Here is a 54,849-nt window from a genome sequence, read left to right as displayed (position 1 = left end):
CAGTTCAGCCAGGCCACGGCCGGGTCGGGGGAGCCTGCGGTCATGCGCTGGTAGCGCGACCGCAGGGCCTCGGCAGTGTCCGGGTGCCGCCGATGAAGGTGTGCAGGGCGGGATCGGACAGCACCGGGGCCATCTCCTCGGCGTGCTCGACGTGCAGCGGCAGCAGGTCCAGCCGGCGGGTGCTGATGGTCCGGGCCGTCATGATGCTCACGCCGCGGCCGCCTCGGGGCGCTCGACGAGCTCGCCGTTCTTGAACACTGCGCCGGCTCGGACGAGGGCGACGAGTTGGGGTGCGGTGACCGCCCGCCAACGCTCCTGTGCGGACTCCACGAGCTTGAACACCATCGCCAGGGCCGCGGCCGGGCTGCCCGCACCCCGGGTGACCTTGGTCCGGAGCTTCACCGAACTGAAAGTGGATTCGATCGGATTTGTCGTTCTGAGATGGATCCAGTGCTGGGCGGGGAAGTCGTAGAAGGCCAGCAGGCTCCCCATCCCGTTGCCGAAGCAGTGGCTCCCGTTTCCACTGCCCCACTGGCTCCCGTTCACCCTGTCAAAAACACACGGATAGGGCCGATACGTTTCCCCACCTCGGAAGTGCCTTCGGCTGATGCAAGAACAAGGACCTCGACACTCCTCATTCTCGCTCGCCCCGGAGTCGTCCGACCTGTCGGGGAAGTTCGCAGGGATGTCGACTTCACAGGTGAGCCTTTCCTGCTCGAAGGGTTGCAGCGGTACAGGTTCCCGGGCCAGTAGTACATCGCTCCATGACAGCCGGGCACGGTATTCGTCCGGGAAGAGCCGCATGAGGGGAAGGGTGGGGACGGTGTCCACCACGAGATGTATCCGGCGTTCCTTCCCCCTGTTTTTTGCCCTGTGGAGGCGGTCGAAGTCCGCGTACCAGAGCCGGCCGGCTTCCCAGTGGTACGTCTTTCCATCAAGACAAGCTCGGCGCCGGACTGGGTCACGATCGGGATGTGCAGGCGCAGGAATCCCCAGGGGAAGTTCGTGCGCCCATCACTGTGCTCATGGGTTTCGGCTCCGGCGCCGAGCGCCATGAGGCGCGCGCTGTGCAGCGGGGCGGGAATGGTGGAGAGGACTTCGGCGTGGTAAGGACAGCGGGCCAGAACGGGGGTGTCCAGGTGATCCTCCAGGCCGGCGCCGCCGGGGTCCGTGCGCAGAACATCGCCGGTCGGTCCCCGCAGCGGGATGATCTTCCAGTCGAAGGTGTCCTCGTCACCGAGTCCTCCCTGGTGCACCGGTCGGTTCGGTCGCCAGGCGAGATCGGAGAGGGCTGCCACCTCGGCGGCGAGTCGTGCGGCGTCGAAGCTCAGGGTGAGCGGGACAGCCGGCGGTAGCCGCCGCCAGTCGGCGTCGGCCTCGGGGCTTCGGGCGGGAGCGGACATGACCTGTGCCTTACCTTTCGGAAGTGGGGACTGATTGATGAGGGCGGGGCGGGCTTTCGAGCCCGTTGGTCTCCAGCACGGACGCGGGTACGGGAGTCGTCGGTGCCGGCCGCCGGGCAATCGCGTACGAGAAGGTCTTGAGCTTAGCCATCGTCGTCACCTTTCCGGGTGAAAGCCGTCATTACGCGAACCGGAATGACGTCGTTTAATACAGCTTCAGGATTCACCGGAAGCCGTTGGTGCACTTTGAGATTGCCCAACGCCTGTCCGCCACGTCCAGAGTGATCGACTCGCATCAAGCTGCATGCAGCATCTTCCCTGGGAGGCGAAAGATGGAAAACCACCCCATAGACGGCATAGTGCGAATGAGTGAGCTGGAGATCGAGGTCTTCCGCTTAGGTGCTCACCAAGGAACCATGGAGGTCGGAGCGGTCGCCCGTCAGCTCGGACTGCCGGTGGAGGCGGTGCGTGACGCGACCGACCGGCTCATCGCCAGGCACCTGTTGAGGCCGCGGCCGGGCGCCCCGGAAGGATGGCTGGTGCCCGTCGCCCCCGAGACCGCGGCCGCCGTCGCGCTCACCCCCGTCGAGAGGTCGCTGCGCGCCCAGCTGGCCCAGGTGGAAGAGATACGGGCGGAGTTCACCTCGCTCGGCTCCCTCTACGCCGAGATACAACAGGAACGGCGCCACCACAGTCCGATCGAGGGAGTGCACGGCGAGAAGGCCATCGTGGAGCTGATCGACGACGCGATGATCCACGCCGAAGAAGAAATACTCGTGTGTGACACCAGCCGGGCGGGTTCGGCGGGGTTATTGGAGCGCGCGAACGCGCGCGAGTCGTATGCCATTCGGCGCGGCGTGCAGATGCGCACCCTTTACCAGCACGCCGCACGCCATGAGGGCGCGACCCAGGAATACATCAGGCATCTGGATTCGACGGGCGCTCAGGTCCGCACGCTGCCGGAGGTGTTCGGAAAGCTGGTTCTCGTTGATCAGAGGGTCGCTTTCATCCCCCATGGCGACGACATGGAGGGGGAAGTCGTCATCCGTGATCCCTCCACCGTGAGGTATCTCCGCGTCGTCTTCGAACACTCATGGGCACAGGCGACGCCTCTCAATCCCGGCCACTTCGGCACCCCCGTGATCAGTGCGGAGGCCAAGCAGGCGATCGTCCGCCTGCTCACGGAAGGCATGAAGGACGAGGTGATCGCCCGCCGGCTCGGGATCTCCCTGCGTACGTGCCAGAAACACATCGCGGAGATCATGGATGCCTTCCGGGCCGACAGCCGCTTCCAGCTCGGTTACCTGATCCGCGCGCGGCTGGGAGACGCCCGCAAGCTGTCGAAGACGACCATCGACACGGTCGTCTTCGACGCGGTCTCCGCACCCGGCAAGGACACGTAAGAAGCCACCGGGGCAGGCCGAGACCGAGCGGCGGATCCCTCGCCGATGTGCCGGCAGTCCTCGACGGTGGCGCGGACGGACGCTGAGAGGCCGCGGCACTTACCGCTTACGCGATGACCAGTCGGACAGCCCACCACATGAAAACCCGAGGCTACGTCTATGAGGTCGACGCACGGTTCGTCATCACGGACGTCAACGGGGAGAAGATCGACGGCGAAGTACGCCTTGGCGGCGGCGATGTTCTCCTCCCAGGCCAGGTCCGGTGCGGACCAGACCATGCCGATCTCGTTGAGCAGGTCGACCCGGTCCTTGTCGAGGCGCCCGCCGGCGTACTCGGTGCGCATGTCGCTGATCCAGCGGCCCAGCGGCCCAGCGGCGCCCCCGAGCCCGGCTCGCGGTACGTCATCGGGACCTTCAGGTCCCCGCGTGTCCGGAAGTAGCGTTCCGCGGCGGCGTAGCCGCGCGCCCATGACTCGCGGACGGGGTTGATGACGGACATGCCCACGAACCCGCGGATCGCGCTGGGGTCGCGCTTGGCGGGGAACCTGAGCAGCAGGCCGGCGGGGGCCCGTGGTCACGGGTCGTGCGCTGTGGGTGTCTGAGCGTTGCCGCGTCGGGATCAGTACGCGCTGTCGACGTTGTCCATGGAGCCGTAGCGGTCGGCGGCGTAGTTGCAGGCGGCGGCGATGTTGGCGACGGGGTCGAAGACGTTGTCGCTGGTTCCGGGGACGTGGTACTGGTCGAAGGTGGGGTCGATGACCTGGAGCAGGCCCTTGGAGGGGATGTTCTTGTGGGCGTTGGTGTCCCACATGTTGATCGTCTGGGGGTCGCCGGAGGATTCGCGCATCAGGTTGCGGTGGATGCCCTCGTGGGTGCCGGGGATGTTGTGCTCGTCCATGACCTCCAGCGCCTCGTTGATCCAGCGCTTGATGTCCTCGGCGGAGGCGGGCTCGGGGTCGGGCTGCTCGTCATGGGGGATCGGGACAAGACGACCCTCGTCGTACCGGGCGCCCCGCCCCTGGCCGGTCACCTCGGACGCGTCACTCGCGGTATCGGCGGCGGGCTCGGCGCTCTCCGCACCGTTCCCGGTCTCCTCGGCGCTCTTGTCGTCCTTCGTGTCCTCGGTGTCCTCGCTCCCGGTGGGAGCGGCGGCCGGGGCCTTGCCCAGGGCCTGGCTGCCGGGCGTGAACGCGGTCGGCGAGTGGGTGGCCTCGGCCACGTGGCCGGGCGTCGTGTGCTCCGCGGCGTGCGCCTGGGGCACCAGGGTGAGGGAGGTGGTCACGGCCGCGGCGGAGGCGGCCACCAGCCCGGCCACGCGCACCCGGCGGCGCGGGGTCGCGGTCGGGGCGGTAGTGGTGGTCATCTTCGTGGCGGTCATGGGAGAACCTTCCAGGTAGATTGAGGAGAGTGTGCCGCTGAGGCGCGGCGCCGAGCCTCAGTGTGGGAACTGGCGCGACGTCGGGGCAAAGGTGTGACCTACGATCCGGGGCCGTTGCGGACCGCCCGGTCCCACCCGCCACTCCCGGCCCCCGTATCCCCACGCGCGGTCCCGGCCTACGACCCGGCCTCGTACGTGACCCAGGTCTCATGACCGGCCTCACACCCCACCCTTCCCACCACCACGCAGCGCCTCGGACACCGACGCGCCCCGTCACCACTCCCGCCACCCATTGCATCGGCACGTGTACGCCTGTGTCACGGGCCGGGCCCGCGCACGGACACGGCAGAGGCAGTCGACAACGGGCGCCGCGCAGCCCCCCGCCCGCGCCGAGGCCCGCCCCCGTCGACGTCGACCTCGCCGCCCTGGACGTCACCACCGTGGTCCATGTCATGCGCCACGGCACCTTCCGCCGCTACCACCTGCTCGCCGAGGCCCGCCGCCACCTCGCCCTCACCCTGCGCGGCACGCCCCACCCTGCGGGGCTGGGCGACCGGATCGCCGACACGGCTCTGCGCGACGACAGCCGCCCCCTCCACCCGGCCTCCGGCCCGCCGGAACCGGTCCCCGGCCGTGTGGCCGGCGCGTCCCGGCGGCGGCTCCGCAGCCACTGCGGACGGCACGCTGGGCCGACACCGACACCGACACCGATACCGATACCGATACCGATACCGATACCGACACCGATACCGACAGCCGCCCAGAGCCGTCCCCGACCGGCCGTCCGACGCTTCACGACCAGGCCCGCGCCACCGTCCTGGCGGTCCGCTCCCGCCACCACGCGGCCGTGGCCGCCGCCGCCCTCGTGCCCGGGCCGGAGCAGCTCACGCTGCCGTTCACCGCACCCCTGCGAGCCACCACCGCCACCGCCACGGTCCGGACGAGGAAGCGCCCGCGCACGCACGGCACGCTCCCGTCCCCGTCCCCGTGGCCGCCGGTCCGGCCGGGACCGGCCCGCGTTGAGCCTGGGAGCTGCTCCGCTGGACAGCCGACAGACCAGCCGAGCCGTCCCCGGGGTGAGCGTAGGTGGTGTGGGGATGCGCTGGAGTCCCGCCTGCGGCAGCAGGCGCCTGCCGGACTCCCGGCCGGACGAGCACCCACGCCGCCGGTCTGCGGACAAGGGTCACCGGCTCGCGCGTTTCCTGACTGAGAGGTTGTCTCACGTGGCGAGTTTCGCGAGCTTCTTGCAGCAGGTCGGGGCGGCGGCCATGGCCAGGCCTCGGCTCTGCCAGTCGTTGCGGACCATGTGCGGGATCTTGAGACCACGAGCAAGCCCATGGCAGGCTCATGCCGCATGATCGATGGATTCGCGAAAGACAACCTGCACGGGAGACTGCGGCGGGACCGCAAGGCGCTGCTCTGGAAACTCGACGGCTTGTCCGAATACGACGCCCGCCGACCTTTGACAGCGACCGGGACCAACCTCCTCGGCCTGGTCAAACACGTGGCCAGCGTCGAGGCCAGGTACTTCGGCGAGGTCTTCGACCGCCCTTCCCCGGAACCGCTGCCCCGGTGGCAGGACTCCAACGGCAGCGATCTGTGGGCGACCGAGGACGAGACCCGCGATCAGATCATCGGGTTCTACCGGCGCACGTGGGAACACTCGGACACGACGATCAACGAGCTTCCCCTCGACGCCTCCGGCCACGTGCCGTGGTGGCCGGAGCCTTATGCCGACACGAACCTGTTCGCCGTCATGGTCCATGTCCTCGGCGAGTCCATCCGGCATGCCGGGCACGCCGATATTTTGCGCGAGGGACTCGACGGCCGGACCGGATTGCGCGCCGAACACGAGAAGCAGATCGACGAGGAAGCCCGTGCAGCCTACTGCGCGAAGATCGAGCAGGCCGCCAGGTCGGCCGCACCAATCAAGGCTTAGACCGGGTCCTACATGGTGAGTTGGCCGTTGTTTGGGCATGGGGAGTTCGCGGTGGGGATGGATCGTTCCAGACGGCCTGTGGGAGATCGCGCGGCTTTTGCTGCCGCCGTCGCGGGTGCGCCCGCAGGGTGGCGGGAAGCGGAATACGCCTGATGAGGCGGTGTTCGCGGCGATCGTGTATGTGCTGACCAGTGGGTGCGCCTGGCGGCATCTGCCGCCCTGTTTCGGGATTTCGAAGTCCACCGCGCACCGCCGGTTCCTGATCTGGTCCCGGGCCGGGGTATGGGGCCGGCTGCACCGGGCCGTGCTCGACGAACTCGCCGCCGCGGGCCTTCTCGACCTCTCCTGGATCATTCTCGACACGGCCCATGTACGGGCCAAAAAGGGGGCGATCACACAGGTCCGAGCCCCGTGGACCGGGGTAAGCCGGGTTCCAGGATGCATATCCTGTCCGACCGCACCGGGCTGCCTGTCGTGGTCGCTGTCTCAGGTGGCAACGTCCACGACAGCGAGGGCCTGAAGCCCCTGCTCGCCGGTCTCCAATCGAGACACGACCCCGAACACGGCCGGTACTACCGCCCCGGCAAGATCCACGCCGACAAAGCCTACGACCGCCCCGACCTGCGCAGATGGATGCGAGGTAAACGTCTCGCCGTGCGCATCGCCCGCAAAGGCGTCGAGTCCAGCCAGCGGTTAGGACGCCACAGGTGGGTGATCGAACGGACCATGTCCTGGCTGTCCGGCTACCGCCGCCTCTCCCCACGCTACGAACGCCATCCCCGCAACTACCTGGCCTTTCTCGGACTTGCCGCCACCCTGTGCTGCTACAAACGCCTCCGCCGACTCACCACGTAGGACACGGTCTTACAGGTCATCTCATTTGGCTTGTTCGATAGTCTTCCGCTGTGGGGATCGTGGAGCGGTTGGTGCCGGACGAGTTGTGGGAGTTGTTCCAGCGGGTGGCGCCGGAGGCGCCGACGCGGCCGCAGGGTGGTGGTCGGCGTCGGCACGGTGACCGGGAGGTGCTGGCCGCGATCGTGTTCGTGGCCACGTCGGGGTGCACGTGGCAGCAGTTGCCGTCCGCGTCGTTCGGGCCGTCGGGCGCGACGGCTCACCGGCGTTTCGCCGAATGGACGAAGGCCCGGGTGTGGGCCAAGCTGCACCGCCTGGTCCTGGACGAGCTGGGAGCCCGCGGCGAGCTGGACTGGTCCCGCTGTGCGATCGACTCGGTGAACATGCGGGCGGTGAAAAGGGGGACCTGACAGGTCCGAATCCTGTGGACCGGGGCAAGTACGGGTCGAAGGTCCACCTGATCACCGACCGGAACGGTCTGCCCCTGTCCGTCGGCATCTCGGGCGCCAACGTGCACGACAGCCAGGCCCTGATCCCCCTGGTGAAGGGCATACCGCCCATCCGCTCCCGCCGGGGACCCAGGCGGCGACGGCCGGCCAAGCTCCACGCCGACAAGGGCTACGACTATGCGCACCTGCGGCGATGGCTAGCCGGACGGGGTATCCGGCACCGCATCGCCCGCAAGGGCGTCGAGACCCCACAACGACTGGGCCGCCACCGCTGGACCATCGAACGCACCATCGCCTGGCTCACCGGCTGCCGCCGACTCCACCGCCGCTACGAACGCAAAGCCGACCACTTCCTGGCCTTCACGAGCATCGCCTGCACCCTCATCTGCTACCGCAGACTCACCAAATGAGATGGCCTGTTAGTGGTCCGGTCCGGAAGTCCTTCGGGGTTGACGGCGGAGGCAGGGGTGTTGTCCCGTCTCACGAGACCTCGCCTCTGTCTCACCTGACCTTGTTCGGTTCGCATTCCGGGAACAAGGTCAGGTGAGCCTGTCCAGGCCGGCGCCGGGCTCCTGTCCCCAGCCGCGCGGCGCCTTGCCGGGCCGGGCGAGTGGGGTGCGAAGCTCAGTTTCTCGTCGGCGCCGGGGCCTTCGCCGGCCCGGCCAGGTGCTCGGGTTCGAGTACGAAGACCGGGATCACGCGGTGGGTCTTCTCCTGGTATTCGGCGTACGGCGGATACGCGGCGACCGCGCGCTGCCACCACTGGGCCTTCTCGTCCCCGGTGAGCTCACGGGCCATCATGCTCTGGCGTTCGGGGCCGTCCTGGAGATCCACCTGCGGATCGGCCTTGAGGTTGAAGTACCAGACCGGGTGGCGCGGGAAGCCGGCCTTCGAGGCCACCGCCGCGTACCGCCCCTCGTGCTCCACGCGCATCAGCGGAATCTTGCGGATCCTGCCGCTCTTCGCGCCGCGCATCGTGACAATGATGACCGGCAGGCCCGTGTCCCAGAGCGTTGTGCCCTGTATGCCACCCGAACTCTCATACAACTCGACCTGTTCGCGCACCCACTGCGCCGGACTCGGCTCGTACTCGCCCTCAAGAGGCATCGCATTCACCCCAGTGTCGTGTACGGATTACGTCGGGACAGTCCAACACAAGCCTCGCGCGAAGGGGAGACCGCCGTTCCCGCTCTGCCGACAACCAACGCAAGGTCGTCTCACCCAACGACTTCACCGACCTCGCCCAGGTCAGGGACCGGCTCCGAACATTCGAAGACCGCTACAACGCCACGGCACAGCCGTTCCAGTGGCAGTTCACCACCTCCGACCTGGACGATCCACTGGCCAGACTCGACCGGCACACCGCCGATCACCAGGAAGAATCCTCCGCCGAGCCCGCTACATGATCAACCCCCGAAGGACTTACGAACTCGATCAGTAACTGACCGTTTCAGAATGAGGCTGTCACGGCCGAGGCAGTGGTGTGGAGCGCGCAATGCGGAATCCCACGTCGTCGATCCGGAAGGTCGGGTGGCTGCGCCGCCGCACCGACGCTCGGCAGCTCCAGTGCTCGTCGGCCCATCCACCGCCACGGAGCACCCGATAGGTGCCATACACCTCGGCGTCGTAGACGTCCCAGCACCAGTCCCACACATTGCCCAGCATGTCGTACAGGCCCCATGCGTTGGGCTGCTTGCTGCCCACAGAATGGATCCGCCCATCCGAGTTGCCCTGGTACCAGGCGACCTCGTCGAGCTGGCCGTACCGCGGGCCTGTAGTACCCGCACGACAGGCGTGCTCCCATTCGGCCTCGGTCGGCAACCGGTACCCGTCTGCGGAGGTGTCCCATTCGGCCGTCTCGGCGTCGGCGCGCAGGTGATACGCGGGCGTCAGCCCCTCGCCACGGGACAAGACGTTACAGAACTGGACTGCGTCCCACCACGAAACACCCTCAACCGGCAGCCGCTCGCCTTGGGCGCTGCTCGGCCGCCGGCCGGTGACTTGTGCGTACCGCGACTGCGTGACCGGGAACGCCGACATCTGAAACGGCGCGACCTCGACCGGCCAACTGCTCTGCGTCCGCCGGTCCGACAGCGTCACCCGTCCCAGCGGGACGGCAACCATCTCGCTTCCTGCCCCCGCGTCCACAACAGGCCACCCTACCGGCGCCTTCCCACGGCTCTAACGATCTTTCTGAAGGAATCTGAGGAGGCGGCGGAGGCAGATGATGCTGCAGGCCAGTTCCAGCAGAGCTTGGTGGAGGTCCGCTCTGCGTTCGTAGCGGACGCGGAGTCGTTTGAGTTGGTGGAGCCAGGCGGTTGGGTCGGCCGCGCGGGGAGGTCCCTGCCGAGGCAGCCCCTTTTCCGCGCGGCCTCCCGCCGAACCGGACGTGATGGTTTCCCGATCATCCGGCTCTCCAGTGACTACCGCGTGAGTGATTCAGCCGTTCGTGCGACATGAATACGGTCATGGCAGTTGACACAGGCCACAACTATCTTGCGGCGGTGGACGGCTTTCCCGTCCTCCCTGGCCGGTCGTTACTCCGGCGACTACTACGGGGCCTCCGTCGCCATAGGACTCTCATCCCGTAGGCGATCCCACGTTCGTCCCTGTCTGTACGTTCTGGCGCGACGTAGGCGTCCCACTCATCTCCTTGAATGTCCTCGCTGGACATCGCTCCGCACCCCGGAGGTGCACCACCGCAACCAAGCGAAGGCGGTGCAGAGTGCGGCGCCGGTTTCGGATGTCTTTCCGACGGATGGGAACTTGCATCTTCTGGAGATCGGGCTTCAACAATACAGTCTTCGCCATATCGCGCGGGCCACCCAGCCACCGTCCCTGACATCTGGACCCGGTTACTGGTTTACTGACATGCTCTTGTCCCCTTCACCTTTCAGATCGAGGTAAGTCATCTGGCCAGAGACCTCCTTCCGAGTTCCTCCCGGCTGAACCGGGGATACAAACAGGGCGCCTCGTGGCGCACAGGGTGCGTTCGACGACCCAGCGGCGGGGCAGGACGACGAACCCGGAGGTGTCGCGAGGGCGCCCGTCGCACCATCGAACGGGACGACGGGCAGGTGGCGGGGGACGACCGCGATCACCGCAGTGGTTTCGGCATCGGCATCGGCATCGGCCTCGCCGTGTCGCCTGAGCGCCTGCTCACGCCGGGGGCGAGGTGAGCCCGGGGGGCGGGGCGAAGCCGCCCAGGAGGCGGGTCAGGCGGCTGGCCAGGTCGATCACCGTGCGGTCCTCCAGGTAGGGGCCGATGATCTGGATGCCGACGGGCAGCCCGTCGCGGGTGCGCCCTGCCGGCACCGCCGCCGCCGGCAGATGCGCCACGGCGGCCAGGCCGGCCCACACTGTCTGGTCCCAGTAGGGCCGGGTCTGGCCGTTGACGGTGATGGTCCGCGCACCAGGATCCGGTCGGTGGTCGTGCGGGATCGCTGCCGTCGGCGCGACGGGACAGAGCAGGACGTCGTGGGACCGGAAGTACTCCTCCCAGCCGCGACGGAGCCGCTCCCGCCGCTCGTGGGCCATGTGCCACTCCCTCAGGCGCTGCGTGGTGCCGCGCAGCAGGCGCGCCCGCGCGGAGTCGTCCCCAGGAGTCAGCTGTTCCGCCGCGGCGCAGGCGCCAGCGAAGGCGTCGTCTGCCCAGCCGGTGCTCGTGGTGCCGAACATCAGCTGTTGGAACAGTTGGTCGTTCCCCGCCAGGTCGACCGGCGGCGGCTCCTCGCTCACCTTGGCCCCGGCTGCCCGGAGCTGGTCGACTGCGGCGGTCAGCACATCGCCGACGGCGGAGTCGACCGGACAGTGCGGGTCGTCCAGGAGGACTCCGACGCGATAGCTGGACAGCGCGTCGTGACGCGGCTCTGGCAGGTGGAGCCGCCAGCCCGCCGCACGGGAGCGCGCGGGGGCGGTGAGGACGTCCAGAGCCAGTGCCAGATCCTCGGGGGCCCGGCACAACGGCCCGACGCTGACCATGTCACTGCTCGTCAGCCACCCCGGTGGCCGTGGGATGTGGCCCCGCGTGGGCGTGATGCCGTGGGTGGGGCGCAGCCCGAGTACACCGCAGTAGTGCGCGGGCAGGCGCAGCGACCCGGCCAGGTCGCTGCCGATCTCCAGGGCCGTGAGCCCGGCCGCGACGGCCGCCGCCGCGCCGCCCGAGGAGCCGCCGGCCGTGCGGGTGATCCGCCACGGATTGCCCGTGGTGCCGAACACCTCGTTGTGGGTCTGCACATCACGCGCGTATGCGGGCACGTTGGTCTTGCCGAAGATCACGGCTCCGGCGGCCCGCAGCGCGGCGACCGCGTCGGCATCCTGGTCCGGGACATGCGCGGACAGGGTCTCGGCACCGGCGGTGGTGCGCAGGCCTTCGACCTCGAACGTGTCCTTGACGGTCATCGGAAGCCCGTGCAGCGGCCCAAGAAATCGCCCGCGCACCGTGAGCGCGTCCGCCTCCGCCGCCTCGCGGAGGGCACGCTCCGGGTCGACGGTCACGACCGCGTTGATCCCGGAATCGACCCGATCCCGGCGGGCCAGGAACAGTTTGAGCAACTCAACGCTGGACACCTTCCGTTGCCGCAGCATCCGCACGACCTCGGTGGCGGACCTGAACCAGACGTCGTCACCGCTCCCCATCAGAACCCCTTTCCACACCCGTACCGACAAGGCTTCGGCCACAATGCCGCAGATCGCGTAAGCGTGCCCGCTGATGGCCGGAGATGCTCGATCGCACGATCGACACCCCGCGTCCGGGCGGCTCCGTCCCCTGCCGACAGGCAATGAAGGGGCAGGAAGCCGGTCGGCTTCCTGCCCCGAAGGCTTTTTGGGGGTCAGGAGGTGGGGCGAGGACGGTCGTCGAGGACGATGGTGGTGACGTCGCTGTCGTCGGCGCGCAGGTGAGTGGCGCCAGCGGTGGCGTGGCGGGCACGTTGGTAGACGGTGGTGGCCAGGGCCCATGTGGTGAGATCACCGGAGGACAGCTCCGGGTCGGCCAAGTCGCGCATCGTGTTGAGCACCCTCTCTGTCAGCCTTTGGTGAGACGCCCCGCTTCGGCGGGTTAGCCTGAGATCAACGACCCGGCCAAGCGCCGCGAACCCACACCACAAATCTCATAGCGTCACGACCGTCTCACTGGACTTGAAATCTTCCGCCACACCGTCCGGCTGCCGTCGGACGATCAGCCGTCGACCGGCATGCCGGAACTCGCTGTGCATCTGCCCCCGGTACCACCCCAGGCTCTCCTCGCTGTAGATCTGGAGGAGGCAGCTCAGCTCCCAGCGGGCCAGCTTGGCCGGGTGTGCCTCGGCGGTCAGCATGTCGATGAACTCATCCTCCCGGCAGACCAGTTCCTCCCGGAACCGGGTACCGAGCCGCATCCGGTGGTCCAGCGACAGCGCCGCCCACCCCGGCGCGGCGGCAGCCGCCGACTCACTGGCCAGATCGAGCATGTCGCCGCCGGCGATCGCGCACCGACCGACCACGTAGGGATGGTTGGCCTCGGGAGAATCGGGCTGCCGTTCGAGCGAGCGCTTGAGCGAGACGCTGGTGAATACGTCCTCCAGGAGCGCGCCCGCTGATGGTGTAGACCCAGCCGTCGCCGTCCACGTCCTTCCCGGCGATGTAGAGCGGGTAACTGCGTCGCGGGGTGCTTCCGGGGGCGGCATCGGGTGTGATCTTCAGCGCCGCGTCGGAGGGGTCAGAGTGCGCGAGCGGGCTGCCCTCACTGGTTCCGTCGAGCAGCATGATGAGCCTTTCGAAGAGGGTCCGGTGACTTTCCGGCGCGGCGCGCCCGATGAGATCGGCCTCGACCACGCTGGGATGCGCGCACGGGTCGCCGCGGGGACATGCGTCGCCCTACCGACGCGGCCGGCCGTCCGCCGAATCGCACCGATCGTTGCAAGAGCCCCTGACTTGTCACTGACACCCAACTGATGCTCGGTCCTTCCGGTGCCGCGCGAGCGCGCACGCACCGCGCTGACCTGGTCCGCGGTGCCCCTGCGGAGCTCCGGCACGTGTCGCCCGGGGCACGGGCGCGCTCCGGGCGACGGCGGGGGGGCGCGCGGATGTTCCCCGGAAGGCATCCGCAGGCCCGGGGCGGCGATGCGGTTCACGGGATTCCGGCGGCCTTCCGGGCGGGGGGTAGGGTCCTTCCCGTCCATCCACCGGCACTGCCGCGCGAGAGGTGTTCCCGATGTCCGACCCGAACGTCCCTGCCTCCTCCCCGCCCGACTTGGCCGCCCGTCTGCTGGCCGAGATGCCGTACGCGGTCGAGTCGGGGGTGGTTCTGACCGAGACCCGGCCGGAGGTCGCGCGGGGCCGGCTCGACTGGTCCGCCGGGCGCTGCACGGCCGGCGGCATGCTGCACGGGGGAGTGCTGATGACGCTCGCCGACACCGTCGGGGCGGTTTGCGGCTACCTCAATCTGCCGAAGGGCGCCGGCACCGCCACGATCGAATCGAAGACCAACTTCTTCCGAGGGGTGGGACAGGGCACGGTGCGGGCGGTAGCCCGGCCGTTGCACGTCGGCGGCACGCTCATCGTCGTCCAGACCGATGTCTACGACGATCGCGAGCGCCGGGTCAGCCAGACCACGCAGACCCAGGCCGTCATCGCGCCACGTCCCCCGGCGGCGGCGTGAAACCCTGCGGTCCGGCCGGGCCCGGTCGATTACCCCAGCGGTAATCGACCGCTCGGGACGGGTGCGGCACGCTGTGGAAGCGGCAGGGCGAGGCGGATCCAGTGCCCCCGGCATGCTCTGCCCCCGTCGCGTCGGGGGCAGACATCGCCGGTCAATGCACGGGTACGCCGTCGTCCGGCCGCGCTTCCGTCCGACGAGGCGGGCGGCGCATGCCGCAACCGCGCCGCGCGTCCGCTGTCGCGCCGGCACGACAGCGGACGCGACCGACCACCTCGCTCTTCCAGCCGCCGACCCCGCTTCGCGCCCTCGGCCCCCGTTCTGCCAGCGCCCACAACACGAGGCCACAGGTAGCTTCTGGCTTCTGACGGTCCCTCAGGCACTCTCCGACGGGGGAGGTCGTTTCGCACTCGGAGGCGCCCAGTGGGCCGTACAGCGACTCCGCGGCCGGCAGCCGTTCCGTGCGCGCCTCGGCCAGACCGCTGGGGGCGGGAGGAGGCTATGGAGACTGAGCGGATGCTCGAGCGTAGCCCGCTGGGCACCGGCCCCCGCCGCTCCACTCCCCTGGCGCAGCCCTCAGCCGCGCGCCGGGCCTGCCTCGTCACCGAGTTGGCTGAGACGCCCATTGAGGCCGCTGAGGCGCCAGGCACCACCGTGCGGACCGCAGCCGCTCCCGGCTGACGCCGCTTAGGCCCCGGCGCCGAGGCCACCGGGCGCTGATCGGCCGTCACCAGCCCCGCGTGGGTGCCCCAGGGCCACTCACCCGTGTGGCCCACCCTGCTGCTCAGCGCCTGACCACCCTCGGCATCACCCCGGCCCAGGCGCCGACCACCCGGGCCGCGCCGATCGGAACGGGCGGGGTCACCTTGCGTCTACGGAATCAACCCCGGAGGGCCCCGAAGCGGTTGGGGTGGCGCACGAAGCCGCAGCGGCGTGGTCGGCATGACACGTAATGAGATCCGGCCGCTGGCTACTGCTCTCGTTGCGCCGCCCGCGCTCCGCCCGCTTTCCCGCGTGTACATGAACGCCCAGCTGTGCCATCAGGTTTCGCCGAAGGTCCGCCGGTAAGCGCCGGGTGTGGTGCCGAGATGCGTCCGGAAACGGCGACGCAGGTTGACCGCCGAGGCGAGTCCGACCCGGGTGGCGACGGCTTCCACCGGAAGGTCGGTCTGTTCCAGCAGTATCCGTGCCGCGTCGAGGCGCTGGGCGAGCAGCCACTGTCCCGGGCTGGTGCCGAGTTGTTCGGTGAACCGCCGGGCGAGGGTTCGACTGGACAGACCGGCGCGTTCGGCGAGGTGATCGAGGGTCAGTCTGGTGTCGAGGTGGGAGGTGGCCCACTCCAGCAGCGGCGCCAACGACTCGTCCGCCCTGGCCGGTGCGGGCTGCGCGGCGTACTGGAGCTGGCTGCCCTCCCGGTGCGGCGGCAGGACCATGCGCCGGGCGATCCCGGCGGCGTACGCCGCACCGTGCTCGGAACGCACCAGGTGCAGGCACAGGTCGATGCCCGCGCCGGTCCCGGCACTGGTCGCCACGTCGCCGTGGTCCACGAAGAGCACGTCCGGATCCACGTGTACCTCGGGGAAGGCGGCGGCGAACCGGGCGGCGCTGCGCCAGTGGGTGGTGGCGCGGCGGCCGTCGAGCAGTCCGGTCTGGGCGAGGACGAACGCCCCCGTGCAGATCGCGACGATCCTCGCCCCGCGCCGGTGGGCGCCTCGCAGCGCCTCGGCGACGTCCGGCGACACGGGCGCGTCGGGCGGCTGCCGGCCGGGGACGACCACGGTGTCCGCCTCCCGCAGGGCGGACAGCCCCGCCTCGACGAGCATCGTGTAGCCGGCGCCGGTCGGCAGGAGTCCGGGACGCTCGGCGCAGACCCGGAAGCTGTAGCGGGGCGGCGCGTCTGGCGGGGCGATACCGAAGACCTCGGAGGCACAGGCCAGCTCGAAGGGCGACTGCGGCGGGGTGAGCAGGGCCACCACACGATGAAGCGACATGGCGAGAATGTACCCGAGGGTGTCATTCCAGACTCTCGGCCGGGAGGCTGTCCTCGGCCACAGTGGGCCCATGAGCGAGATCATCGAATCGACGGTGCTGCGGACCGAGATCCAGGTCGACGGCGAGCCGGCCAGCTATCTGACCGTGGAGCAGGACGGCCCGGCCGTGCTCCTGCTGCACGGCACCTACTGGAGCCGGGTCTGGCTCCCGGTGATGGACCGTCTGGGCGCGGCAGGGCTACGACCCGTCGCGGTCGACCTCCCCGGACTCGGGCGCTCGGGAGGCGAACTCACCCTGGAGACGGGCACGGTCCCCGCCCTCGCGGACTGGGTGGCGCGCTTCGCCTCCGCGTTGAAGCTCTCCGGGCCGATCGCCGTAGCGGGTCATGACATCGGCGGCGCCGTCGCCCAGCACCTCCTCGTTCACGATCGGCTGGAGGTGTCCCGGCTGGCCCTGGTCAACTCGGTCACCTACGACTCCTGGCTGGTGTCCAGCGTGGCCCGCTTCCGAGACCCTGAGGTCGTCGCCGCGACCACCGCCGACGAGATTCTCGCCGCCCGCCGGCAAGCCGTGACACAAGCGCTGGCCGGTGCCGCCACCGAGCAGCGGATCACGGACTATCTGGACCCGTGGACCGATGAGCGGGTTCGCCGCTCCTGGATGGCCATGGTGGGCGCAGCCGACAACCGCTACACCCGCGATGCCGTCCCCGCCCTGCGACAGAACGCGACGCCCAAGCTGCTGATCTGGGGTGAGGACGACGGCTTCCAGAAGGTGGAGTACGCCGAGCGGTTCGCCTCGGAGATCCCGCACACCACCCTCGTACGCATCCCGGACGCAGGCCACATCCCCACGGAGAACGCGCCCGGCCAGATCGCACGTGCACTCGTTGACTTCTTCACGGCATAGAGCGCGAAGTCGGTGTTGTCACGGTGCTCCAGCGGCCGATCCGCTCAGCGGGCATGCCGGGGCTCCCCTGCCGCGTGGACGCCAGGGCTTTCCGGCATACGGGGACGGGGCACGGCCAGGGCCGGGCCCAGGTCGAGCCGGGCGTCCATGTCGAGACGGAAGGTGCCGCAGGGATTCACGTTCGACCAGAAGAGCGCGATCAGCCCACGCCGGTCCTCTTCCGTCAGCCGCGATGCCCACGTCGGCTCGCACAGGACCTGCTGCAGCAGCAGCGTGTTGACGTGTACGAGGCTGGACTGCAGGAGGTGCAGGGCGAGCATGGAGGTCTCGGCGTGTTCCTTGTCCGGGCCGGTTAGGGCGCCGTCCTTGCCGTAGTGGAGCACGGTGTTTGCGCTGTTCCAGTTCTCGACGACCTGGAGTCCGCCGTGGATCTCGCGGCGCAGGTCGGGGCTGGCGAGGTAGTCGCAGGCGAAGACCGTACGAACCGCGCGCCCCAGTTCTTCGAGGGCCTGGTAGGTGGGGTGCTTGGGGCCGCCGCGGGTGAAGCGCCGCAGGACCTGCTCCGCCTCGGCGGTGCCGAGCCGGAGCGTGGTGGCGTACTTGACCATCTGGTCGTACTGCTGCTCGATCAGCTCCCAGCGGATCGGTCGCGTCAGCGAGGCGCCGAGCGCCGGCCAGCCGGGCGGGCTGTCGTCCGGGCGGTGCAGACGGATGCTGCCGATGTTCTTCAGCCTCGGCAGCAGGCGGAAGTTGAGCAACTCGGTGAGGGCGAACCCGACGACGCTCGCGCCGTGGGTATCCACGTAAGTGGATACGATCTCGGCATCCGTGCAGTGCCGCAACAGGCCCTCGATCATCGCCGCTACCTCTGACGACGAACAGCTCTTGAGCTGGGAGTAGATGCAGACGTTCTTCCGCTCGACGTGCCAGTAGATCATCACGCCGTTGCCGCCGTACTCGTGCACCGGTGCCGACTGCGCGAGCGGATGGGGAAGACGGACGACGTTGGCCGTGCGGATCGATTCAGCCGACCAGGTGCGGGTGGTGGTCGCGAATGTCTCCGGCCTGAGGTACGTCCAGTCCATGCCGGACCGTTGGATGGCCTGCTCGATCGTGCGGTTCAGGCGGGGGACCGGGGGGTTGGCGTCGGGGCTGAGGACCGACACCGACGAGAGCAGAACCATCTGCCGGATTTCCGCGGCTGTGGCCGCCGCAGCGACCTTCCCGATGTCGTAGGGCTTCCGGGGGCGTCAAGCCCGCGGCTGGGGTCCTGCTGACCGCTCTGACCACTCTGACCTGCACACCGGCGGCCAGCAGGCCATCGGCCACGTGACGACCGACGTTACCGCGAGCGCCGAAGACAACTGCCACCATGACGGGATTTCCTGTTGGTTGTGGACGTGAATGGCTGCACAGCCGGCGATGCCGTGGAGTCCCACTTTCGCCACGGACATGTCGACAGTGCGGGACGTGTTGCTGCCACGCGGGTGGCAGTCCGGCGTCGGCGGGCTTGGCTGTCGGCGATGATGTGGGGATCAAGTCGAGAGCCGGAGCCGCGTTGACCGGGCGAGGACGGGGGCGGGACATCGCCGCGCCGAGATGGTCGACCGCGAGTGACGTAGGTGAGGGGTGAGGGTCCTCCGTTGTCGGCGCGAGCGCCCGTAAGCGGGCCTCCCGGCCGCCGGTCAGGGCTGGATGTTCTCCAAGTCCTTCAGGAGGCTTGGGTGCTTCGGCTCCCAGCCGAGGGTCTGCCGGGCGTGGGTGTTGGACGAGGGATGGTCGTTCGCGAAGATCGGACCGAGAGGGCCGTACGTCTGCGATGGCACCGACTCAACCGGCAGGCTCAGCCGTCGGCCGATGACCGCGGCGATGTCCCGCACCCTGTCTCCCTCGTCGGCCACGGCGTGCCAGCAGGTACCGGCTTCCGCCTGTTCCAGGGCGAGCCGGAAGAGAACTGCCGCGTCGAGCGCGTGGACGGCCGGCCAGCGCTGTGTACCGTCCCCCGGGTAGCCGGACACTCCGGTCCGGCGTGCGATGTCGGTCAGGAGACCGGCGAACCCGCCCGCGCCGTTGTTGTGGACCGTGCGCGGCAGGCGTACGGCCGTGCTCCGGACCCCGCGCGATGCCAGGCCCAGGACCGCCGTGACGGCGCGATTGCGACCACCGACCGGTCCGTCGGTCGGCAGCGGGTCGGCCTCGGTGGAGGCGCGTCCCGGCACCTGGGGCGTACCCGAGACGGTCACGAAGGGGCGGTCGCTGCCGACGAGTTCCTCGCCGAGGGTCGCGAGGGCGGCACTCTCCTCGGCCACATTCTTCGCGAGGGCCTCGGGGCTGCTGAAGTCATTGCCGAATGCCAGGTGGATCACCCCGTCGGTCCGAGCGACGCCGGCTCGTAGGGTGTCCAGGTCGGCGAGGGCTCCCCGGAGCGGTTCGGCGCCGGCCGTCTCGACGGCCAGCGCGGACGCGTCGGAACGGGCGAGTGCGAGGACGGTGTGGCCGTTGCCGAGCAGTTCGGCGACAACGGCGGACCCGATCAGACCGGTGCCACCGGTGACGAAGACGCGCATGGGAACTCCCCCACAAGTGATGGGACTCTTGTCCCGTCACACGCTACCAGGGTGACGGGACAAGAGTCCCATCGCATATGCTGACCCCTATGGGTAGGTGGGAACCAGGCGCACGCGAACGCCTCGTAGTGGCCGCAGTCGACCTGTTCACCGAGCAGGGGTACGACGCCACGACGGTCGCGCAGATCGCGGAGCGCGCCGGGGTCACCAAGAGCACCTTCTTCCGGTACTTCCCCGACAAGCGCGAGTTGCTGGTGGCCGGACAGGAGACGCTGAGCCGGCTGCTGGCCGAGGGGATCGCTGAGGCGCCCGGTGGCGCCAGCCCGCTTGAGGCGGTCGCTGCCGGTCTTGAGCGCGCGTCGAGCGCTATGGGCCCCATGAATCGCGAGCTCGCCCCGCGCCTGAAGGCGGCCGTCGCCGCCAGCGTCGAGCTACAAGAGCGTGACGCCCTCAAGATCGTCAGCCTCGCGGCCGCGATGACGACCGCCCTGGTCGCCCGCGGCCTACCCGATCCGATTGCGGCCCTCGCGAGCGAGCTGGGCGTCCTCGCCTTCAAACGCGGGTTCGCCGAATGGTCCGAGGGCGACCGTGACGGCAAGGGCGGGCTCGCCGGGTACGTCCTGGCGGCCTTGGACGAGCTGCGTACCGTGAGTGCGTCGCTGGGCTGATCGGACAGATCCACCTGTTCATCGGCTGGTTGCGCATCGACCCATCGCTCGTCAGGCTCGCTGACGGACGCGGCTGCGCCACAGGGGTATGTCAATCAACGGCTGATCTTGGTTGTGAGTGGTCAGTTGTTGGTCGGGGTGAACCGCTGGCTGCCGAGCTACTTTGCGGCTGGTGTCTGAGCTAGGAGCCCAGGGCCCAGATCCCCGCGAGTTCGCGAAAAACTGAAGGTTCTTCAGCGGGAACCCGAGGGTCCAGGGGCGCCATGCTCTGGGGTTGACCCGTGGGTTCGCGGCGAACACGCAGGAGCGGCTTCGAGGTCGGCCTGGAAAAGATGCCTGCCCCCGCTCCTTGTCGAGGTGGTCTCGCTTTGTCAGGCCGGCAGGGCGATCACAGGACGAGCATGAGCTTGCCGCCAGGTCGGCGGGACTGGCTGAGCTCGGCCGCTTCCTGGATCTGGTCGAGCGTGTAGGTACGTGCGACCGGTACGACCAAGATGCCTTCGCCGGCGAGCCGGGCGAACTCGTCCATCTGCTCATAGCGGATCTCGGTGGTGGTCCGGACGCCCAGCTCGGCCGCGGCGGCGAAGTCCGAGACGGTGAGGACACGGTCGGGATCCCCGGTCAGCTTGATCAGCGTCGGCAGTGAACCGCCGGCCGGGCTGGGCTGGTCGGCGCGGTCGATCCGGCCGCCGGTCGGCGCCGCGTCGAGGGCACGATCGATGTGGCCTCCGGACAGTGCCCTGACGCGTTCGGCCATGCCCTCGCCGTAGGCGGTCGCCTGGGCGCCGATCTCTTCCAGAGCTGCTGCCCGGGTCTGCCCGGCGGTGGCTATCACCCGAATACCCCGGTGCAGCGCGAAGCGCACCGCCGCCTCACCCACGGTGGTGCCCGCGCCGTGGACGAGCAGCAGCTCACCCGGCTGGACGCCGAGGTCGTCGAGCGCGCGCCACGCCGTCTCGGCCGCCATCGGCAGCGCGGCGGCCTGCTCGACGGTTACGCCGTCGGGGATACGTGCCCAGGCCGGCATCAGCGCGTACTCGGCAGCACCGGCCGTCGGGCCGTCGAAGGTGGCCGGGCCGAACACGCGGTCGCCGATCTGGACACCGGTGACGCCCTCGCCGAGCGCGTCGATGGTGCCCGCGATCTCGAGGCCGAGCCCGCGCGGCAGCGGCGGCAGATGGTCGGCGAGGAGACCGTCGACGACGTGCCAGTCGGCCGGTGTCAGGCCGCACGCCCGCACGGCGATCCGGATTTGACCGGGTCCCGGCTCCGGCTGTGGGACGTCGCGGAGCACGATCACGTCCGGGGACCCGAACCGGTCGAACTGAAGAGCCTTCATGTCGATCTCCCGAGTGATGACAACACCTGTTGTCATCGACGATATCCCATGACAACAGATGCTGTTGTTGTACTCTGGCGGGTATGCCGAGATGGGAATCTGACGCACAGGGCCGGCTCGAGCGCGCGGCGCTCGAGCTGTTCGAGACACAGGGGTACGAGCGCACCTCGGTCGCGCAGATCGCGGGCGCCGCCGGCCTGAAGGAGCGCTCCTTCTACCGCTACTTCCCCGACAAGCGGGAAGTCCTCTTCGCCGGTAACGAACTCGAGGCCCACCTCGTCGCCCAGGTCGAGGCGACCGACCCGGGCCTCACGCCGATCGAGGCGCTGCTGACCGCGCTGGGAACCGCCGAGGAGATCTTCCGCCCGCGCGAGTTCCTGCTGCGCCGGGGAAGAGTGATCGCCGCCAACCCGGCACTGGCTGAGCGCGATCTGATCAAGCTCGCCGACATCGCCGACGCGCTGGCGCCGGCGCTTGAGCGCCGCGGCGTCGAGCCCGGCAAGGCACGCTTCATCATCGACGTGGTGCTGGCGATCCACCGGCGCGCCATGCCTCGCTGGCTGGCCGAGCCGGACACCACCCTCGCTCAGCTCATGGCCCAGGCCGCCGCCGAGCTGCGTGAGGCGGTCGCGCTGCCGGCTCCGACGGCCCGCTGAGTCGGCCCACGACTTCCGAAGCTGTCCGCAACGGACACGAAGGTGTCCCGTCCCTGGTTGGCCGGCATGGCCTGACCGAAATGGCCCCTTTGCGGCTCACCTCGGTGATACCCCGGCTTCGATCTCGGCCTGGAGAAGCTGCCGAGCGGAGTCCGCGTAGCGGATGGCGGTCTTCTCATCGATGCCGAAGACGAGCGCGAGGTGGAGTGGGTCGGCGCCGTGGGTCAGGGCCTCTTCGAGCTGTCGGTCGACGCGGAGCCGTTCGAGGGTGGCGGTGAGGTTGCGGGTGGCTCGGGTGGTCCAGAGCTTGCCGGCCGGGCCGAGTTCCACGGCGGTCTTCTGGGTGATCAGCAGGTGGGGGTTGGCCGTGTTCGGCCAGCGGCTGCGGCGGTGGTCGAGCCAGTCCAGGACTGCTCGGTGGGTGAAGTCGTCGAGCGGGCGGACGTGGCCGCCGACGGTGATGCGCCGGTTGCCCAGGTCGACGTCGTCCAGCTGCATCGTCCGGATCATCTTCGGCCGTGCCGCGTGGATGGCGGCCAGGGCGACGATGAGCCGGATGTCCGGGGTGGCGGCGGTGGCGATGGCCTCGTCGATGTCCGACTGGGCGAGAGCTTGGAGGAACATCGCCTGTCTGCCGGGCGACTCGGATGCCGCTCGTGGGGTTGCGGAAGATCTGGCCGTTCTTCTTCGCGTGCCGGAACAGAGACCGCAGGGCGACGATCCGGCTTTCGCGCTGTTTGCCGGTGACATCGTCGCGGGCCGCGACGATGTCTTCCCGGGTGACTTCTCGCAGGTGGTCGTAGCGGCTGGACCACTCCAGCAGCACCGGCTGGGTCTCACCCAGGTAGGCCCATGCCGTGTGCCGGGAGCGAGGCCCGGACCTCGGGCCACCGTCGAGGAGCGTGCGAACCCAGGCTTCGACGGCACGACGGATACCTCGGGACACCCGCCGAGTTTTCGCTCCAGCCACTGGTCGACGGCGGGCGCCCGATCGTCGGCGAACAGGCCGAGGCGGTTGAGGACTTCGGCGGTCCGCACGACGGGAAGTCCTCGGACGCGCAGTGCCGGGAAGAGCTCGGAGTATCGGATCGATTCACCTTCGCGGAAGCCGGACAGCACGATGACCAGGGCTCGGTTCACGTCGCTGGTGATCCAGCGGCTCCAGCCGCGGGCCTCTCCCAGCGCCCGAGCGGCCTGCTGGGCCCGGATCAGCCAGGGATTGGCCAGGTCGGCGTGGAGTTCTCGGTCGAAACGGCGGAAGTCCCGGGTGGCAGTGAACAGCGTCAGTTGCGTTGACGTGGTGATCACGCGGTGTGGTTCGGGAAGCGGCGGCGGCTTCAGCACGCGCCGTCCGGCCTTGCCAACTCGCGGCCCGCCGTTCTTGGGCCGCTGGAGGTTCGCGAAGAACAGCTGCTGGCAGGCCACCTGCCGTAGGTACGGCTCGATCACCGAAGCCTTGCCGCTGGCCTTGATCGCCCAGGTCGCCTGAGCCCGGCAGAGACGGCAATAGCCGTACTTGTCATCGACCGGGACCTGTCGCCGGCAGCCGACGCATGCACCGACGGCGTGTTGCTGGCCGTAGGTGTAGCAGCCGCGGCAGAACCGGCCGGGCAACTGCCCCCAGGCGAAACATCCTGAGCAGGAGGCCGCCGGCTTGCTATCGCTGATCTTCCCCATGGCGGTGGCAGCCAGGTCACATCGGCGGCAGTGAACGGCCGTCGCGGCGCTTGGGCACGACGGCCGGAGCCACTACCGATCCGGTCGTAGCCTCCTGGATGCCAGCCTGCTGACCTGGGAGCCTGATCTTTCCTGGCTCGGGAATCAGCAGATCGCCGATCTCACAACCAAGCACGACGCAGATCACGTCCAGGTCTTCCAGCTTGAGGGAGACCGGCTGGCCGGACCATAGACCGGACATTTTCCCGGCCGAGATCACCAAGCCGTGTTCGGCCAGGCTCCGCTGGAGCTCGGATGCCTTCCAGATCCCTTTGTTCGCGGCGGTCAGCCGCAGGTTCCACTTCATCCCATCAGTCCTTCCAGCCGCTTCGCGGCCCGCTGCTGCCCGGACACCCAGGCGTCCTCGACCCGGGTCTGCTGGACGTGGATGTACCGCATCGTGGTGGCGATCCAGGAGTGTCCGAGGACCTCCTGGATCCCGAGCAGGTCAAGACCTCCGAGGTAGAGCTCGGACGCGCAGAAGTGCCGTAGGACGTGCGGCGTGAGCGTGTCGGCCCAGGCGGGTAGATGTACCTTCGCCGCGGCGCCCAGGCCGTTGCGCAAGGCGTCGTCGCCAACGCGGCGCGAGGAGCCGTCTGAGTTCTTGCGCTCGGAGGGGAACAGCGGGGCACCGGGCCGGGTGTGGTCGTCGTCGAACTGGCCCCAGACGTCCTCGATGAACCACCGCAGCGTGCGGTCGGCGCCATTGATCAGCGGCACCATCCGCTCGCGTGGGCCCGATCCGCGGGTGCCCTTGCCGTGGCGCACGTGGAGCTTGCCGAAGCGGCCCAGCTCCCACTTGATGTCGGCCAGGTCCAGCTTGCATGCCTCGCTCACCCTGAGTCCGACCTGGGACATCAGTTTCGATGCGGTGTAGTTCCGCGCGGTCGGGGCGAACTTGCGGCAGGTTGCCAGCTCGCCGCCCCAGCCGGTGAACAGGGTCTTGATCTCCGGCTCGGTCGGCGGGATCCGCAGAGCCGCGTCTTTGGATCCCCGCGGACGGTTCATCTCGTCGATCGGGCACTCGACGACCCGCCCGGTCATCCGGTGGATCTCGACCCTGTGCCGCAGTTCCAGGAACAGGAAGTACGTGGTCAGTGCCTGTGCGCGGGCAAGGCGGGTGCCGCTCGGCGAGCCCCGCAGTACCTTCCCGAAGTACCCGTCAGCGTCGGCCGGCTCCATATCCCACAGCGGTCGGCCGAACCAGGCCCGCATCTGGTCCAGGTGCCCGACGTCCCCGCGGATGGTGCCGTCTGCCAGTCCCGCCGAGGCCCGCGCGAGTACAAACCCAGCGAGCACGTCGGTCTCGAACCGCTCCAGTTCCTCCGCCGAGACCGGATCGCGGAACTCGCGCAGGTCGCGTACGGCTGCCAGTGCCAACCCGAGCCTCCTCGCCTTCACCCCGATAACGGATCGATCGGACGAAGTGAGAACACTTCAAGAATCCTGAAGTTACGTCACCGGCTCGAAGAACACCCCAAGGAGACAGAAGACCCTGGCCGCGGAGACAAGGGCTCAGCAGGGTTCAGGGGAACTCGTGGGATGTCGCACAGCTGGGCCGTGCGTTCACCGCATCGACGGCGGCCCTTGCCGCGGGCGGCCCGGTACGCCGGGGCGCCGCTGCCAGGGCCGAGGGCCGGACGGCGGGCGGTACTCGACGCCGAGCGCGTCGAGCCGGGCGTAGTGGGCGGCCTCCATCCTGCCGCGGAACCCGGTGAAGTCCCGTTCGGCAGGCGGCGGCAGGGGCCGCCACGCGACCTCGGCGAACGCGGCCAGGCGGGGGAACGCCATGTAGTCGACGACGCGCGCGCTGTCCATCACCTCGGTCCAGACGTTGGCCTGGACGCCGACGACGTGCGCCGCCTCCGCCGCGCTCAGGGACTCCGGCACCGGCTCGAAGCGGTAGACGTCCTCCAGGGTGCGCACGTGCGCGATCGGGACGGGCTCGTCCGGGCCATCGGCCTGCCGCCAGTCGAGGTAGGTGTGCTGGCGCGGGCACATCACGATGTCGTGGCCTGCGCGGGCCGCCGCGATGCCGCCCGCGTACCCCCGCCAGGACGCCAGCATTGCGCCCGGCGCCAGGCCCCCTTCGAGGATCTCGTCCCAGCCGACGAGCCTGCGGCCCCGGTCGGCCAGCCAGCGGTCGAAGTGGCGGATGAACCAGCTCTGCAACTCGTCCTCGCCCGCCAGGCCCAGCTCCCGGATGCGCCGCTGGGCGGTGGGACTGGCCCGCCACTGTTCCTTGGGGCACTCGTCGCCGCCGATGTGGATGTACTCGGAGGGGAATATCTCCAGGACCTCGGCGAGGACGTTCTCGTAGAACTCCAGCGTCGTCTCGGAGACGTTCAGCACAGTGGGGTTGATGCCCCAGCCTTCCCCCGGCGCCAGCGCGGAGGTGTCGACGACATCGGTGTTGCCCAGCTGGGGGTAGGCGGCGATGGCGGCCTGGGAGTGCCCCGGTATGTCGATCTCGGGGACCACGGTGATGTGCCGCGCGGCGGCGTAGGCGACGATCTCGCGCAGGTCGTCCCGGGTGTAGTAGCCGCCGTGCGGGCGCTCGTCCCACAGTGCGGTGTCGCCGAATCCCTGCCTGCTGCGGGAGCGCCATGCCCCGACCTCGGTGAGCCGGGGGTAACGCTCGATCTCGATCCGCCAGCCCTGGTCGTCGGTGAGGTGGAGGTGCAGCACGTTCAGCTTGTGGGCGGCGAGGAGATCGACGTACCGCAGCACGCCGTCCTTCGGCATGAAATGCCGGGCGACGTCCAGCATCATGCCGCGCCAGGGGAAGCGGGGGGCGTCCGCGATGCGCACCGGCGGCACCGTCCAGGGCCCGTCGTGCAGAGGGGCGCGGCGGAACGCCTCCGGGCCCAGGAGCTGCCGGAGGGTCTGCGTGCCCCAGAAGACCCCGGCCGGGCCGCCGCCCTCGATCAGCACCCCGGAGGCGTCAGCGACCAGCTCGTACGCCTCGGGGCCGCGTGCCGCGAGCCGTTCGCCGACCCGCAGTGTGATGGCTTTGCCACTGCCGGGAGCCGCGGGCTGGAGTGGGAGGCCGGTCGCGGCACCGAGCTCCGACCTCAGCCAGCGGGCGGCCGTGCGACTCGCCGGGTCCGCGGCCACGCCGGTGGCGGGGCCGAGGATGAAGGCGCCACCGCCCGCCGGACCGGGCCAAAATTCCCTGGGTGCGGGGACCAGATGCATGGGGCTGCCCTTTCGGTTGGGAACCTCGGCTGGGAACCAGGGTGCGGGAGATGCGGTATCGGTGCCGGGAAGTGGTGTCTCGGGAACGTCGTCTCGCCCGGCTCCATCGACGAGACCGAGTTCTTCCGCGGCGCCATGACCGACGGGTGGCGTGCAACCCTGATCGGCAACGCCGCCAACGGCCGGGCGGGCACCCCCGGGGACGTCGCCTCGCTGGTCCGCTTCCTGGCCTCCCCGGAGTCGGGCCACGTCACGGGCCAGGTGATCCACGCGGACGGCGGCCTGTACGCCGGGCTGTGACACTACGGCCCGCCACGGGCGGGCCGCCTTCCGCGAGTTACTTTCGAGACGAAGGCAGGGGCGCGCACCATGAAGCGGGGCCCCCGAGCTCATCAGGTTTTTCTGTGCACGGGGGGTTCCAGGAAAATTTCGCGACGGTAATATCCACGGCGAAGTCCGAACGAGGAGGCCGCCGTGGATGGCATCGCGTCGCCGTGGGCGCCCCTGGCGCCGTCCACGCGCAGGGTGGCTCTGGAGCTCCTGCGGCACGGCCCCCTGGCCCGGTCCGAACTCGCCCTCCGGCTGGGCCTCTCGGCCGCCAGCCTGACCCGGCTGACCAAGCCGCTGCTGGGCGCCGGCATGCTGCGCGAGTCCCCGGACGTGCTGCCGACCAGCGGGGGCCGGCCGCTGCAGCCGCTGGACGTCGACGCCGGCCGGCAGCGTTTCGTCGGCATCAAGCTCACCCGTGACCGGGCGTACGGCGTCCTGACCGACCTGCGCGCCGACATCCTCGCGCGCCGGAGCGTCGCGATCGGCGAGGCGAGTCCGGACCGCGTGGTGGAGCGACTCGTCTCGCTCATCGCGGAGTTGACGCCCGGCGCCGGGCCGGCGGCGGTCGGTGTCGGGCTCGGCGGGGCGGTCCGCGGCTTCACCCACGTGCGGCGCGCGCCGTTCCTGGGCTGGCGGGAGGTGGCGCTCGGCCGGCTGGTCGCGGACGCCACGGGGTACCCGTCCGTCATCTCCAACGACCTGGAGGCCCTGACGGAGGCCGAGCACTGGTTCGGCGACGGGCGCGGGGTGCGGAACTTCGCGGTGCTCACGGTGGGGGCGGGGGTCGGGGGCGGCCTGGTGGTGCACGACCGGCTCGTCGCCGGCCCGGATGCCGGCCTCGGGCTGCTCGGGCACTTTCCCCTCGATCCTTCCGGACCCGCCTGTCCCGAGGGGCACCACGGCTGCGCCGACGCGCTGCTGACGACGCACGGCATCCGCCTCCAGGCCTCGCTGGCCCTGGGCCGGACGGTGTCCTACGAGGAGGCCCTGGACCTCGCGGAGGCCGGTGAACCGGTCGCCGGCCGGATCGTGGGCATCGCGGCCCGCGCGCTGGGGGCGCTGGTCGCCGCGGTCGCCAACATCGCCCAGCCCGAGCGGATCCTCGTCACCGGCGAGGGGGTCCGCCTGGCCCGGGCCGGCGAGGAGCGGGTGCGCGACGCCGTCGCCGGGGCCCGCGTTCCCGGGGCCTCGCCGGTGGACCTGCGCATTCTCGATGACGACCCCACGCTGTGGGCCCGCGGCGCCGCCTCGGTCGCGATCCAGCGGGTGGTCCTGGCGGATCTGCCGCCGGACGCCGGAGCGCCGGCGTCCCCATGAACCACCGGCGGTGCGGGCACGGCCATGCCCGCACCGCCGGACCGCCCGCACGGGCGGAACGGCTCCCACGGGAGTCGGACGGGAGACAGCGCCCCCAACTCACCCCGGAGAGGGACTCATTATGTCTGCGACACCACAGCGACGACCAAGACGAACAGGACGCCCAAGACGGCCGGCCCGATCACGACGGCCGGGACGCCTCAGCGCCCTCACCGTGGTGCTGGTCACGGCCGGCGCCACCCTGGCCGGCCTCGCCGCCCCCGTCTCCGCCGTCCCCACGGCCACGGACGGAGACGCCGCCCGGGTCACCGACGCGTGGACCGACGCCTCGCGTTACGAGCCCGGACAGCCCGCCGAGGTCACCGCCACGGTGGAGGGCCGGGGGCCGGTGCGGTTCACCCTGACCCACCTGGGCGACGTGGTGGACACCGGTACCGTCCGTGCCGACGGCGCGGGAGAGGTCACCTGGACCGTCACGCCGCCGGAGCAGGACTTCACCGGCTACCTGGTGGAGATCGAGGCCGGCCGCACCCGGACGCAGACCGCGATCGACGTCTCCAGCGACTGGACGCGCTTCCCGCGGATGGGCTTCCTCGCCCACTACGAGCCGGACATCTCCACGGCGGAGACCGAGGAGGACATCGCCGAGCTGTCGCGGCGCTACCACATCAACTCCCTCCAGTACTACGACTGGCTGTGGCAGCACGAACTGCCGGTCCGGCACGACGCCGACGGCGGGGTCGCGGAGGAGTGGACGGCGTGGAACGGCGACGTCATCAGCTCCCGCACCATCCGCGACTACATCGCCGCCGGTGACGAGCGGGGCATCGCCGCCATGCCGTACCAGATGTCCTACGCCGCGCTCAACGACTTCGACGACCCGCGGGTCAGCCCCGACTGGCGGCTGTTCCGGGGCAACGGGGAGGAATGGACCTACCCGATGATCCCCGGACAGACCCTCCGGCTGATGAATCCGGCGAACCCCGGCTGGCAGGATTTCATCACCGGGCAGTACGCCGACAGCGTCCAGTCCCTCGGGTTCGACGGCGCCCACCTCGACCAGATCGGGTACTGGGAGGAGGTGTACGACGTCAACGGCGAGCGCGTCGACCGGCCCGCCGGATGGGCGCAGCTGATCGCCGAGACGCAGCAGCGGCTCGGCGAGGACATGGCGGTCGGGATGAACGCGGTCGACGGGTTCGGCGACGCCGCGCTGGCCGCCTCGGACGCCGACTACCTCTACACCGAGCTGTGGGCCAACACCGAGACGTACGGCTCCGTCGCCGACTACCTCCAGCGGCAGCGCGTCGCCGCCGGCGGCAGGTCGCACATCACCCCCGCCTACATGAACCGGCCCAACACCGGGGGCGCGGTGAACGACAACGAGGTTTTCGACACGGCCTCGGTGCAGCTGGCCAACGCCATGTTCGCGGCCAACGGGGCGCACCACCTGGAAATGGGCCCCAACGACCACATGCTCAACACCGAGTACTTCCTCAACGACGACAAGAGCATGTCGGCGGAACTGCGGGAGTGGCAGCGGACGTACTACGACGTCATCACGGCGTACGAGAACCTCTTCTACGGCCCGGAGCTGGCCGCCGCGGACAACACCGTGGAGATCGCCGGGTACCCCACGAGCACCGACGGCACGGCCAACACCGTCTGGACGAACGTGATGCGCAATGACGGGGTGGACGTCATCCACCTCATCAACCTGCTGCGGAACGACGACCGCTGGCGCGACGCGGGCACCCGGGACCCCCTGTCCCTCCGGAACCTGCCCGTGAAGTACTACCTGCGCGACGGGCAGAGTGCCCCGGCCGGCATCCACGTCGCCAGCCCGGACCGGGACGGCGGACGCTCGGCCGAGCTCCCCTTCCGCACCGGCTCCGACTCCGGGGGACGCTATGTGGAATTCGTCGTCCCGCAGCTGGACAACTGGGACTTCGTCTACTTCGACACCACGCGCGACTCCGGCCGGCCCGGCGGGTACGACCGGCCGGACACACCGTCCCTGACGGTCACCTCGCCGGCCGACCAGAGCACCGCTCAGGACCGCACGATCACCGTCACGGGCGAGACCGACGCCGACCGGGTCCGCGTCTTCGCCGGAGACACGGAGCAGACCGTCCGCGTCAGCGGCGGGCGGTTCTCCGTGCCGCTCGAACTCGCGGGTCTGGAGAACACGATCGACGTCCAGGCGTTGTCGCGCGACGGATCCGGCGCCTACACCAGCCGGACGGTGTTCGCCTACGGCACGCCCGTCGGCGGCCTCTCCGATCCGGAGGGCGACGACAACGGGCCGGGGAGCTACGTCTATCCGGCCAACGGTGCCTTCACTCCCGGGAGTCTCGACATCACGCGGTTCCAGGTCTACCGCGACGGCGACACCGTGCGCCTGGTGACCCGGGTGGACGGCGCGATCACCAACGCGTGGAGCGGGGACGGCATGAGCGTTCAGCGGGTCAACATCCTCCTGCGGGACGGTGCGGAGACCGGCACCGCGCCCACTCCGGCGCTACCGGGCACCAATACCGCGACCGAGGGTCCCTGGGACCTGGCCGTGGTCGCCGATGGCCGCTACCAGGACCAGCCGCTCTCCCTCGGCGTATGGGACTCGGCGCTGGACCGGGTCGCCGCCGCGGAACTCGACGTCGTCCGGGCCACCAACGACATCGTGGTCACGGTCCCGGCGGAGGTGTTCGACGGGCTGGACCCGGCCACCGCCGGCTACCAGATCTCCATGCTGTCCAACGCCGAGCCGACCGAGGGCATCGGCCTCGTCCGGCCCGTCTACAGCCTGGAGCACTGGAGCGAGCTGGGGAACCGGGAATTCCGCTTCGGCGGCGGCGCGGGCGAGCAGACCGGCGACCTGCCGTCGCGGGACACCGACACCCGCGATCCCAACACCATCGACGTGGTGACGGGCGAGCGGCCCCAGGCGGAGGTGCTGGACTGGACCGGGAGCAGCCCGGTGGTGCTGCCGTTCCTCCCCCTTCAGGACATGGCCGGCTGAGGGATGGCCGACGCGGCGGCCCGGGCACCTGTACTCAGGCGCCCGGGCCGCTCCATGCGTCAGCGCCTCACGGCGCACGGGTCGCTCCTTGCGGACGATCAGCCGCATTCCCTTCGGCCAGCCCTTCAGGCAGTCGCCGGACAGTTCGGCGACCCAGGCGACGTCGCGGATCTCGCCGTCCGGCTCGACGGCCACCGTCCATCACGACGCCTGACATCAGCACGTTCACTTCGCCCACTCCCATCCCAGCGCCGCAGGCAAGGCGAGCTGCCGGCCACTCAACTTCCGGCGTCTGGACTTGGTGTTGGAGACCCACACACCGAGCCGGGCGGACACCTCGGCCACGGCGCCGGGGGTCCGGACGTCGGCCGGGTCGCCGTGCAGGACCTCGCCGTGCTGGCGCGGGACGACCACCTGGCCGGTGCGCTCCCGGTACTGGTCCAGGGCGGCCAGGCGCTCGCGCTGACGGTCGTTGAGCAACTGACGCTCCGGGGGGTGGTAGTTGGGGTGTGGGGTGATGCATGAGCTGGGGTTTCGCCGGAACCCATGAGGTCGTCCCGGGACGCGGGGAGTCCTGCCTCGCGGCGCAGGCGGTCGCGGTGCGCCGCCACGTCCCGCATGACGATGGTGTTGAAGGCGAACCGCAGTGCCGGGTTACGGGCCGTCCCAGGGCGCTGCTGCTCGGCGGCAGCCCTGAACCGAACGGTGCGGTGTCCCGGCTCGGCAGGGTCAACGGGGCGGAGCCGACGCTGACCCAGGGGACCGCCGTGCGTTGGCCGAGCATCCGGATCGCACCGAAACCCGGATCGCACAGCAGCACGTCCGCGGGCACCCGCGCGTGCAACAGGCCCAGCTCGTCGGCCTGGGCCGCGGACGGCCCCATGAACCGGTGCTTGAGGTCCCATGTCATCCGGTTCAGCGCCTTGAGCTGTGCCCGTTCCGGGTACAGCTCGTCGAGAGGTCCGGCGAACATGTCCAGGTCAGAGCTCATCGGCTCCAGCCGGGCGCCTGTCTTCTCGACCTGGGCGGCGTACCGGTCGGACGTGTACCACCGCACCGTGTGTCCTCTGGCCACCAGCTCCCGTACGACGGGCTGGAGGGAGAGGACATGACCGGCTGCCGGGAGCGTACCCGCGAGTATTTCTGCCACGGGTTTTTCTACGCGGGCACGGAGGACCCGGTTCATGTCAGGGGTCGTGTCCTCGTCTCTTCCCGTGGAGCTAGAGCGGGGTCGAGCGGCGGTCGAGGATCGAACGCGTGACCGTCTCGCCGATGGCGACGAAATGGTCGACGGTCCGCTCGTCGAGATCGCGTACCGAGGTGCGCTCCAACGTCGCCCACATCTCCTCGAGCGGTTTGCGCAACGCCTCGCCCTTCGGTGTGAGCCGGACGCGCATGACCCGCCGGTCCTCTTCGGTGGGTTCGCGCTCCACCAGTCCGCGTTCCTGCATGCGCTTCAGGGACTTGGAGACGGTCGAATGGTCCAGTCCGACGGCTGCGAGCAGTTCCGCCTGGGTCTGTCCGTCGCGTTCCATAAGCTGCATCAGCAGAAGTTCCTGCCCGGGATGCAGATCCACCTTGCGCAGCAGTTCAGCGGCGTAGGCGCGGTGGGCGCGGGCGAGCGTGAAGATCGCGAAGCTCAGACGTCCGGTGCGGACCGGATTGGTGTTGTTCTCGGGAGCCGGGTCAGCGGCTTCGTTCATGGTGCTCACTTCCTCGGCGCCTTGTGGTCCGGCGGTATGTGAGTGGTCGGCCACCGTAACAGCGTACGCAAGGGTCCGGCCGTCGGCCGGACCGAGCCGGCCGACGGGCTGTGCCGCGGTGCTAGGCAAGGAAGACGGCCAGTTCGTCCAGCAGGGACTGGGGACGTTCCTCGGGCGGGAAGTGTCCGCTGCCCTCGATCACCGCGGAACGCACGTGCGGTGCTATGGGCCGCAGGGCGTCCGCGAGTCTGGTGCCGACGTTGTGTTCGCCGCCGACTGCCAGCAACGGCACGTCGAGTCGGCCGTCGGCGTCGGCCCATTCCCGGTTGGTCCGGCCGTCCGCGAGGAGGGTCCGGTAGTGCTGGAATCCGGCGCGCAGGGCCTGCTGTCCCCGGTAGGAGGCGGTCACCGCGTCGATCTCCTCGGGTGTGAAGACGCCGGGGGTGGCCGACAGGCGGGGGAACCACCACTGGAAGAAGGCGTGTTCGCTGCCCTCGAAGAGCAGCTCGGGTATCTCGTCCGTCATGAACAGGCTGAAGTGGAACGAGCCGCCGCCGGCCGGGTTCATCGCCTGCTCCAGCCCGAAACCGGGAACGGCGAGCTCGATCAGCGCGAGCCGCCGCACCTGGTCGGGGAAGAGCCGGGCGAAGGAGAACGCGATCATGCCGCCGATGTCGTGGCCGACCAGGCGTACGGGTTCGGTCACTCCGAGCGAGGTGAGCAACTGCCGCATGTCCTCGGCCTGGTTGTCCTTGGAGTACAGGACCAGCGAGTGCCGGGCGGTCCCTCCGGTGGCGGCGATCAGGACGGGCGTCCCGGTCAGCGCGGTGGGGTCGAGCAGGTCGAAGAACGATTTGAACAGCCCGCTGTACGAGGCGCTGAAGACGGGGGTGACCGCGATGAGGCCGTCCGCCCGGGTCACCGTGTCCAGGGCCGCTTCGAGCGCCGGTCCGGGGGAGCCGAGGGTCAGGTTCCGGGCGATCTCCGCGGCGAGTTCGCGGACCTCGACGACGCTGACCTCCACCGCGTACCCGGAGCCCTCCAGGCCCTGCCGGGTCGCGTCGGTGAGCCGGTCGGCCAGGAGCCGGGTGGAGGAGGGGTCGCTCAGACCGGCCGACACGACGCTCAGGCGCAGGGTCCTCATGACGTGACCCCCTGGCCGGCGGCGGCCTGTCCGGACGTGCGCCGTGCCGGGTGGAGCGGGCCGTCCGGCACCTGTGCGGGGCGGTTCGCGGCGAACTCCTTGCGGAGCACGGGGAGGATCTCCCCGAACAGGTCCAGCTGCTCGAGGACGGTCTTCTCCGACATGCCTCCCGGGTCCACGTTGAAGAGCTGACGCTGGTAGTCCCCGAAGGTCTCGCGGAAGGTCAGGGTCTTGTCGATGACCTCCTGCGGGCTGCCGACCGTCAGGGGCGTGTGCTCGGCGACCTCCTCCACGGACGGCCCGCCGCTGTAGACGGGGGTGTTGCGGAAGTACGGGCGGTAGTCCCGCAGGGCGTCCTGGGAGTTGCGGCGCATGAACGCCTGGCCGCCGAGGCCGACGACGGCCTGGTCGCGGGTGCCGTGGCCGTAGTGCTCGAAGCGGTCCCGGTAGAGGTTGACGAGACCGACGAAGTGCCGCTTGGGGAAGAAGAGGTGGTTGGCGAAGAAGCCGTCCCCGTAGTAGGCGGCCTGCTCGGCTATCTCGGGGCTGCGCACGGAACCGTGCCACACGAAGGGCGGGACGCCGCCGAGCGGGCGCGGCACGGAGGTGAAGCCCTGGAGCGCGGTGCGGAACTTGCCCTGCCAGTCCACCGTCTCCTCGCGCCACAGGCGGTGCAGCAGCGCGTAGTTCTCGATCGCCAGGGGGATGCCGTCACGGACGTCCTGTCCGAACCACGGGTAGACCGGGCCGGTGTTGCCGCGGCCCATCATCAGGTCCACCCGCCCGTCGGCGAGGTGCTGGAGGACCGCGAAGTCCTCCGCGATCTTCACCGGGTCGTTGGTGGTGATCAGAGTGGTCGAGGTGGACAGGATGATCCGTTCCGTCCGTGCCGCGATGAAGGCGAGCAGGGTCGTGGCGGAGGAGGACACGAAGGGCGGGTTGTGGTGCTCGCCGGTGGCGAAGACGTCGAAGCCCACCTCCTCGGCCTTGGCGGCGATGGTGGCCATCATCCGCAACCGTTCCTGTTCCGAGGCGGGTCGTCCCGATGTCGGATCGGGCCTGACGTCGCCGATGCTGAAGATGCCGAACTGCATGGTGCTGCTCTCCAAAGTGGGCGTGCTGGGAGAAGTCCGCGAAGAATTGCTTGGCCGACCACATAATGTATCCTCAAAACACGTGGCTGGCCACACATATTGATCGGAGCCTCATGTCTTCCCTCTGGAACCCCATCGATCTGGGCAGCATCCCGCTCACGCACCGCCTCGCGATGGCCCCGATGACCCGTGACCGTTCCACACCGGAAGGTGTGCCGACGGCACTCAACGCCGAGTACTACGCCCAGCGCGCCTCGCTGTCGCTGATCATCACCGAGGGCACCCAGCCCTCCGCCGACGGCCAGGGTTACCTCCTGACCCCCGGCATCCACACCGACGAGCACGTCGAGGGCTGGCGCCGGGTGACCGACGCCGTCCACGAGTACGGCGCTCGCAGCGTCATCCAGCTCATGCACGTGGGCCGCGTCTCGCACCCCTCCAACACCCCGCACGGCCGTCAGCCGGTCGCCCCGTCGGCGGTGCGGCCCGAGGCGAGCATGTTCACCGCCACCGGCATGCAGCCGATGCCCGAGCCCCGCGCACTGTCGACCGCCGAGGTCGCGGAGGTCGTCCAGGAGTTCCGGCACGCGGCGGCCGCGGCGGTCCGCGCCGGCGCGGACGGGGTGGAGATCCACGCCGCCAACGGCTACCTGCTGCACCAGTTCCTCTCCAGCAACGCCAACCAGCGCACCGACCAGTACGGCGGCAGCGTGGAGAACCGCATCCGCTTCGCCGTGGAGGTCGCCACCGCCGTCGCCGAGGAGATCGGGGCCGGCCGGACGGGCCTGCGCATCTCGCCCGGAAACCCCTTCAACGACATCACCGAGGACGACGTACCGGAGCTCTACGGCGCGCTGGTCGGCGCCCTGGCGCCGCTCGGTCTCGCCTACCTGCACCTCGCCCACGGCGGTGACGAGACCCTGCTGAAGAGCATCCGCTCCGAGTGGCCGGGCGCGCTGCTCCTCAACCGTCCCGGCACCGACATCGACACCCGCGTGGCGGACCTGGAGAACGGCCTCGCCGACGTGATCACCGTCGGATCCATGGCCCTGGCCAACCCCGACCTCGTCGACCGCATCAAGAAGGGCGCCCCCCTGAACGAGCCCGACCAGGCCTCGTTCTACGGCGGCGACGAGCGCGGCTACACCGACTACCCGACCCTCGCCGAGGCGAACGGGAGCTGACCCTGCCGGGCTCCCCCTGAGGACCGGCTCCGGTGGCTCCGCCCGTCACGACACGTCCGACGGCGGCACGAACCGGGTGCCGTCGAACGACAGGCGGATCACGGGGGCCGAGTCGGCGCCGAAGGCGACCGATTCCGTGCCGGGAAGAGTGACGACGATCCGGACACGCGCCCCGAGGGTCCTCCCGGCGGCTGCCATGAGGCTCCTCACGGCGGCCGCCGGTTCCGTGTCCGGGCCGGCGTCCCCGGCGACCCCCGCGTCCTCCCAGTCGCGCGGCAACCAGCGCAGATGCTGGGCCGGTGCGAGGCCGAGCTCCTCGACGCTCAACGCGCGGTTGAGCAGCACCGCCTGCGCCTCGTGACCGGCGGTGACCGTGAACCCCGCGGCGTGGGCGTCCCGCGGCTCGATCCGCTCGGAACGGTCCAGGACCGAAGCCGTTGGAGCGCCCGGAGCGCCGAACGCGCGCGCGAGCCCGTCGACGAACGAGTCGGCCAGCGCCTCACGGTTCACGTGCGGTGCGTCCGGGGGCGGCGGAAGGTGCGGGGCGGGGGAGGGGGCGTCGGTCTGGGGAGTTCCGGTCCGGGGTACGTCGGTCCGGGGCGCGTCGACGGAGGCCTGCGGGTCGGACGTGACGGGCGCGGGGCGTCGGTGCCGGCGTGGCTCCGGGCGCGGTGCGGGGCGCTGGGCGGGGGTGGCGGCCAGCGACCGGCTGGGTCACCTCGGTGCGCGCCAGGTCGGCGGGGTCGACACCGGGGTCGGTGCACCAGTCGGTCAGGGTGCGGCCGTGCAGCGGGCCGAAATGCGCGGACGCCTCGTCGAGGGTGTCCCGGAACACGGGCGCGGTGGCGTACAGACCGGCGGCCATGCCCGGTCGCTGGCTGCCCTGGCCGGGGAAGAGGAAGACGAGGCGGGGACGCGAACGGACGGTGCCGGTGGACACCCCCGGCCCGGCGGGCGGACGGCCGGCCACGGCGAAGGCCCCCAGCCGCGCCCGCACGTCGCTGTCGCTGTCGCTGTCGCTGTCGCCGTCACAGACGAGGGCGAGCCGGTGGCGGCCGGCGTCGATCGGGGGCAGGTCGGCTGCCGCGACGGCCGGGCCGACGACCTTGCGCGAGGAGGTGCCCCAGCCGAAGCGGTAGCGCCATCCCGGCGGGTCGAACGTCGGATCGGTGAGCAGCCCCCAGCCGCCGATCTCGATCAGCGTGGTCGGGCCCCCGATGCGGGTGACGCGGGTTCGGGTCATCCGGGGATCCTTTCCGGACCTGCTCCGGGGCGACGCCGGCCGCCCCGGAGCAGGTAACGGCGTTAGCGTGCGTGCGACAGGGCCCAGTCCAGCGCGTAGTCGGCGATCTCCTCCCAGCCGGGGGCGGCGGGCAGGAGATGCGGTCGGCCCGCGAACTCCGTGACCTCGGTCACGGTGTCCGACGTGTAGTGCGAGGCGTTGGACCGCTGCACCCTGGGCGGCATCAGGTGGTCCAGCTCTCCCGCGATGAACAGCAGCGGCGCGCGGTCGTCGTTGTGGTAGTCGACGAACGTGGCCTGGTGGCCGGGACGGAGGTTGGCCAGCACGCTGTCCCAGAAGACGCCGCCCGACGCGGGGATCGCGTACCGCTCGTACAGCGCCCTGGATTCCTCCTCGGTGAAGGTGTTGGTGAACGCGTAGTGCCACTGCTTGTGGGTGAGGCCGACCGCCCGGTGGCGGTTGGCCGGGTTCCGCAGGACCGGGAAGGTGGATCTCACCTGGCTCAGCGGGACCACGGGCACCCCCTCCGTCGGCGCGGAGCAGATGGCCACACCGGCCGCGCCGAGGCCGTGGTCGAGCAGGATCTGGGTGAACGCGCCGCCCGCCGAGTGGCCGATCAGCACCGGCGGCCGGCCGAGCCCGCCGATCAGCGTTTCGAGGCTCTCGATGATCTCTTGGACAGTGACCTTCAGGATCGGTGTCGGGTCCGCGTTCAGGGCCTCGACCCCCACCTCGAAGCCGGGGTAGGCGGGCGCGAGGACGCGGTATCCCCGCTTCTCGTAGTGGTCGATCCAGTGCTCCCAGCTCCGGGGCGTGACCCAGAAGCCATGGATCAGGACGATGGTGTCCGGAGTGCTCATGGTCGTGGTTCCTTACGGGACGTCAGCGGGTGGCGCGGAAGGCGGCCAGGATCTGCCGGACCACGATGTCGGGGCGGGACATCATCACGACGTGCGACGCGCCCTCGACCTCGACGGTCGTGCTCCCGGCGCGCTCGGCCATGAAACGCTGCACCGCCGCGGGGATGACGTTGTCGGCGGTCGGGATGACGTACCAGGACGGCAGGCTCCGCCAGGCCGGATCGCCGCTGTGGGCCCCCAGCCCCTCCACGGCGCCGGGCCGTTGGGCGGCCGCCATCACCCTGGTCCGGGCGGACGGCAGGTCCCCGGCGAAAACGTCGCGGAACTTCTCCGGGTCGATGTAGCCGTCGGTGCCGCCGCCGGGCAGCGGGCGGAACACCAGGGCGTCGGGCAGTTTGCTGCCGGGGAACCTCCCGGCCAGTTCCAGTGCGCTCTCGCCCTCGTCGGGGGCGAAGGCGGCGACGTACACCAGGGCTTTGACGTTCGCGTGACCGCGCGCGGCGTTGGTGATGACCTCGCCGCCGTAGGAGTGGCCGACCAGGATGATCGGTCCGGGGATGGTGTCGAGGACGCCGGAGACGTACGCCGAGTCGCCCGCCAGGTCGCGCAGCGGGTTGGCCACGGCGAGCACGGGGAATCCGGTGTACTGGAGCGACGCGATGGTCGCGTTCCACCCGGAGGCGTCGGCGAACACACCGTGGACGAGCACCACGGTCGGTTTGGTACCGGTGGCTTCTCCCCGGCCGGCAGCCCATCCGGACGAGGCGGCGACGCCGCTCAGGGCAACACCCGTGGCGAGGGCTCCCAGGGTGCGGCGGCGAGGTCGGTAGTTTCCCATGGTCGTGATCCCTTCCGGTGCTCAGGAGTTGAGGAAGTCCAGCAGGTCGGCGCTCAGTTGCTCTTTGTGCGTGTCGGTGATGCCGTGCGGCGCGCCCGGGTAGACCGTGAGCGTCGCGTTCTTGATCCGTGCGGCCGAGGCCTTGCCGCCCACCTCGAACGGCACCACCTGGTCGTCGTCGCCGTGGATGACCAGCGTGGGGATGTCGAAGGCGTCGAGGTCGGCGCGGAAGTCGGTGGCCGAGAAGGCCGCGACGCACTCGTAGGCGTTGCGGTGGCCGGCCTGCATGCCCTGGCGCCAGAAGGCGTCGCGCATGCCCTGCGAGGGGGTGGTGCTCGGGCGGTTGCCGCCGAAGAACGGCCCGTCGGCCAGGTCGCGGTACAGCTGCGACCGGTCGGCGAGCGATCCCGCGCGGATCGCGTCGAACTCCTCGATGGGCAGGCCGCCGGGGTTGTCGTCGGTCTTGAGCATGAACGGAGGTACGGCGGCGACCAGCACGATCTGGGCGAGCCGGGCGGTGCCGTGCCGGCCGACGTAACGGGCGACCTCGCCGCCGCCGGTGGAGAACCCGACCAGGGTGGCGTCCCGCAGGTCGAGGGTTTCGATCAGCGTGGCCAGGTCGTCGGCGTAGGTGTTCATCTCGTTGCCGTGCCAGGTCTGGGTGGACCGGCCGTGGCCGCGGCGGTCGTGGGCGAGGACGCGGAAGCCGTTGGAGGCGAGGGAGAGCATCTGCGCTTCCCAGCTGTCGGAGTTCAGCGGCCAGCCGTGGCTGAGCACGACGGGCCGTCCGTGGCCCCAGTCCTTGTAGTAGATCTCCGCCCCGTCGGCGGTGGTGACGTACGGCATGGGGAGTGCTCCAATCTGCAGGATCTGTCCCTGGACGCCCGATCATCGACCGGTGCGACCGGCGTTCGTATCCTGTGGAGCGCGTAGTCGGGACCGGGGTCAGTCCCGCAGTGCCTGGCTCAGCTGCCGCCGGGAGGTCACGCCGAGCTTGCGGAAGATCTTGCGCAGGTGATAGTCGACGGTGCTCGCGCTGATGAACAGATGGGCCGCTATCTCCGCGTTGGTGGCGCCCGCGGCGGCGCGCTTGGCGATCGCGGTCTCCTGCGGCGTCAGATCGTGCGCCGCCGCGGTCGACCGGCGGCGGGCGTGCTCGCCGGTGGCGAGCAGTTCCCGTCCGGCCCGGTCGGCGAACGCGGCGGCCCCCATCTCCTCGAACAGCGCCACGGCGGTGCGCAGTTGCTCGCGGGCGTCCCTGCGCCGCTTCCGCCTGCGCAGCCACTCCCCATACAGCAGGTGGGCGCGCGCCAGGTCGGCGCGCACCCCGGTCGGGGCGAGCGTCTCGATAGCCGCGCGGTAACGGGACTCGGCCCGGTCGGCCGGCGCGAGGACCGCCTCGGAGCGCGCCAGCAGGCCCAGCGCCCAGGGGGTGCCGCAGGCGGTGGCCCGTTGTTCCAGGGTGCGGAGCGCGGTCGTGGCCAGGACGCGGTCGCCGCAGCGGGCGGCGGCCTCCACCAGGTCCGGGAGCAGTCGCGAGTGCGTGCCCATGACGTCGCTGTCCATCAGGCGGTGGGCGACGGCGCAGGCCTCGGCGTAGTTGCCCCGGCCGAGGCCGAGAACGACCAGGCCGATGCGCGCGCTCGCCTCCAGCGCACCGGCCCCGAGCACGGTCGCCGCCTCCATCGACCGGCGCAGCGACTCGCCGGCCCGGTCGTCGCCCGCGCGCCAGGCGAGCAGCTCGGGGTGCTGGTAGATCTCCAGCTGGGTGGCGGTCGCGCCCATCGCCGAACGGATCTGGTGGCCCTCGATCATCAGGGCGTCGGCGGTCGCCAGTTCACCGAGGGTAGTCTCGGACATCGCGGCGCAGAACAGGATGACGTTCAGGTGCCACAGGGCGCCGGCCCTGCGGGCGATGGCGTCGGCACGCCCGAGGACGGCGGCGCGCGCCGGGTGGTCCCAGAGCATGGTGGAGAACCAGACGCCCATCTGGTATCCGCGCAGGACGTCCTCGTCGGGGGTGGCCGGGGCCAGCAGCGCGTCGATCGCCTGCCGCAGCCGCGGCACGGCCTGCTCGTAACCGTCCCGGGCCAGCACCGCGAAGGCGTCCAGCATGCGGTCGGCGACAGCGGGCGGCTCCGGGACGCGTGCGCGCGCCAGCGCCGCCGCGGCGATCTCGGCGGATGCGGTGTCACGGGCGAAGTGCCGGGCGATCAGTGCCCAATCGGCGGCCCGCAGCAGTGAGTCGCGGGCGAGCCGAGGCGCCTGCTGCGCGAACGCCTGTCCGGCGGCCAGGCACAACGCCGATGCCCTGGCGTGGGATCCCGGCTCGCCCAGACCGTTGAGGGCACCGGCACGCACCGTGAGCACCCGCCCCCGGGCGGCGTCGTCCAGCAGGCCGGTGTCGATGGCCTCCAGCAGGGTGCGGGCCTGGAGCGGCGCTCCGGAGGTGAGCGCGGCCTCGGCCGCGGCCAGTTGCCGTGACGCGCGGTGGCAGGCGTCTGGCGTGAGCTCGGCCGCCCGGGCGAGGAACGTGGCGCGGGCCGCGTAGCCGCCGCGCCCGCTCGCGCGGTCGGCGGACCGTTCCAAGGCGGTGGCGACGGACTCGTCGGGGCCGAGGACGGCGGCGGCCGAGTGCCAGGCCCGCCGGTCGGCGTCCGCCGGCCGGTCGGTGACCTCCGCCAGGGCGCGGTGTACCCGCCGCCGGTCCACGCTGGTGGCGCCCTCGTACACCGCGGAACGCACCAGCGGGTGACGGAAGTCGGCGGTGGTGGGACGCAGGATCAGCAGACCTGCGTACTCCGCCGGGCCGAAGGCTTCGGGGTCGATGCCCAGCAGTGTGGCCGCCGCCCAGACGTAACCGAGGTGCCCGCCGGGCTCTGCCGCGGCCAGCAGCAGCCAGGACTGCGTGGACGACGGCAGGTGGCGGACGTGCCGGAGGTAGTGGTCCTTCAGGCGGCTTCCCGTGGGCAGGGGGTCGGGCAGCGCGACGCCCCCCGTCAGCTGCCCGGTGGACAGCTCCTGCCCGAGATCGATCAGCGCCAGCGGGTTTCCGCCCGTCGCGGCCACGACCCGCGCCCCGACGCGGGCGTCGAGCTGCCCGACCACCGAGCGCAGCAGCTCCAGCCCCGACGGCTCCTCCAGACCGGCGACGCGCATGGCGGGCAGCCCCGTCAGTCCGTCGAAGCCGGAGCGTGTCGCGAAGACCAGGCCGACGCCCTCGGCGTGCACCCGGCGGCCGACGAACGCCAGGACCGCGAGCGACTCGTCGTCGAGCCACTGGGCGTCGTCCACACAGCACAGGATGGGGCGCTGCTTGGCGACCTCAGCCAGCAGCGTGAGCGCCGCGAGTCCCACCAGGAACCGGTCGGGGGGCGGACCGTCGGCCAGCCCGCAGGCCACCCGCAGTGCCGCGTGCTGCGTGGCGGGAAATCCGCTCGGATTCTCCTTCAGGTCCTCCAGGAACGGAATGAGCAACCGGTGCAGAGCCCCGAAGGGAAAGCCTGCCTCCGGCTCCACCCCCGCGAGCCGGATCACGCGCAGCTCGGCGGCCTCGGCGGTCGCGTACTCCAGCAGCGCGGTCTTGCCGATCCCGGCGTCCCCCTGCAGCACCAGGACGCCGCTCAGGCCTTCGCGCAGGGAGGCGACGAGCGCGTCGAGCGTCGCTCGTTCGTTGGCCCGGCCTTTGAGGATCATGCCGATACCTTTCAGAAGTTCCATGACAAGGCATCGGCGGCTCGATCGATAGTACTGGCTCATTGAACATGGGGGTGTGGGTGGCCGGTGTGATGGTGGGGTGGTTCGAGAGGTAGAGGTTGGTGGCCGTGGGCTGGGTTGCCCAGGGCGTTGGTGGTGCGCCGTTTGTTGGAGAGGCAGGGGCGGGTGAGCTTTCTACCCGGCATGTGCGGGCGGTCGCTGATGTGACGGCTGTGGCGGTGCGTACGGTGTGGCGCCGGCCCGCACCAACCACAGCACCCCGCGGGACATGACCCGGCTGCTCACCGCGGTGTGGACCGACGAGGCGGCGCCGACGGAGCACTGCGCCGCGATGCGCCGCGTCATGGGCCTCCAGAACTGGCCGCACCGGCTGGCCTCCGGGTTCCCCTTCGACGACGTGCGGGTGGCGGGCAGGACCGGCAGTCTGCCCACGGTGCGCAACGAGGTCGGTGTTGTCGAGTACCCCGACGGCGGCCGGTGCGCGGTCGCCGGCTTCACCCGCTCGGCCTCCACGGCCGCCAACCTGCCGGGCGCGGACACGGTCATCGGAACGGTGGCACGGATGGCGGTGGACGCCCTGCGGGCCCGCTGCCCCCTTTCGCACCTCGGCTGCCGCGACGACGCGGTGTCCTCGCGGCAGACCGGAAACGGCGGGCGCGGACCGGCCAGGCGAGGATGCGTGGGCATCCGCTCCTGACGGTCCGCGCCCGCCGTTTCCGAACCGGTCCGACCGGCGCCCGTACGCGTCAGCGGGCGGCCAGGTCGGTCTTGGCGCTGTCCTTGATGGTCCGGGCGGTGTGCCCGGTGAGGGTGGGCACGTCGTCGTTGACCTCGGCGGAAGACTTCTGGCAGATGTTCAGCAGGTCGGCGATCCACCAGTCGGGCCGGCCCACCGCGCGCAGCTCGCTCCAGGCGCGGTCGGTGTCGACGTAGTCGATCTCGATGTCGACGCCGAGGACGGAGGAGATGGCGTCGGCCGCGTCCTGGGTGGTGATGGTGGCGGGACCGGTGGGCACCACGATCTGCCCGGTGAGCGGCTCGGTGGTCAGCAGGACCGCGGCCGTGTCGGCGATGTCGGCGGCGTCGACCATGCCGACGGGCCGGCCGTCCGGGATGTAGGTGACCAGCTTGCCCGCGCGCAGGGCGGCCTGGTCCAGCAGCAGGTTCTGCTGGAAGTACTGCGGGCGCAGGACGGCGTGCGGCAGCCCGGACTCGCGCAGCGCCAGGCTGGGGCATCGGCACCTGGATGGCGGAGTCGGTCGTCGCGGCGCTGGCGCCCTACCAACTGAAGCGGCTGATGCTCTCCACGTTGGACGCGCACGAGGTCTACGCACACGCTGGCTTCTCGGCCGTGTCCGAACCAGAGAAGCTGATGGTGATCACCGCACCGGCCTCTTCGACGGTTCCGACCGACCAGGCGACCGGAACCGTAAAGCCACTGGCCACAGACCCGAAACGGTGACCCGCGAAGTACGGGACTAGGCTGACCACGGAGCAAGCGGGCCCCGACTGCCCGCCAGGGCGAGGGGGTTGAAGTGGCGGAGGTGACGGAGGCGGGCATCGGCCTGGCGTACCGGCCCACGGCGGCGGAACTGCGGGAGGCGCTGACGCTGCGGGCCCGCGCCACGAGGACCGCCCGGGCCCGTCGCCTCGCCGTCGGCGCCCACCTGCTCAACGTCCTCCCTGCTCGCCGGCTCGGCCCTCGCCGCGGTCGCGCTCAACTTCCCCGGCCTCTTCTTCTGGAAACGGCGCACCAGTTCGCCGCGATGGCCCTGGTGAGCGCTGGCGACGAGGCCGCCGCGCAGTGGTGTCGCGACCCGCAGGAGGCAGCCGCCCTGGTGCGCGAGCTGGTGGCAGGAGGCGAGCTCTCCTCGGACGAGGTCCTCGACTCCGCGATGCCGACCGGGTCTCCTGACGCTGCAGGAGGCACGCGCCGCGTCCGACCCGAGCACGGCGGCGGAGCTGTGCCTGACGCCGTTCCCCACATCGCGCTCGCGGTCACCCCGGCCAGCGCCGACCTGGACTGATCGAGACCAGTGCTGCCCTCCGTGGCCCGCCGCGGGCTGCGGATCGGCGACCGGGAGGCGGACGCCATCCCCCGGTACGGCAGTGCCTTCTAGGACGGCGGGGCCTTTCGCGGTGCTGGCGTACCGCCGTTCTGAGCCCTGAGTCGGCCGTGGCGGTCAGCTTGTCCAGGTACCCCCTTTTAATCCGCTGAACTGCGGGGATTGGCAGTGGGGTACCCAGCCGCTACCGTTGCGGGTATGCCAGCTCTCAACGTGGAATTCAGCGAGGCGGAGCTCGAAGCTCTCCGCGCCATCGCCACCGAGCGCGGGGTGACCCTCAAGGCCCTGGTCCGCGAAGCCACCACCGCCGACATCGAGCGCCACCGCGCCCTCAAGGAAGGCGCCGACGTCTTCCGCCGCTTCTTCACCGAGCACGCGGACGAGTTCGCCGCCGCGTTCCCCGACGACGAGCAGCAGCTCCCGGACACCGGGACGCGAGCCGCCTGACCCATGCCGCCCGTGATCTACATCGACGTGCCCTGGCTGCTCCAGCGCCACGAAGAGGTCCTGCCCAAGCAGCCGACCGTCTCGGACTTCTCCGCGTTAGTCGCCGCCGTGGCCCGCCACCGCGTCGACCCGCCCCGTCTGGGCACCGACTCCGACCCGGCCTGGCGCGCCGCCGCCCTGCTCCATACCCTCGCCCTGCTCAAGCCGCTGCCGGCCGCCAACGTGCGCTTCGCCTGCTCCACGGCCGTGGCCTACATGCACATCAGCGGCGAGGGTGTCGACCCGCCCTACGGCGCCCTGGTCGACCTCGCCCGCGAGGTCCTGGACGGCCGCGCCGACATCTACACCGCCGCCGACCGCATCCGCTCCTGGCGCCTCTGACCCGCAGCGCTGCCAGCCCTCGGCATCACACAACGGCCGTCCCCACCGGTGCCGCAGGCAAGCGAAGACTTCCGGCAACCGCCAAGCGCGTTGCCAGGGCCTGCCGTGCAGGTCCTGGATGGAAGAGCCGTCGCCGACCGGGCAGGCGGGGCAGTAGCGGGCGGTGGCGGAGAACAACCAGTCCAGTTGGAGCGCCGCGCTGCGGGACAGCGGTCGGCACGGAAGGCCCAGGGATCGGGGGAGCGTGCGCCGGGCGAGACCAAAGCCGCCACGCCAGCCCCATCACCGTTCTTGGAGCGCTTCCTGACATCAGGCGTGCTTGACCCGGCGCCATCTTACCCACCGACGACACAGAGGATATTATGCCAATAGTCCTACCGGTCTAATTTCGCATGGGGGGCGGGATGGGGCAAAGTCCGCAAGTGCGAGTGCGCAGGAACCCGTTATTCTTTACGGTACCCATCATTCTTCTCGCGTTAGCGGCGCTGCTTTTAGTGTGGGAGATCGTGACATCGAATCTTCCACTTTCCATGCGGTCGTCATGGCCCTGGAAATTGAAGCTTCTTGATGTTCAGTCAGCAACTGCCGCAACCACCATCGCGGCGGGCCTCGCTTTTGCTCGCGCCCAGTATGCTTCTGCTGTCCGGCCGATACTCGGCTGGCAGGGAAGGGTGGTCAAGACGACTGGATTATCCAGCGAGTTAGTATGGCGGGTGTCGTTGGTCAACGGGGCATCGGCCGTCGCCATGATCCACAGCCCCTACTACCGCATCACCCTTCGAGCGGCCGCTAATTCGAGCTGCCGTGACAGCTCATGGATTCCGAGAGGCGAGGCGATTTCTTTTTTGCAGGCTATGGGGCTCATTTTAGGAGAAGATTTCCTTCTGCGCCACGTTGGACCCGCGTATCCAATTTCCACCTCACCTCAAAGCTTGGCTGCTTTTACGCCTAGGGCTATGGCGATTATCGACGAAATGCTCATTAGGGTGGAAGTTACGGATCAAGTGGGGGATAGTCACCGGCGAATCATTCACTGTATGCGTGGGGTCATTAGGGAACCGACTGAACCCACCATGGAATAAACCCCCCCCGCTGATGATCTGTGGTTTTTGGTCAGTGGCGGTTCGGGATCGTGTTGTCACGCTGCCCGACGAGAGCGAAGACCACTTCCATGGGGCGAGGTAGTGGTGGCGGCGCCACCGCACCCCGCTGGCTAGTGATCGTGTACGTACGCCCAGAGCGAACGTCGCCAGCTGCCCGGCGGACACGTCGGTGAGTGGAGTCGCGTCGGCCTGCCCCACGCCTCGACGGGGATCTTCCCGTTCAGCGTGGTGGGGCGGTGCCGGGTGTTCCACCAGGTCACCCAGTCCAGCAGCAGGCCCACGAACGCCGCATACGTCAGGGGCGGTGCGTCGGGGTCGGCGAGCCGGCCGCCGGTGAGTTTCTGGCGGCCGGTGTAGCGGGGAAGAGAGACGAGGAACATCTCCTCGACCGCGTCGTTCAGCGCCTCGATGGTGCCCTTCAAGTGCGGGTATAGGCAGGAAGATCGGTCACGGGAACGGCGAGCGCGCCCATCGCCGCGGTGACCGTCGCGCACAGGAACTCCTTGCCGCGGTCCACCCGGATCTGACCGGGCAATCCGCCGAAGACCCGGATCTCTTCTTCCCGATAGCAACATCAGGAGTGGCCAGACAGCCCTTCAGATCGACGAGGCGAAGGCTGTCTGCCGCCGGTACCCGGTGGCGGAGCAGTGCTTGTCGTGGGCCGTCGACGTGGGCCCGGTCGAGGGCATCTGGGGCGGTACGACGGAAGGAGAGCGCCGCGCCATGCGACTGCGGACGATGCGTCGGCCGACGGCGACGGCGACGGTGACGGTGACGGTGACGGTGACGGTGACGGAAGCGGCTGCGTGAGCGCGGCCCGAACGATGTCCGGGTGGTCCCGGGAACGGGACCACCCTGAAGTCTGTGGTGAACGGAAGGGACCCGCCGTGCCGTGGTGCGCACGGCAGGCCGCGGCCCGGGGCAGCAGGCTCTCCCCAGTGCCTGCTGCCCCGGTGACGACTCAGCCCTGCTGCTGCGCGAGCCAGTCGGCGAAACGGGTCTCCGCGACGTGCGCGTCCGGGCCGGGGAGCAGCGTGGTCTCCCGCAGTTCCGCACCGAAGTACGGCGCGTACACGTCGGACACGACCTTGCGCGGGTCGTTCTTGGCGGCCAGGCCCTTGCCGATCAGCTCGTCCAACTGGAACACGTCGGGACCGGCGACCTCCACCACCCCGTTGACGGGGGTACCGACGGCGGTGCGGCCCACGGTCGCGGCCACATCGTCGGAGTAGACGGGCCGGATCTTGACCGGGGCCAGACGGACGGTGTCACCATCGGTCGCGGATTCGGCGATGCCCTTCATGAACTCGAAGAACTGCGTGGCGTGCACGATGGAGTACGGGATGCCCGAGTCCTTGATCAGCTCCTCCTGCGCCTGCTTGGCACGGAAGTAGCCGCTCTCCTGGAGCCGCTCCGTACCGACGACGGACAGGGCCACGTGGTGGGTGACACCGGCGTCCGCCTCCGCCTTGAGGAGGTTGGTGGTCGAGGTGCGGAAGAACTCCATTACGGCGTCGTCCGCGAAGGAAGGAGAGTTGGAGACGTCGACCACGACCGAGGCGCCCGTCAGGACCTCGGCAAGACCCTCGCCCGTGAGGGTGTTGACACCCGTGTTGGGAGCGGCCGGTACGGCCTCATGACCGTGCTCCTTGAGCTTGGCGACCAGCTTCGAGCCGATCAGTCCGGTACCGCCGATGACGACGACCTTCATGAGTGAATCCTTTCGGGAGTGCGTGATTGTCGCGAGGACAGGGTTTGTAAGGAAAGACCGGGTTCACATGCTCTGCGTGACAAGGTCGCTATGCGTCCGGCCGGTTTCCGGCTATTCGACGAGCTTTCCCTCGGCGGAGACCTCCGCCATGAGCGAGGCGATCTCCTCCGGAACGGGGGGAATGCTCTCGTGGGCGACACCGGTCTTCGGGGACCAGACGAGGTTGACGAGGAACGCGGGGTCCGTCTCGGGGAAGTCGCTGCGGTTGTGGCAGCCGCGGGTCTCCCGGCGCTCCAGTGCCGCCTCGAGAGTGGCGCGCGCGGCCAGGGCGGCCGACTTCAGGTCGAAGGCGTGGGCGAGGTCCTGGAAGCCGGCGATGTCGGGGTGGACTCCGACGTTCTCCATGCGCTTCTCGATGAGGTCCAGCTCCGCCAGACCGGCCCGCAGACCTTGCTCGTCCCGGACGACGCCCGCGTGCTCGGTCATGGTGTTGCGGATGGCGCGCTGCAGGGCGCGGACGTTCTCGGGTCCGTCGGCGGCGAGCACCTTGTCGACCTCGGCGCGGGCCCCGGCCACGGCGGAGGCGCTGCGGGGCTGTGCGGTGAGTGATTCCGAGTAGGCGGCGGCCTGACCGGTGATGCGGCCGTAGACCAAAAGCTCGATGAGGCTGTTGCCACCCAGGCGGTTGGCGCCGTGCAGTCCGCTGGAGGCCTCGCCGATGGCGTACAGGCCGCGGACGTCGGTGCTGTGGTCCTCGGGGCGGACCCAGACACCGCCCATCGAGTAGTGGGCCGTGGGGGCGACCTCGATGGGATCACGCGTGATGTCGAGCATCTGCAGTTCGAGGAGGGTCTGATAGACCCGCGGGAGCCGCGCCATGATCGTCTGGCGGGGAAGGTGCGAGACGTCGAGCCAGACGCCGCCGTTGGGCGTGCCGCGCCCCTCCTTGATCTCGGTGTAGGAGGCCAGTGCCACGCGGTCGCGCGTGGACAGTTCCATGCGCTCGGGGTCGTAGCGGCTCATGTACCGCTCGCCTAGGGCGTTGCGCAGGACGCCGCCCTCGCCGCGGGCCGCTTCGCTGACCAGCGTGCCGGCGGCGTTCTCCGGCTCGATGATGCCGGAGGGGTGGAACTGCACCAGTTCGGGATCGCGCAGCCTGGCCCCGGCCTCGACTGCCAGCCGGAAGGAGTCGCCGGTGTTCTCGTCGCGCCGCGAGGACGTGCGGCGCCAGACGCGCGTGTGACCGCCGGCCGCGAGGATGACGGCGTCCGCGTGGATGAGGTAGCGGGTTCCGTTGCTGAGGTCGAAGCCGTAGGCGCCGAACACCGCGCCGTCGTGCACCAGGAGGCGGGTGATGTAGACGCTGTCGAGCAGGGGGATGTCCAGTTGGCTCGCCCGCCGGACGAGCGTGCGCTGGATCTCCAGGCCCGTGTAGTCGCCGGCGAAGGCGGTGCGCCGGAACTTGTGCGCGCCGAAGAAACGCTGTGAGATGCGGCCGTCCTCCTCACGGGCGAAGGCCATGCCGTATCGCTCCAGGTCGTCGATGCCCGGGGCGGCGCCCCGGGTGACGATCTCGGCCGTACGGGGGTCACCGAGCAGGTAGCTCTCCTTGAGCGTGTCGGCGGCGTGTTGCTGCCAGCTGTCCTCGGGATCCATCGTGGCCAGGGCCGCGTTGATCCCACCGGCGGCCAGTGAGGTGTGGGTGTCCTCCTTGGGACGTTTGCCGACGGCGACAACGTCGATGCCGGCCTCGGCCAGCTCGATCGACGCCCGCAGGCCGGCTCCGCCGGTGCCGATCACCAGCACCGTGGTGGCAAGACGTTGTTCGGTCATGGCCACGATCACTCCCGTCGCTCTGGGTGGGTCACGGACAAGTGACAAGTCCGGGCGACGGTTTGTGACATGGGTGCCGATGTGATGAGCACCGTGCGTGTGCAGGTGTCACAACTTTGCGGCGTCGTCGGTCACATGGGTGAGCCCTAAGCCCGGAGAGGAGCAAGGGATGACGTATGTCATCGCGCAGCCCTGTGTCGACATCAAGGACCGGGCGTGCCTGACCGAATGCCCGGTGGACTGCATCTACGAGGGCGCACGCACGCTGTACATCAACCCCGACGAGTGCGTCGACTGCCACGCCTGCGAGCCCGTGTGCCCGGTGGAGGCGATCTTCCAGGAGGACGACCTGCCGCAGCACTGGGCGCACTACCGGTCCGTCAACGAGGAGTTCTTCCACGGGGGTTCGCCACAGCGGCGTGGACCTCATGGGGCGCCCGGTGACCATCCCCTGGTCGCGGCCCTGCCGCCGCAGCACGTGCGCAAGAAGGAGATCTCCGGGTTCACCGTCCGCAAGGAGGAAGCCGCCGATGTGGATCCGTGGTTTCCGCTCTGACCGGTCAGGGAGCGAGTGTGATGGTGGTGGGGGTGCCCCTCCAGGCCATGCGTGCGTACGGACACAACCCGTCGGCCCGCTCCATCAGGCTCGTGGCCGTCTCGCGCGGGACGCCGGGCCACCGCACCACCAGGTCGACGTGGAGCAGATAGCCGCCGTCCTCGGGATCACGTCCGAACGCGACGGTCGCCAGGACGGAGATGGCGGCGGGGTCGAATGCCTCCTGCCGCGCCAGGAGGCTCAGCGCGCCGTGGAAGCAGGCCGCGAAGCCGGCCGCGAACAGCTGCTCGGGGTTGGTCCCCTGGCCGCTGCCGCCCAGCTCGGCGGGCATCCGTAGATCCAGGTCCAAGGCGCCGTCGGACGAACGTGCCCGGCCGGAGGCCCGCCCGTGCGAGGCCGCACCACCGTCGACGGTCACCGTCGTCGTGTAGATAGGCGAGAACTCGTCCCCGGTGAAGTCCTTCTCGGTGGACAGGGCGGGCAGCTGGATCGGAACCGGTCACGGCATGACTCCGAGTCGTCGTGGTGAGGCGTCCGTCGTGCAGTTCGGGCCGGACTACTGCATGACCGAGGAACGACCGCTCCTGTGACGCCGGTCCGCGAGCGAAGGAGACGCCGAGGGCTGGTCAGTCCTGCAAGGAGGCCATGTAGGAAGCCAGTTTGGCCGGGTTCATCACCCACATGACCCGGTCGATGCCCTCCTCCGAGACGTCGAGGGACAGCAGACTGACGGGTTCCCCGCCGGAGGAGATCAGCACCGCCGGCAGACCGTTCGCCTCGACCCACCGGATGTCCGTCTGCGGCCAGAAGCGTGGGGCGAAGGCCACGAGGTACCGCGACACGTGGGTCCGTCCGACCACCGGGATCCTGGACGCGCCGCGGGTCCCGCCGCCGTCCGAGTAGCTGACGACGTCGGCGGTCAGAATGTCCTCCAGGACCGACAGCTCGCCCGTCCGCGCCGCGGAGAGGAACACCTCCAGCAGGCGACGGTGGGCGGTCCGCGTGACGCGCGCCGTGCGCTCGGCGGCCAGGTGCTTGCGCCCCCGGCTCACCAGCTGGCGTGCGTTGGCCTCGGTCGTCTCCAGGATCTCGGCGATCCGGCCGTAGGGGTAGTCGAACGCCTCCCTCAGCACATAGGCGGTGCGTTCCACGGGGTTCAGCTTCTCCAGAAGCATCAGAACCGCCAGCTCCAGGGCCTCGGCACGCTCCGCACCCAGGTGCGGATCCTCCGTGGTGTCGACGGGATCGGGAAGCCACGGCCCGACATAGGATTCCCGGCGCACCCGCGCGGACTGAGCCAAGTTGATCGCCAACCGTGTGACGACCGTGGTCAGGAAGGCCGCCGGTTCCTTCACCTTCGTGCGGTCCGTTTTCTGCCACCGCACCCACGTGTCCTGCACGACGTCCTCGGCCTCCACCATGCTGCCCAGTACGCGGTACGCGATGCCGAAGAGCTGTGGGCGTGCCGCGAGGAAGTCCTCCATCGCTTGATCAAGGGCGTCGGGGTGGCTGCCGGCGTGCATGAAGAGTCCCTTCTGGCTTGTGCGCATCATGTTACAAGCGGCGCTGCCGGTCGATTCCTGGCCGACCGCAGGACGTTCTCGGCATTTCTGACCCAGTAGTCGACGCGCGTGCGGATGCGGTAGCCGGCGGCCGACATCGTCATCCGCCCGCCGTAGATGTGCTCGCCGACTCGCTTGTCCGCCAGCACGCGCACGACGGTGCGGACCGGAAGGCGGGCCGGCGGCAGCTGCAGGAACAGCGAACCGTCAGGGGTGAGAGCCCTGCCGATCGCGGACCACAACCTCTCGCGTGCCGTGCCAGGTTCTCCTGGGCCGCCTTGGCCCGGAAGTAGCCCGAGTCGACGCGGTCGGCGCCCACCACCGACAGTGCCACGTCGTGCTCGGCGCCCGCCGCGGCGGCGGCCTTGAGGAGATGGCCCGCCGAGGCGGTGAAGAACCCGTGCTGACCGTCTGTTCGCGTGAGGGGCGTCGGTGACGTCCACGATCACGTCGGCGCCGCGCAGGGCCCGTTTCCGGCCCTGGCCGGTGCTCACGTCGACCGCGTCCCCGCGGGAGACCGGTGCGACCTCCACCCCGTGGTCGCGGAGCCGGGCGACCGTCCGGGAACCGATCAGACCGGTGGCGCCTACAACGACGACTCTCATCTGGATCTCCTTCGTCGGGGGCCGATGACCCTGCCGGGTGTCCGAGGGGTGACGGCAGCGCGGGCATCGCAGGCCACCGTGCTCACCACACCCACGTAGACAGGCAGGGGCCGGGTTGTGACACTGTGTCGAGCCGGTGGTTCGTCACCGCGTGTCACAGATTCCCGGGGAACCCGGTCAGGAGAGTCGAGCGGTCGTCACGACCGCGACGAACACATGACGGCGCGGACGATATGCCGCGCGGACACGGTGCAACCACGGAAGGTGCGACCCAGTGTCGGAGAACTCACAGCACACCCACCACGGCCACCACAGGCACGGAGGGGGCGGGGAGGACGGCCCCAGCTGGACCCGGGCGGCGAAGATGCTCCAGGACGCCTCACCGATCGTTGTTCCCGAGGGCGCCTCGGCGATGACCATCCACGTGCAGTGGGAGCCCGGCGACCCCGGTACCCCGCCGCACCGCCACTCCGGCCCGGCGTTCGGCTACGTCCTCAAGGGCGCCGTCCGCTTCGAACTGGAAGGGGAGCCGGAATGCGTCATCGAGGCCGGCGGCACCTTCTGGGAGCCCGGCGGCGACGCCATCCACTACCAGGACGGCAACGCCCTGGACGACGAGCGGACCGAGTTCGTCGTCACGATGCTGTGCGCGCCCGGCAAGCCTATGCTGGAGCTGGTCGACGAGGCGGAGCTGAAGGAGCGCGCCCACCTGCGCGCGCCGCGGCCGGCCGCCTGACGCACGGCGCGGGGCCTCGCGTCCGTGACACCCCGGTACCCACCGGTGTCACGGAAGCGGGGCCCCGCTCGTGTCAGCGGCCTTCTTCCCGCCTGCTGCCTCCTCCGTTACTCCGTCACTCCACGAAGTACGAGTCGTGCCGGTCGAAGAACGCGGCCCGTTTCTCCTCCGAGGCGTGCGCCAGCTGCGACACCTGCTCGAAGTACTCCTCGCGCGGAGCGCCCGGCGTGAACAGCAGCAGCATGTCGGCCGGGGCGTCGGAGTCGTTCCGGAAGGCGTGCAGACCGCCCTGCG

54 protein-coding genes and 7 pseudogenes (2 of these 61 only partly in view) are annotated in these 54,849 nt (G+C 70.0%); 22 read left to right on the top strand and 39 right to left on the bottom strand.

Translation table 11 applies throughout. The features are described 5' to 3' along the window. The 3 pseudogenes from OIE51_RS00565 to OIE51_RS26785 all read right to left on the bottom strand — a co-directional run. A pseudogene (locus OIE51_RS00565) lies at nucleotides 1-202 on the bottom strand (GNAT family N-acetyltransferase); its annotated part reaches 10 nt to the left of the window's first position; the annotation flags it as partial. A gap of 5 nt (nucleotides 203-207) precedes the next feature. Then, nucleotides 208-483: pseudogene (locus tag OIE51_RS00560) on the bottom strand (transposase); the annotation flags it as partial. 351 nt (nucleotides 484-834) lie between these two features. Further along, a pseudogene (locus OIE51_RS26785) lies at nucleotides 835-990 on the bottom strand (aspartyl/asparaginyl beta-hydroxylase domain-containing protein); the annotation flags it as partial. Between the two features lie 778 nt (nucleotides 991-1,768). On the opposite strand from OIE51_RS26785, the gene OIE51_RS00555 reads away from it, so the two are divergent. Next, complete coding sequence (locus OIE51_RS00555; RefSeq protein ID WP_326594659.1) at nucleotides 1,769-2,806, top strand: LuxR C-terminal-related transcriptional regulator; 1,038 nt, start codon at nucleotides 1,769-1,771, stop codon at nucleotides 2,804-2,806. Here the strand turns inward: OIE51_RS00555 and OIE51_RS00550 are convergent. From OIE51_RS00550 to OIE51_RS00535, 4 genes and pseudogenes are all read right to left on the bottom strand, one after another. Next, nucleotides 2,704-3,150 (bottom strand): helicase associated domain-containing protein, encoded by a 447-nt coding sequence (locus tag OIE51_RS00550; protein ID WP_326594658.1) that lies wholly within the window; start codon nucleotides 3,148-3,150, stop codon nucleotides 2,704-2,706. The two genes, OIE51_RS00555 and OIE51_RS00550, sit on opposite strands and share 103 nt — an antisense overlap. An 80-nt stretch (nucleotides 3,151-3,230) precedes the next feature. Next, nucleotides 3,231-3,305, bottom strand: a pseudogene (locus OIE51_RS00545) (hypothetical protein); the annotation flags it as partial. Nucleotides 3,306-3,425: 120 nt separating this feature from the next. Beyond that, a complete protein-coding gene (locus OIE51_RS00540) occupies nucleotides 3,426-4,184 on the bottom strand; it encodes a transglycosylase SLT domain-containing protein (protein ID WP_326594656.1) in 759 nt (252 codons plus the stop codon). A 792-nt stretch (nucleotides 4,185-4,976) separates the two neighbouring features. Further along, complete coding sequence (locus OIE51_RS00535) at nucleotides 4,977-5,144, bottom strand: hypothetical protein (protein WP_326594655.1); 168 nt, start codon at nucleotides 5,142-5,144, stop codon at nucleotides 4,977-4,979. A 394-nt stretch (nucleotides 5,145-5,538) separates the two neighbouring features. Between OIE51_RS00535 and OIE51_RS00530 the strand changes: the two genes are divergently transcribed. From OIE51_RS00530 to OIE51_RS00520, 3 genes are all read left to right on the top strand, one after another. Then, nucleotides 5,539-6,123: a DinB family protein gene (locus OIE51_RS00530; RefSeq protein ID WP_326594653.1), complete on the top strand. Its 585-nt coding sequence runs from the start codon at nucleotides 5,539-5,541 to the stop codon at nucleotides 6,121-6,123. A 37-nt stretch (nucleotides 6,124-6,160) separates the two neighbouring features. After that, nucleotides 6,161-6,978, top strand: a protein-coding gene (locus OIE51_RS00525) for an IS5 family transposase (RefSeq protein ID WP_326594651.1) whose coding sequence is annotated in 2 segments (ribosomal slippage) — nucleotides 6,161-6,503 and nucleotides 6,503-6,978 — 819 coding nt in all. Because the reading frame shifts where the segments join, the coding sequence is not laid out codon by codon here. 56 nt (nucleotides 6,979-7,034) lie between these two features. Continuing rightward, nucleotides 7,035-7,834 (top strand): IS5 family transposase gene (locus tag OIE51_RS00520; protein ID WP_326600447.1). Its coding sequence is split into 2 segments (ribosomal slippage): nucleotides 7,035-7,370 and nucleotides 7,373-7,834, totalling 798 coding nucleotides; the frame shifts between segments, so codons are not numbered across the junction. Between the two features lie 214 nt (nucleotides 7,835-8,048). On the opposite strand, the gene OIE51_RS00515 is transcribed toward OIE51_RS00520, so the two are convergent. The 5 genes from OIE51_RS00515 to OIE51_RS00495 all read right to left on the bottom strand — a co-directional run bounded on the left by OIE51_RS00515 (nucleotide 8,049) and on the right by OIE51_RS00495 (nucleotide 13,090). After that, nucleotides 8,049-8,531 carry a nitroreductase family deazaflavin-dependent oxidoreductase gene (locus OIE51_RS00515; protein ID WP_326594650.1) on the bottom strand — a complete coding sequence of 161 codons (483 nt, stop codon included), beginning with the start codon at nucleotides 8,529-8,531 and terminating at the stop codon, nucleotides 8,049-8,051. A 357-nt stretch (nucleotides 8,532-8,888) separates the two neighbouring features. After that, entirely contained in the window at nucleotides 8,889-9,548 is a 660-nt protein-coding gene (locus OIE51_RS00510) for a formylglycine-generating enzyme family protein (protein ID WP_326594648.1), read from the bottom strand. Between the two features lie 1,035 nt (nucleotides 9,549-10,583). Continuing rightward, the gene (locus tag OIE51_RS00505) at nucleotides 10,584-12,062 is read right to left on the bottom strand and encodes an amidase (protein WP_326594647.1); all 1,479 of its coding nucleotides are present in this window, start codon (nucleotides 12,060-12,062) and stop codon (nucleotides 10,584-10,586) included. 194 nt (nucleotides 12,063-12,256) lie between these two features. Continuing rightward, on the bottom strand, nucleotides 12,257-12,430 hold the full coding sequence (locus tag OIE51_RS00500) for a hypothetical protein (RefSeq protein ID WP_326594646.1): 174 nt from the start codon (nucleotides 12,428-12,430) through the stop codon (nucleotides 12,257-12,259). Between the two features lie 105 nt (nucleotides 12,431-12,535). Then, nucleotides 12,536-13,090, bottom strand: coding sequence for an aldehyde dehydrogenase family protein (locus OIE51_RS00495; RefSeq protein ID WP_326594644.1), 555 nt, complete (start codon nucleotides 13,088-13,090; stop codon nucleotides 12,536-12,538). A gap of 527 nt (nucleotides 13,091-13,617) precedes the next feature. On the opposite strand from OIE51_RS00495, the gene OIE51_RS00490 reads away from it, so the two are divergent. Next, on the top strand, nucleotides 13,618-14,064 hold the full coding sequence (locus OIE51_RS00490; RefSeq protein WP_326594642.1) for a PaaI family thioesterase: 447 nt from the start codon (nucleotides 13,618-13,620) through the stop codon (nucleotides 14,062-14,064). A 1,037-nt stretch (nucleotides 14,065-15,101) separates the two neighbouring features. On the opposite strand, the gene OIE51_RS00485 is transcribed toward OIE51_RS00490, so the two are convergent. After that, a complete protein-coding gene (locus OIE51_RS00485; protein ID WP_326594640.1) occupies nucleotides 15,102-16,052 on the bottom strand; it encodes a GlxA family transcriptional regulator in 951 nt (316 codons plus the stop codon). 70 nt (nucleotides 16,053-16,122) lie between these two features. Between OIE51_RS00485 and OIE51_RS00480 the strand changes: the two genes are divergently transcribed. Further along, nucleotides 16,123-16,962 carry an alpha/beta fold hydrolase gene (locus tag OIE51_RS00480; protein WP_326594638.1) on the top strand — a complete coding sequence of 280 codons (840 nt, stop codon included), beginning with the start codon at nucleotides 16,123-16,125 and terminating at the stop codon, nucleotides 16,960-16,962. Between the two features lie 44 nt (nucleotides 16,963-17,006). Here OIE51_RS00480 and OIE51_RS00475 read toward each other — a convergent pair whose 3' ends face one another. Beyond that, nucleotides 17,007-18,146, bottom strand: a complete 1,140-nt coding sequence (locus OIE51_RS00475; protein WP_326594636.1) for a Tn3 family transposase — start codon at nucleotides 18,144-18,146, stop codon at nucleotides 17,007-17,009. 501 nt (nucleotides 18,147-18,647) lie between these two features. Beyond that, complete coding sequence (locus tag OIE51_RS00470; protein ID WP_326594635.1) at nucleotides 18,648-19,529, bottom strand: SDR family oxidoreductase; 882 nt, start codon at nucleotides 19,527-19,529, stop codon at nucleotides 18,648-18,650. A gap of 89 nt (nucleotides 19,530-19,618) precedes the next feature. Between OIE51_RS00470 and OIE51_RS00465 the strand changes: the two genes are divergently transcribed. Further along, entirely contained in the window at nucleotides 19,619-20,197 is a 579-nt protein-coding gene (locus OIE51_RS00465; protein ID WP_326594633.1) for a TetR/AcrR family transcriptional regulator, read from the top strand. Nucleotides 20,198-20,585: 388 nt separating this feature from the next. Here OIE51_RS00465 and OIE51_RS00460 read toward each other — a convergent pair whose 3' ends face one another. Continuing rightward, nucleotides 20,586-21,536 (bottom strand): NADP-dependent oxidoreductase, encoded by a 951-nt coding sequence (locus OIE51_RS00460; RefSeq protein WP_326594631.1) that lies wholly within the window; start codon nucleotides 21,534-21,536, stop codon nucleotides 20,586-20,588. Between the two features lie 83 nt (nucleotides 21,537-21,619). Here OIE51_RS00460 and OIE51_RS00455 point away from each other — a divergent pair, with 83 nt between their 5' ends. Next, a complete protein-coding gene (locus OIE51_RS00455) occupies nucleotides 21,620-22,192 on the top strand; it encodes a TetR/AcrR family transcriptional regulator (RefSeq protein ID WP_326594629.1) in 573 nt (190 codons plus the stop codon). 96 nt (nucleotides 22,193-22,288) lie between these two features. Here OIE51_RS00455 and OIE51_RS00450 read toward each other — a convergent pair whose 3' ends face one another. Next, nucleotides 22,289-22,816: a hypothetical protein gene (locus OIE51_RS00450; RefSeq protein ID WP_326594627.1), complete on the bottom strand. Its 528-nt coding sequence runs from the start codon at nucleotides 22,814-22,816 to the stop codon at nucleotides 22,289-22,291. Nucleotides 22,817-23,459: 643 nt separating this feature from the next. On the opposite strand from OIE51_RS00450, the gene OIE51_RS00445 reads away from it, so the two are divergent. Beyond that, entirely contained in the window at nucleotides 23,460-23,681 is a 222-nt protein-coding gene (locus tag OIE51_RS00445; RefSeq protein ID WP_326594625.1) for a hypothetical protein, read from the top strand. Nucleotides 23,682-23,885: 204 nt separating this feature from the next. Here OIE51_RS00445 and OIE51_RS00440 read toward each other — a convergent pair whose 3' ends face one another. The 3 genes from OIE51_RS00440 to OIE51_RS00430 form a co-directional block, all read right to left on the bottom strand. After that, nucleotides 23,886-24,215 carry a helix-turn-helix domain-containing protein gene (locus OIE51_RS00440; RefSeq protein WP_326594623.1) on the bottom strand — a complete coding sequence of 110 codons (330 nt, stop codon included), beginning with the start codon at nucleotides 24,213-24,215 and terminating at the stop codon, nucleotides 23,886-23,888. Then, nucleotides 24,212-25,288, bottom strand: a complete 1,077-nt coding sequence (locus OIE51_RS00435) for a tyrosine-type recombinase/integrase (protein ID WP_326594622.1) — start codon at nucleotides 25,286-25,288, stop codon at nucleotides 24,212-24,214. The genes OIE51_RS00440 and OIE51_RS00435 overlap by 4 nt, the downstream gene beginning before the upstream one ends. A 186-nt stretch (nucleotides 25,289-25,474) precedes the next feature. Further along, nucleotides 25,475-27,106, bottom strand: a complete 1,632-nt coding sequence (locus OIE51_RS00430; protein WP_326594620.1) for a beta-N-acetylhexosaminidase — start codon at nucleotides 27,104-27,106, stop codon at nucleotides 25,475-25,477. Between the two features lie 135 nt (nucleotides 27,107-27,241). Here OIE51_RS00430 and OIE51_RS26780 point away from each other — a divergent pair, with 135 nt between their 5' ends. From OIE51_RS26780 to OIE51_RS00415, 3 genes are all read left to right on the top strand, one after another. After that, nucleotides 27,242-27,406 (top strand): SDR family oxidoreductase, encoded by a 165-nt coding sequence (locus OIE51_RS26780; RefSeq protein ID WP_442811835.1) that lies wholly within the window; start codon nucleotides 27,242-27,244, stop codon nucleotides 27,404-27,406. A gap of 174 nt (nucleotides 27,407-27,580) precedes the next feature. Beyond that, a complete protein-coding gene (locus OIE51_RS00420) occupies nucleotides 27,581-28,753 on the top strand; it encodes an ROK family transcriptional regulator (RefSeq protein ID WP_326594617.1) in 1,173 nt (390 codons plus the stop codon). 214 nt (nucleotides 28,754-28,967) lie between these two features. Then, the gene (locus tag OIE51_RS00415; protein WP_326594615.1) at nucleotides 28,968-31,772 is read left to right on the top strand and encodes a glycoside hydrolase family 66 protein; all 2,805 of its coding nucleotides are present in this window, start codon (nucleotides 28,968-28,970) and stop codon (nucleotides 31,770-31,772) included. A gap of 225 nt (nucleotides 31,773-31,997) precedes the next feature. Here the strand turns inward: OIE51_RS00415 and OIE51_RS00410 are convergent, their stop codons facing one another. From OIE51_RS00410 to OIE51_RS00390, 4 genes are all read right to left on the bottom strand, one after another. Beyond that, entirely contained in the window at nucleotides 31,998-32,252 is a 255-nt protein-coding gene (locus OIE51_RS00410; RefSeq protein WP_326594613.1) for a helicase associated domain-containing protein, read from the bottom strand. 740 nt (nucleotides 32,253-32,992) lie between these two features. Then, the gene (locus OIE51_RS00405) at nucleotides 32,993-33,475 is read right to left on the bottom strand and encodes a MarR family winged helix-turn-helix transcriptional regulator (RefSeq protein ID WP_326600446.1); all 483 of its coding nucleotides are present in this window, start codon (nucleotides 33,473-33,475) and stop codon (nucleotides 32,993-32,995) included. A 121-nt stretch (nucleotides 33,476-33,596) separates the two neighbouring features. Next, nucleotides 33,597-34,619, bottom strand: coding sequence for a CE1759 family FMN reductase (locus OIE51_RS26775; RefSeq protein WP_442811834.1), 1,023 nt, complete (start codon nucleotides 34,617-34,619; stop codon nucleotides 33,597-33,599). Further along, nucleotides 34,616-35,713, bottom strand: coding sequence for a CE1758 family FMN-dependent luciferase-like monooxygenase (locus OIE51_RS00390; protein WP_326594611.1), 1,098 nt, complete (start codon nucleotides 35,711-35,713; stop codon nucleotides 34,616-34,618). Before OIE51_RS00390 ends, OIE51_RS26775 begins: the two co-directional genes overlap by 4 nt. 113 nt (nucleotides 35,714-35,826) lie before the next feature. Here OIE51_RS00390 and OIE51_RS00385 point away from each other — a divergent pair, with 113 nt between their 5' ends. Then, nucleotides 35,827-36,897: an alkene reductase gene (locus tag OIE51_RS00385; protein ID WP_326594610.1), complete on the top strand. Its 1,071-nt coding sequence runs from the start codon at nucleotides 35,827-35,829 to the stop codon at nucleotides 36,895-36,897. 45 nt (nucleotides 36,898-36,942) lie between these two features. Here the strand turns inward: OIE51_RS00385 and OIE51_RS00380 are convergent, their stop codons facing one another. The 6 genes from OIE51_RS00380 to OIE51_RS00355 form a co-directional block, all read right to left on the bottom strand. Then, nucleotides 36,943-37,407 (bottom strand): hypothetical protein, encoded by a 465-nt coding sequence (locus tag OIE51_RS00380; protein ID WP_326594608.1) that lies wholly within the window; start codon nucleotides 37,405-37,407, stop codon nucleotides 36,943-36,945. Further along, complete coding sequence (locus tag OIE51_RS00375; RefSeq protein WP_326594606.1) at nucleotides 37,397-38,140, bottom strand: acyltransferase domain-containing protein; 744 nt, start codon at nucleotides 38,138-38,140, stop codon at nucleotides 37,397-37,399. The genes OIE51_RS00380 and OIE51_RS00375 overlap by 11 nt, the downstream gene beginning before the upstream one ends. A 62-nt stretch (nucleotides 38,141-38,202) precedes the next feature. Then, entirely contained in the window at nucleotides 38,203-39,000 is a 798-nt protein-coding gene (locus tag OIE51_RS00370; RefSeq protein WP_326594605.1) for an alpha/beta hydrolase, read from the bottom strand. 22 nt (nucleotides 39,001-39,022) lie between these two features. Next, a complete protein-coding gene (locus OIE51_RS00365; RefSeq protein WP_326594604.1) occupies nucleotides 39,023-39,838 on the bottom strand; it encodes an alpha/beta fold hydrolase in 816 nt (271 codons plus the stop codon). Between the two features lie 21 nt (nucleotides 39,839-39,859). Beyond that, nucleotides 39,860-40,684: an alpha/beta fold hydrolase gene (locus OIE51_RS00360; protein ID WP_326594603.1), complete on the bottom strand. Its 825-nt coding sequence runs from the start codon at nucleotides 40,682-40,684 to the stop codon at nucleotides 39,860-39,862. Between the two features lie 99 nt (nucleotides 40,685-40,783). Next, nucleotides 40,784-43,558, bottom strand: coding sequence for a helix-turn-helix transcriptional regulator (locus OIE51_RS00355; RefSeq protein WP_326594602.1), 2,775 nt, complete (start codon nucleotides 43,556-43,558; stop codon nucleotides 40,784-40,786). A gap of 232 nt (nucleotides 43,559-43,790) precedes the next feature. Here OIE51_RS00355 and OIE51_RS00350 point away from each other — a divergent pair. After that, a pseudogene (locus tag OIE51_RS00350) lies at nucleotides 43,791-44,141 on the top strand (serine hydrolase); the annotation flags it as partial. Nucleotides 44,142-44,301: 160 nt separating this feature from the next. On the opposite strand, the gene OIE51_RS00345 reads toward OIE51_RS00350, so the two are convergent. After that, complete coding sequence (locus OIE51_RS00345; RefSeq protein WP_326594600.1) at nucleotides 44,302-44,646, bottom strand: hypothetical protein; 345 nt, start codon at nucleotides 44,644-44,646, stop codon at nucleotides 44,302-44,304. 155 nt (nucleotides 44,647-44,801) lie between these two features. Between OIE51_RS00345 and OIE51_RS00340 the strand changes: the two genes are divergently transcribed. From OIE51_RS00340 to OIE51_RS00325, 4 genes are all read left to right on the top strand, one after another. Next, the gene (locus OIE51_RS00340) at nucleotides 44,802-45,017 is read left to right on the top strand and encodes a hypothetical protein (protein WP_326594598.1); all 216 of its coding nucleotides are present in this window, start codon (nucleotides 44,802-44,804) and stop codon (nucleotides 45,015-45,017) included. 73 nt (nucleotides 45,018-45,090) lie between these two features. Further along, on the top strand, nucleotides 45,091-45,582 hold the full coding sequence (locus tag OIE51_RS00335; RefSeq protein ID WP_326594596.1) for a hypothetical protein: 492 nt from the start codon (nucleotides 45,091-45,093) through the stop codon (nucleotides 45,580-45,582). A 237-nt stretch (nucleotides 45,583-45,819) separates the two neighbouring features. Beyond that, entirely contained in the window at nucleotides 45,820-46,068 is a 249-nt protein-coding gene (locus tag OIE51_RS00330) for a hypothetical protein (protein WP_326594594.1), read from the top strand. A 3-nt stretch (nucleotides 46,069-46,071) separates the two neighbouring features. Then, nucleotides 46,072-46,449 (top strand): toxin Doc, encoded by a 378-nt coding sequence (locus OIE51_RS00325; RefSeq protein WP_326594592.1) that lies wholly within the window; start codon nucleotides 46,072-46,074, stop codon nucleotides 46,447-46,449. Between the two features lie 54 nt (nucleotides 46,450-46,503). Here OIE51_RS00325 and OIE51_RS26770 read toward each other — a convergent pair. Further along, nucleotides 46,504-46,635: pseudogene (locus tag OIE51_RS26770) on the bottom strand (TniQ family protein); the annotation flags it as partial. A 236-nt stretch (nucleotides 46,636-46,871) separates the two neighbouring features. Between OIE51_RS26770 and OIE51_RS00320 the strand changes: the two are divergent. Next, nucleotides 46,872-47,531 (top strand): hypothetical protein, encoded by a 660-nt coding sequence (locus OIE51_RS00320; RefSeq protein ID WP_326594590.1) that lies wholly within the window; start codon nucleotides 46,872-46,874, stop codon nucleotides 47,529-47,531. 131 nt (nucleotides 47,532-47,662) lie between these two features. Here OIE51_RS00320 and OIE51_RS00315 read toward each other — a convergent pair whose 3' ends face one another. Beyond that, nucleotides 47,663-47,974, bottom strand: coding sequence for a hypothetical protein (locus OIE51_RS00315; protein ID WP_326594588.1), 312 nt, complete (start codon nucleotides 47,972-47,974; stop codon nucleotides 47,663-47,665). A 214-nt stretch (nucleotides 47,975-48,188) separates the two neighbouring features. On the opposite strand from OIE51_RS00315, the gene OIE51_RS26765 reads away from it, so the two are divergent. Next, nucleotides 48,189-48,362: a WhiB family transcriptional regulator gene (locus OIE51_RS26765; RefSeq protein WP_442811833.1), complete on the top strand. Its 174-nt coding sequence runs from the start codon at nucleotides 48,189-48,191 to the stop codon at nucleotides 48,360-48,362. 151 nt (nucleotides 48,363-48,513) lie between these two features. On the opposite strand, the gene OIE51_RS00305 is transcribed toward OIE51_RS26765, so the two are convergent. Further along, nucleotides 48,514-49,263 carry an SDR family oxidoreductase gene (locus OIE51_RS00305; RefSeq protein ID WP_326594587.1) on the bottom strand — a complete coding sequence of 250 codons (750 nt, stop codon included), beginning with the start codon at nucleotides 49,261-49,263 and terminating at the stop codon, nucleotides 48,514-48,516. A gap of 111 nt (nucleotides 49,264-49,374) precedes the next feature. Then, complete coding sequence (locus OIE51_RS00300) at nucleotides 49,375-51,096, bottom strand: L-aspartate oxidase (protein ID WP_326594585.1); 1,722 nt, start codon at nucleotides 51,094-51,096, stop codon at nucleotides 49,375-49,377. A gap of 169 nt (nucleotides 51,097-51,265) precedes the next feature. On the opposite strand from OIE51_RS00300, the pseudogene fdxA reads away from it, so the two are divergent. Further along, nucleotides 51,266-51,574 (top strand): annotated as a pseudogene (gene fdxA, locus OIE51_RS00295) (ferredoxin); the annotation flags it as partial. An 82-nt stretch (nucleotides 51,575-51,656) separates the two neighbouring features. Here fdxA and OIE51_RS00290 read toward each other — a convergent pair. From OIE51_RS00290 to OIE51_RS00280, 3 genes are all read right to left on the bottom strand, one after another. Beyond that, a complete protein-coding gene (locus tag OIE51_RS00290) occupies nucleotides 51,657-52,142 on the bottom strand; it encodes an Ohr family peroxiredoxin (protein ID WP_442812028.1) in 486 nt (161 codons plus the stop codon). 136 nt (nucleotides 52,143-52,278) lie between these two features. Beyond that, on the bottom strand, nucleotides 52,279-53,175 hold the full coding sequence (locus OIE51_RS00285) for an RNA polymerase sigma-70 factor (protein ID WP_326594581.1): 897 nt from the start codon (nucleotides 53,173-53,175) through the stop codon (nucleotides 52,279-52,281). 26 nt (nucleotides 53,176-53,201) lie between these two features. Beyond that, entirely contained in the window at nucleotides 53,202-53,363 is a 162-nt protein-coding gene (locus OIE51_RS00280) for a hypothetical protein (RefSeq protein ID WP_326594579.1), read from the bottom strand. Nucleotides 53,364-54,093: 730 nt separating this feature from the next. Here OIE51_RS00280 and OIE51_RS00275 point away from each other — a divergent pair. Then, nucleotides 54,094-54,555, top strand: coding sequence for a cupin domain-containing protein (locus tag OIE51_RS00275; RefSeq protein ID WP_326594577.1), 462 nt, complete (start codon nucleotides 54,094-54,096; stop codon nucleotides 54,553-54,555). A 115-nt stretch (nucleotides 54,556-54,670) separates the two neighbouring features. Here the strand turns inward: OIE51_RS00275 and OIE51_RS00270 are convergent, their stop codons facing one another. Then, a protein-coding gene (locus tag OIE51_RS00270; RefSeq protein WP_326594575.1) for a cupin domain-containing protein crosses the window boundary here: on the bottom strand, nucleotides 54,671-54,849 show its final stretch. It continues 316 nt past the right edge of the window; 179 of the gene's 495 nt are visible here — the last part of the coding sequence; its start codon lies beyond the right edge, outside the window — the gene reads right to left on this strand; it ends in the stop codon at nucleotides 54,671-54,673.

The sequence above is a fragment of the Streptomyces sp. NBC_01803 genome, from assembly GCF_035917415.1.
Classification (GTDB): Bacteria; Actinomycetota; Actinomycetes; order Streptomycetales; family Streptomycetaceae; genus Streptomyces.
The sequence above is the reverse complement of the archived record's forward strand: the minus strand, read 5'-3'. Positions and strand labels throughout refer to the sequence as shown.

Bases quoted from the DNA above. Each gene is read 5' to 3' on its own strand.
- OIE51_RS00385 (WP_326594610.1), top strand. From the start codon at position 35,827: ATGTCTTCCCTCTGGAACCCCATCGATCTGGGCAGCATCCCGCTCACG.
- OIE51_RS00510 (WP_326594648.1), bottom strand. From the start codon at position 9,548: ATGGTTGCCGTCCCGCTGGGACGGGTGACGCTGTCGGACCGGCGGACG.
- OIE51_RS00345 (WP_326594600.1), bottom strand. From the start codon at position 44,646: ATGGTCGACGCCGCCGACATCGCCGACACGGCCGCGGTCCTGCTGACC.
- OIE51_RS00470 (WP_326594635.1), bottom strand. From the start codon at position 19,529: ATGCGCGTCTTCGTCACCGGTGGCACCGGTCTGATCGGGTCCGCCGTT.
- OIE51_RS00375 (WP_326594606.1), bottom strand. From the start codon at position 38,140: ATGACCCGAACCCGCGTCACCCGCATCGGGGGCCCGACCACGCTGATC.
- OIE51_RS00465 (WP_326594633.1), top strand. From the start codon at position 19,619: ATGGGTAGGTGGGAACCAGGCGCACGCGAACGCCTCGTAGTGGCCGCA.
- OIE51_RS00365 (WP_326594604.1), bottom strand. From the start codon at position 39,838: ATGGGAAACTACCGACCTCGCCGCCGCACCCTGGGAGCCCTCGCCACG.
- OIE51_RS00325 (WP_326594592.1), top strand. From the start codon at position 46,072: ATGCCGCCCGTGATCTACATCGACGTGCCCTGGCTGCTCCAGCGCCAC.
- OIE51_RS00515 (WP_326594650.1), bottom strand. From the start codon at position 8,531: ATGCCTCTTGAGGGCGAGTACGAGCCGAGTCCGGCGCAGTGGGTGCGC.
- OIE51_RS00300 (WP_326594585.1), bottom strand. From the start codon at position 51,096: ATGACCGAACAACGTCTTGCCACCACGGTGCTGGTGATCGGCACCGGC.
- OIE51_RS00475 (WP_326594636.1), bottom strand. From the start codon at position 18,146: ATGGTTCTGCTCTCGTCGGTGTCGGTCCTCAGCCCCGACGCCAACCCC.
- OIE51_RS00285 (WP_326594581.1), bottom strand. From the start codon at position 53,175: ATGCACGCCGGCAGCCACCCCGACGCCCTTGATCAAGCGATGGAGGAC.
- OIE51_RS00540 (WP_326594656.1), bottom strand. From the start codon at position 4,184: ATGACCGCCACGAAGATGACCACCACTACCGCCCCGACCGCGACCCCG.
- OIE51_RS00455 (WP_326594629.1), top strand. From the start codon at position 21,620: ATGCCGAGATGGGAATCTGACGCACAGGGCCGGCTCGAGCGCGCGGCG.
- OIE51_RS00360 (WP_326594603.1), bottom strand. From the start codon at position 40,684: ATGCCGTACGTCACCACCGCCGACGGGGCGGAGATCTACTACAAGGAC.
- OIE51_RS00485 (WP_326594640.1), bottom strand. From the start codon at position 16,052: ATGTCGCTTCATCGTGTGGTGGCCCTGCTCACCCCGCCGCAGTCGCCC.
- OIE51_RS00480 (WP_326594638.1), top strand. From the start codon at position 16,123: ATGAGCGAGATCATCGAATCGACGGTGCTGCGGACCGAGATCCAGGTC.
- OIE51_RS00440 (WP_326594623.1), bottom strand. From the start codon at position 24,215: ATGAAGTGGAACCTGCGGCTGACCGCCGCGAACAAAGGGATCTGGAAG.
- OIE51_RS00500 (WP_326594646.1), bottom strand. From the start codon at position 12,430: ATGCGCGACTTGGCCGACCCGGAGCTGTCCTCCGGTGATCTCACCACA.
- OIE51_RS00405 (WP_326600446.1), bottom strand. From the start codon at position 33,475: ATGAACGAAGCCGCTGACCCGGCTCCCGAGAACAACACCAATCCGGTC.
- OIE51_RS00305 (WP_326594587.1), bottom strand. From the start codon at position 49,263: ATGAAGGTCGTCGTCATCGGCGGTACCGGACTGATCGGCTCGAAGCTG.
- OIE51_RS00505 (WP_326594647.1), bottom strand. From the start codon at position 12,062: ATGGGGAGCGGTGACGACGTCTGGTTCAGGTCCGCCACCGAGGTCGTG.
- OIE51_RS00460 (WP_326594631.1), bottom strand. From the start codon at position 21,536: ATGAAGGCTCTTCAGTTCGACCGGTTCGGGTCCCCGGACGTGATCGTG.
- OIE51_RS26780 (WP_442811835.1), top strand. From the start codon at position 27,242: ATGACCGACGGGTGGCGTGCAACCCTGATCGGCAACGCCGCCAACGGC.
- OIE51_RS00495 (WP_326594644.1), bottom strand. From the start codon at position 13,090: ATGCCGCCCCCGGAAGCACCCCGCGACGCAGTTACCCGCTCTACATCG.
- OIE51_RS00550 (WP_326594658.1), bottom strand. From the start codon at position 3,150: ATGCGCACCGAGTACGCCGGCGGGCGCCTCGACAAGGACCGGGTCGAC.
- OIE51_RS00340 (WP_326594598.1), top strand. From the start codon at position 44,802: ATGGCGGAGTCGGTCGTCGCGGCGCTGGCGCCCTACCAACTGAAGCGG.
- OIE51_RS26775 (WP_442811834.1), bottom strand. From the start codon at position 34,619: ATGAGGACCCTGCGCCTGAGCGTCGTGTCGGCCGGTCTGAGCGACCCC.
- OIE51_RS00490 (WP_326594642.1), top strand. From the start codon at position 13,618: ATGTCCGACCCGAACGTCCCTGCCTCCTCCCCGCCCGACTTGGCCGCC.
- OIE51_RS00555 (WP_326594659.1), top strand. From the start codon at position 1,769: ATGAGTGAGCTGGAGATCGAGGTCTTCCGCTTAGGTGCTCACCAAGGA.
- OIE51_RS00370 (WP_326594605.1), bottom strand. From the start codon at position 39,000: ATGAGCACTCCGGACACCATCGTCCTGATCCATGGCTTCTGGGTCACG.
- OIE51_RS00430 (WP_326594620.1), bottom strand. From the start codon at position 27,106: ATGCATCTGGTCCCCGCACCCAGGGAATTTTGGCCCGGTCCGGCGGGC.
- OIE51_RS00450 (WP_326594627.1), bottom strand. From the start codon at position 22,816: ATGTTCCTCCAAGCTCTCGCCCAGTCGGACATCGACGAGGCCATCGCC.
- OIE51_RS00355 (WP_326594602.1), bottom strand. From the start codon at position 43,558: ATGGAACTTCTGAAAGGTATCGGCATGATCCTCAAAGGCCGGGCCAAC.
- OIE51_RS00390 (WP_326594611.1), bottom strand. From the start codon at position 35,713: ATGCAGTTCGGCATCTTCAGCATCGGCGACGTCAGGCCCGATCCGACA.
- OIE51_RS00530 (WP_326594653.1), top strand. From the start codon at position 5,539: ATGATCGATGGATTCGCGAAAGACAACCTGCACGGGAGACTGCGGCGG.
- OIE51_RS00330 (WP_326594594.1), top strand. From the start codon at position 45,820: ATGCCAGCTCTCAACGTGGAATTCAGCGAGGCGGAGCTCGAAGCTCTC.